Origin of the sequence: Stappia sp. P2PMeth1 (assembly GCF_900185735.1) — a bacterium.
Lineage (GTDB): Bacteria > Pseudomonadota > Alphaproteobacteria > Rhizobiales > Stappiaceae > Stappia.
Map to the genome: position 1 here is coordinate 226,678 of NZ_FYAW01000017.1, position 56,262 is coordinate 282,939.

General features: G+C 64.9%; 54 protein-coding genes (2 of these 54 cut by a window edge). 28 read left to right on the top strand and 26 right to left on the bottom strand.

Annotated elements, in window-relative coordinates:
• The 10 genes from P2PM1_RS10010 to P2PM1_RS10055 all read left to right on the top strand — a co-directional run.
• On the top strand, positions 1 to 720 hold the 3' portion of the coding sequence (locus P2PM1_RS10010; protein ID WP_244301460.1) for a c-type cytochrome. It extends 669 nt beyond the left edge of the window; the window shows 720 of its 1,389 coding nt (coding positions 670-1,389); its start codon lies beyond the left edge, outside the window; it ends in the stop codon at positions 718 to 720.
• Between the two features lie 8 nt (positions 721 to 728).
• Positions 729 to 881, top strand: coding sequence for a hypothetical protein (locus P2PM1_RS10015; RefSeq protein WP_186398963.1), 153 nt, complete (start codon positions 729 to 731; stop codon positions 879 to 881).
• Entirely contained in the window at positions 878 to 1,831 is a 954-nt protein-coding gene (locus P2PM1_RS10020; RefSeq protein ID WP_186398964.1) for a S1C family serine protease, read from the top strand. Before P2PM1_RS10015 ends, P2PM1_RS10020 begins: the two co-directional genes overlap by 4 nt.
• A gap of 115 nt (positions 1,832 to 1,946) precedes the next feature.
• On the top strand, positions 1,947 to 2,138 hold the full coding sequence (locus P2PM1_RS10025; RefSeq protein WP_186389612.1) for a DUF6494 family protein: 192 nt from the start codon (positions 1,947 to 1,949) through the stop codon (positions 2,136 to 2,138).
• A 58-nt stretch (positions 2,139 to 2,196) separates the two neighbouring features.
• Positions 2,197 to 3,018 (top strand): biotin/lipoate--protein ligase family protein, encoded by an 822-nt coding sequence (locus P2PM1_RS10030; protein ID WP_186398965.1) that lies wholly within the window; start codon positions 2,197 to 2,199, stop codon positions 3,016 to 3,018.
• Positions 3,015 to 3,500, top strand: a complete 486-nt coding sequence (locus P2PM1_RS10035) for a DUF6505 family protein (RefSeq protein ID WP_186398966.1) — start codon at positions 3,015 to 3,017, stop codon at positions 3,498 to 3,500. Before P2PM1_RS10030 ends, P2PM1_RS10035 begins: the two co-directional genes overlap by 4 nt.
• Positions 3,500 to 4,516: a DUF6352 family protein gene (locus tag P2PM1_RS10040; RefSeq protein WP_186398967.1), complete on the top strand. Its 1,017-nt coding sequence runs from the start codon at positions 3,500 to 3,502 to the stop codon at positions 4,514 to 4,516. The genes P2PM1_RS10035 and P2PM1_RS10040 overlap by 1 nt, the downstream gene beginning before the upstream one ends.
• Before the next feature lie 47 nt (positions 4,517 to 4,563).
• On the top strand, positions 4,564 to 5,466 hold the full coding sequence (locus P2PM1_RS10045; protein ID WP_186398968.1) for a DMT family transporter: 903 nt from the start codon (positions 4,564 to 4,566) through the stop codon (positions 5,464 to 5,466).
• A 56-nt stretch (positions 5,467 to 5,522) separates the two neighbouring features.
• Positions 5,523 to 6,749, top strand: coding sequence for a multidrug effflux MFS transporter (locus P2PM1_RS10050; protein WP_186398969.1), 1,227 nt, complete (start codon positions 5,523 to 5,525; stop codon positions 6,747 to 6,749).
• A gap of 118 nt (positions 6,750 to 6,867) precedes the next feature.
• Positions 6,868 to 7,170 (top strand): DUF3144 domain-containing protein, encoded by a 303-nt coding sequence (locus P2PM1_RS10055; protein WP_186389606.1) that lies wholly within the window; start codon positions 6,868 to 6,870, stop codon positions 7,168 to 7,170.
• A 49-nt stretch (positions 7,171 to 7,219) separates the two neighbouring features.
• On the opposite strand, the gene P2PM1_RS10060 is transcribed toward P2PM1_RS10055, so the two are convergent.
• Positions 7,220 to 9,259, bottom strand: a complete 2,040-nt coding sequence (locus P2PM1_RS10060) for a 4Fe-4S dicluster domain-containing protein (RefSeq protein WP_186398970.1) — start codon at positions 9,257 to 9,259, stop codon at positions 7,220 to 7,222.
• Positions 9,260 to 9,512: 253 nt separating this feature from the next.
• Here P2PM1_RS10060 and P2PM1_RS10065 point away from each other — a divergent pair, with 253 nt between their 5' ends.
• Positions 9,513 to 10,028: a DUF3305 domain-containing protein gene (locus tag P2PM1_RS10065; RefSeq protein ID WP_186389604.1), complete on the top strand. Its 516-nt coding sequence runs from the start codon at positions 9,513 to 9,515 to the stop codon at positions 10,026 to 10,028.
• Positions 10,025 to 10,804 carry a DUF3306 domain-containing protein gene (locus P2PM1_RS10070; RefSeq protein WP_186398971.1) on the top strand — a complete coding sequence of 260 codons (780 nt, stop codon included), beginning with the start codon at positions 10,025 to 10,027 and terminating at the stop codon, positions 10,802 to 10,804. Before P2PM1_RS10065 ends, P2PM1_RS10070 begins: the two co-directional genes overlap by 4 nt.
• Positions 10,805 to 10,825: 21 nt before the next feature.
• Here P2PM1_RS10070 and P2PM1_RS10075 read toward each other — a convergent pair whose 3' ends face one another.
• The gene (locus P2PM1_RS10075) at positions 10,826 to 11,086 is read right to left on the bottom strand and encodes a hypothetical protein (RefSeq protein WP_186398972.1); all 261 of its coding nucleotides are present in this window, start codon (positions 11,084 to 11,086) and stop codon (positions 10,826 to 10,828) included.
• A 79-nt stretch (positions 11,087 to 11,165) separates the two neighbouring features.
• Positions 11,166 to 12,167: a GTP 3',8-cyclase MoaA gene (gene moaA / locus P2PM1_RS10080; RefSeq protein ID WP_186398973.1), complete on the bottom strand. Its 1,002-nt coding sequence runs from the start codon at positions 12,165 to 12,167 to the stop codon at positions 11,166 to 11,168.
• Positions 12,168 to 12,393: 226 nt separating this feature from the next.
• Between moaA and P2PM1_RS10085 the strand changes: the two genes are divergently transcribed.
• Complete coding sequence (locus P2PM1_RS10085; protein WP_244293189.1) at positions 12,394 to 12,765, top strand: gamma-butyrobetaine hydroxylase-like domain-containing protein; 372 nt, start codon at positions 12,394 to 12,396, stop codon at positions 12,763 to 12,765.
• Positions 12,766 to 12,856: 91 nt separating this feature from the next.
• Complete coding sequence (locus P2PM1_RS10090) at positions 12,857 to 13,552, top strand: L,D-transpeptidase (RefSeq protein WP_186390078.1); 696 nt, start codon at positions 12,857 to 12,859, stop codon at positions 13,550 to 13,552.
• A 2-nt stretch (positions 13,553 to 13,554) separates the two neighbouring features.
• On the opposite strand, the gene P2PM1_RS10095 is transcribed toward P2PM1_RS10090, so the two are convergent.
• The 6 genes from P2PM1_RS10095 to P2PM1_RS10120 form a co-directional block, all read right to left on the bottom strand.
• Entirely contained in the window at positions 13,555 to 13,791 is a 237-nt protein-coding gene (locus P2PM1_RS10095; RefSeq protein WP_186389599.1) for a hypothetical protein, read from the bottom strand.
• A 360-nt stretch (positions 13,792 to 14,151) separates the two neighbouring features.
• Entirely contained in the window at positions 14,152 to 14,742 is a 591-nt protein-coding gene (locus P2PM1_RS10100; protein WP_186398974.1) for a L,D-transpeptidase, read from the bottom strand.
• A gap of 325 nt (positions 14,743 to 15,067) precedes the next feature.
• Entirely contained in the window at positions 15,068 to 16,702 is a 1,635-nt protein-coding gene (locus tag P2PM1_RS10105; protein ID WP_186389597.1) for a fumarate hydratase, read from the bottom strand.
• Between the two features lie 137 nt (positions 16,703 to 16,839).
• Complete coding sequence (locus P2PM1_RS10110; protein WP_186389596.1) at positions 16,840 to 17,409, bottom strand: YceI family protein; 570 nt, start codon at positions 17,407 to 17,409, stop codon at positions 16,840 to 16,842.
• 93 nt (positions 17,410 to 17,502) lie between these two features.
• Positions 17,503 to 18,090 carry a cytochrome b gene (locus tag P2PM1_RS10115; protein ID WP_186398975.1) on the bottom strand — a complete coding sequence of 196 codons (588 nt, stop codon included), beginning with the start codon at positions 18,088 to 18,090 and terminating at the stop codon, positions 17,503 to 17,505.
• Positions 18,091 to 18,162: 72 nt separating this feature from the next.
• Complete coding sequence (locus P2PM1_RS10120; RefSeq protein ID WP_186398976.1) at positions 18,163 to 18,738, bottom strand: YceI family protein; 576 nt, start codon at positions 18,736 to 18,738, stop codon at positions 18,163 to 18,165.
• Between the two features lie 271 nt (positions 18,739 to 19,009).
• Here P2PM1_RS10120 and P2PM1_RS10125 point away from each other — a divergent pair, with 271 nt between their 5' ends.
• A complete protein-coding gene (locus P2PM1_RS10125; protein WP_186389593.1) occupies positions 19,010 to 19,642 on the top strand; it encodes a glutathione S-transferase N-terminal domain-containing protein in 633 nt (210 codons plus the stop codon).
• Positions 19,643 to 19,666: 24 nt separating this feature from the next.
• Here P2PM1_RS10125 and P2PM1_RS10130 read toward each other — a convergent pair whose 3' ends face one another.
• On the bottom strand, positions 19,667 to 20,365 hold the full coding sequence (locus tag P2PM1_RS10130; RefSeq protein WP_186389592.1) for a glutathione S-transferase N-terminal domain-containing protein: 699 nt from the start codon (positions 20,363 to 20,365) through the stop codon (positions 19,667 to 19,669).
• A 258-nt stretch (positions 20,366 to 20,623) separates the two neighbouring features.
• Between P2PM1_RS10130 and P2PM1_RS10135 the strand changes: the two genes are divergently transcribed.
• The 4 genes from P2PM1_RS10135 (at position 20,624) to smpB (ending at position 29,904) form a co-directional block, all read left to right on the top strand.
• Complete coding sequence (locus P2PM1_RS10135; protein WP_186398977.1) at positions 20,624 to 26,137, top strand: alpha-2-macroglobulin family protein; 5,514 nt, start codon at positions 20,624 to 20,626, stop codon at positions 26,135 to 26,137.
• 24 nt (positions 26,138 to 26,161) lie between these two features.
• On the top strand, positions 26,162 to 28,264 hold the full coding sequence (pbpC, locus tag P2PM1_RS10140) for a penicillin-binding protein 1C (RefSeq protein WP_186398978.1): 2,103 nt from the start codon (positions 26,162 to 26,164) through the stop codon (positions 28,262 to 28,264).
• Between the two features lie 228 nt (positions 28,265 to 28,492).
• Complete coding sequence (dapA, locus tag P2PM1_RS10145; RefSeq protein ID WP_186398979.1) at positions 28,493 to 29,371, top strand: 4-hydroxy-tetrahydrodipicolinate synthase; 879 nt, start codon at positions 28,493 to 28,495, stop codon at positions 29,369 to 29,371.
• Positions 29,372 to 29,424: 53 nt separating this feature from the next.
• On the top strand, positions 29,425 to 29,904 hold the full coding sequence (gene smpB / locus P2PM1_RS10150) for an SsrA-binding protein SmpB (RefSeq protein ID WP_186389589.1): 480 nt from the start codon (positions 29,425 to 29,427) through the stop codon (positions 29,902 to 29,904).
• A 116-nt stretch (positions 29,905 to 30,020) separates the two neighbouring features.
• Here the strand turns inward: smpB and P2PM1_RS10155 are convergent, their stop codons facing one another.
• The 10 genes from P2PM1_RS10155 to rpoZ form a co-directional block, all read right to left on the bottom strand.
• A complete protein-coding gene (locus P2PM1_RS10155) occupies positions 30,021 to 30,452 on the bottom strand; it encodes a thioesterase family protein (protein WP_186389588.1) in 432 nt (143 codons plus the stop codon).
• Positions 30,453 to 30,471: 19 nt separating this feature from the next.
• Positions 30,472 to 32,721, bottom strand: a complete 2,250-nt coding sequence (parC, locus tag P2PM1_RS10160; protein WP_186398980.1) for a DNA topoisomerase IV subunit A — start codon at positions 32,719 to 32,721, stop codon at positions 30,472 to 30,474.
• A 63-nt stretch (positions 32,722 to 32,784) separates the two neighbouring features.
• Positions 32,785 to 33,567, bottom strand: a complete 783-nt coding sequence (gene recO / locus P2PM1_RS10165) for a DNA repair protein RecO (RefSeq protein ID WP_186398981.1) — start codon at positions 33,565 to 33,567, stop codon at positions 32,785 to 32,787.
• A gap of 28 nt (positions 33,568 to 33,595) precedes the next feature.
• A complete protein-coding gene (gene era, locus P2PM1_RS10170; RefSeq protein WP_186390076.1) occupies positions 33,596 to 34,510 on the bottom strand; it encodes a GTPase Era in 915 nt (304 codons plus the stop codon).
• 35 nt (positions 34,511 to 34,545) lie between these two features.
• On the bottom strand, positions 34,546 to 35,262 hold the full coding sequence (rnc, locus tag P2PM1_RS10175) for a ribonuclease III (RefSeq protein WP_186398982.1): 717 nt from the start codon (positions 35,260 to 35,262) through the stop codon (positions 34,546 to 34,548).
• 24 nt (positions 35,263 to 35,286) lie between these two features.
• Positions 35,287 to 36,039 carry a signal peptidase I gene (lepB, locus tag P2PM1_RS10180; RefSeq protein WP_186389584.1) on the bottom strand — a complete coding sequence of 251 codons (753 nt, stop codon included), beginning with the start codon at positions 36,037 to 36,039 and terminating at the stop codon, positions 35,287 to 35,289.
• A gap of 222 nt (positions 36,040 to 36,261) precedes the next feature.
• Positions 36,262 to 37,020, bottom strand: a complete 759-nt coding sequence (locus tag P2PM1_RS10185; protein WP_186398983.1) for a pyridoxine 5'-phosphate synthase — start codon at positions 37,018 to 37,020, stop codon at positions 36,262 to 36,264.
• Positions 37,021 to 37,134: 114 nt separating this feature from the next.
• A complete protein-coding gene (locus P2PM1_RS10190; protein ID WP_186389582.1) occupies positions 37,135 to 37,728 on the bottom strand; it encodes a DUF2062 domain-containing protein in 594 nt (197 codons plus the stop codon).
• Between the two features lie 47 nt (positions 37,729 to 37,775).
• The gene (locus P2PM1_RS10195) at positions 37,776 to 39,989 is read right to left on the bottom strand and encodes a bifunctional (p)ppGpp synthetase/guanosine-3',5'-bis(diphosphate) 3'-pyrophosphohydrolase (RefSeq protein ID WP_186389581.1); all 2,214 of its coding nucleotides are present in this window, start codon (positions 39,987 to 39,989) and stop codon (positions 37,776 to 37,778) included.
• A gap of 130 nt (positions 39,990 to 40,119) precedes the next feature.
• Entirely contained in the window at positions 40,120 to 40,527 is a 408-nt protein-coding gene (gene rpoZ, locus P2PM1_RS10200) for a DNA-directed RNA polymerase subunit omega (protein ID WP_186389580.1), read from the bottom strand.
• 450 nt (positions 40,528 to 40,977) lie between these two features.
• Here rpoZ and P2PM1_RS10205 point away from each other — a divergent pair, with 450 nt between their 5' ends.
• Together P2PM1_RS10205 and P2PM1_RS10210 are read left to right on the top strand one after the other, a co-directional pair.
• A complete protein-coding gene (locus P2PM1_RS10205; RefSeq protein WP_186389579.1) occupies positions 40,978 to 41,565 on the top strand; it encodes an NYN domain-containing protein in 588 nt (195 codons plus the stop codon).
• Positions 41,566 to 41,576: 11 nt separating this feature from the next.
• Positions 41,577 to 42,230, top strand: a complete 654-nt coding sequence (locus P2PM1_RS10210) for a uracil-DNA glycosylase (RefSeq protein ID WP_186390075.1) — start codon at positions 41,577 to 41,579, stop codon at positions 42,228 to 42,230.
• A gap of 24 nt (positions 42,231 to 42,254) precedes the next feature.
• Here P2PM1_RS10210 and P2PM1_RS10215 read toward each other — a convergent pair whose 3' ends face one another.
• From P2PM1_RS10215 to P2PM1_RS10235, 5 genes are all read right to left on the bottom strand, one after another.
• On the bottom strand, positions 42,255 to 43,025 hold the full coding sequence (locus tag P2PM1_RS10215; RefSeq protein ID WP_186389578.1) for an arginyltransferase: 771 nt from the start codon (positions 43,023 to 43,025) through the stop codon (positions 42,255 to 42,257).
• A 28-nt stretch (positions 43,026 to 43,053) separates the two neighbouring features.
• Positions 43,054 to 44,886 carry an SLC13 family permease gene (locus P2PM1_RS10220; protein WP_186389577.1) on the bottom strand — a complete coding sequence of 611 codons (1,833 nt, stop codon included), beginning with the start codon at positions 44,884 to 44,886 and terminating at the stop codon, positions 43,054 to 43,056.
• 160 nt (positions 44,887 to 45,046) lie between these two features.
• Positions 45,047 to 45,544 carry an RDD family protein gene (locus tag P2PM1_RS10225; RefSeq protein WP_186398984.1) on the bottom strand — a complete coding sequence of 166 codons (498 nt, stop codon included), beginning with the start codon at positions 45,542 to 45,544 and terminating at the stop codon, positions 45,047 to 45,049.
• 83 nt (positions 45,545 to 45,627) lie between these two features.
• Positions 45,628 to 46,851 (bottom strand): threonine ammonia-lyase, encoded by a 1,224-nt coding sequence (locus tag P2PM1_RS10230; RefSeq protein WP_186389575.1) that lies wholly within the window; start codon positions 46,849 to 46,851, stop codon positions 45,628 to 45,630.
• Between the two features lie 41 nt (positions 46,852 to 46,892).
• Positions 46,893 to 47,513, bottom strand: a complete 621-nt coding sequence (locus P2PM1_RS10235; RefSeq protein WP_186398985.1) for a LysE family translocator — start codon at positions 47,511 to 47,513, stop codon at positions 46,893 to 46,895.
• Positions 47,514 to 47,614: 101 nt separating this feature from the next.
• Between P2PM1_RS10235 and P2PM1_RS10240 the strand changes: the two genes are divergently transcribed.
• Positions 47,615 to 49,009 carry a PLP-dependent aminotransferase family protein gene (locus P2PM1_RS10240; protein ID WP_256376458.1) on the top strand — a complete coding sequence of 465 codons (1,395 nt, stop codon included), beginning with the start codon at positions 47,615 to 47,617 and terminating at the stop codon, positions 49,007 to 49,009.
• Between the two features lie 10 nt (positions 49,010 to 49,019).
• Here the strand turns inward: P2PM1_RS10240 and hemB are convergent, their stop codons facing one another.
• A complete protein-coding gene (gene hemB / locus P2PM1_RS10245; protein WP_186398987.1) occupies positions 49,020 to 50,060 on the bottom strand; it encodes a porphobilinogen synthase in 1,041 nt (346 codons plus the stop codon).
• Positions 50,061 to 50,256: 196 nt separating this feature from the next.
• Here hemB and P2PM1_RS10250 point away from each other — a divergent pair, with 196 nt between their 5' ends.
• From P2PM1_RS10250 to P2PM1_RS10275, 6 genes are all read left to right on the top strand, one after another.
• Positions 50,257 to 51,396: an isobutyryl-CoA dehydrogenase gene (locus P2PM1_RS10250; RefSeq protein ID WP_186398988.1), complete on the top strand. Its 1,140-nt coding sequence runs from the start codon at positions 50,257 to 50,259 to the stop codon at positions 51,394 to 51,396.
• Between the two features lie 85 nt (positions 51,397 to 51,481).
• A complete protein-coding gene (locus tag P2PM1_RS10255) occupies positions 51,482 to 52,543 on the top strand; it encodes an enoyl-CoA hydratase/isomerase family protein (protein WP_186398989.1) in 1,062 nt (353 codons plus the stop codon).
• Between the two features lie 34 nt (positions 52,544 to 52,577).
• Positions 52,578 to 52,988 carry a DUF6163 family protein gene (locus P2PM1_RS10260; protein WP_186389569.1) on the top strand — a complete coding sequence of 137 codons (411 nt, stop codon included), beginning with the start codon at positions 52,578 to 52,580 and terminating at the stop codon, positions 52,986 to 52,988.
• 123 nt (positions 52,989 to 53,111) lie between these two features.
• Positions 53,112 to 54,008, top strand: a complete 897-nt coding sequence (gene mmsB, locus P2PM1_RS10265) for a 3-hydroxyisobutyrate dehydrogenase (protein ID WP_186398990.1) — start codon at positions 53,112 to 53,114, stop codon at positions 54,006 to 54,008.
• 263 nt (positions 54,009 to 54,271) lie between these two features.
• A complete protein-coding gene (ldtR, locus tag P2PM1_RS10270; RefSeq protein ID WP_186389567.1) occupies positions 54,272 to 54,784 on the top strand; it encodes a transcriptional regulator LdtR in 513 nt (170 codons plus the stop codon).
• Positions 54,785 to 55,126: 342 nt separating this feature from the next.
• Positions 55,127 to 56,262: the 5' portion of a L,D-transpeptidase family protein gene (locus tag P2PM1_RS10275; RefSeq protein WP_186390074.1), read on the top strand. It continues 148 nt past the right edge of the window; 1,136 of the gene's 1,284 nt are visible here — the first part of the coding sequence; the start codon lies at positions 55,127 to 55,129; its stop codon lies off the right edge, out of view.

Consider the following 56,262-nt stretch of genomic DNA (forward strand, 5'->3'; position numbering starts at 1 on the left):
CAGCACCTTGTTTTTGGCGCCGCCGACGGTGAGGTGGCGGTGGTCGACATCGCGCAAGGCGCGGTCTTCAAGCAGCTCGCCAGCCACGAGCGGCCCGTCCTGTCGCTGGCGCTGTCGGGTGATGGGCACCGCCTTGCCAGTGGCGGTGGCGACGGACGCATCCGCGTCTATGCAACCGACGGATGGGAGAGGCTGGAGGAGTTCGAGAACCCTTACGGTCCGATCTGGGGCACGGCCCTGCCGGGCGACGGTTCGGTAGCCCTGTATGCCGGCCTCGACGACCATGTGAATGTCTGGCAGGTGGCTCCCCGCAAGGCCTTCGAGCCGGTCGAGAGCGCCTTTCCGCGCCGCTTCCAGGTGGCCGAGGACGAGGATCCGGGACGACGGCAATTCGCGCGAAAATGTTCCGTCTGCCACACGCTGACGCCGGATGACGGCAACCGCGCCGGCCCGACGCTCTACGGCGTCTTCGGACGACGGGTCGGAACACTGCCGGGCTATCCCTATTCGGAAGCGCTGCGCCGTCTCGACTTCATCTGGACCGAGCAGACGATCTCCGATCTCTTCGACCATGGCCCGGATATCGTGACGCCGGGGTCCAAGATGCCGCTTCAGCGCCTGACGAACGACGAGGAGCGTAACGCGCTGGTGGCCTATCTCAAACGAGCGACCGCGCCCGATGCCGGCGGGGTCGGCAGCGAGGGAGAACGGAAACGATGAAGGCGTTCGTGAGCGCACTTGTTGCGCTCGTCGTGATCGGGACGGGGGCGTGGGCCTATCTCACCCGCGAACTGGATTACTCGTCGGCCTCCGTCTACACATCGCAGACGGCGGGTGCGGTGCGACTTTCGCCGGACAGCGGCAGGCGACCGGGCGAATGAGCGTGCACGTCCGCCCAGGCATCTTGCGCGCGCTTTTTTGTGCCGCGCCACTGGCGATCTTCGCGGATGCGGGCGCATCTGCCCAGCCGGCGCCGGCGGACCTGCTGGAGCGCGCACGGGCCGCAGTCGTTGCGGTACTGCCGGACTGGCCCGAAGGCCGTGCCAATGTGGAAGAACCGGAAGGCTCGGCCGTGGCGATCGGCGACGGCACCATGCTGCTCACCGCCGATCACGTGCTTGGTCAGGCCCGGGGTGTTCGCCTGCGCTTTTCCGACGGCCGCGTTCTTCCGGCGGAAATCATCTTCCGGGATGCCGAGACCGACCTCGCCATTCTGCGCGCGCCCGAGGCCCTGCCGCCGCTCGTCTTTGCGCCGCAGCCCGGCCTGGGTGCCCCGGTATGCGCGCTCGGCAATGGCTTTGGCCTTGGGATCTCGTTGAGTTGCGGCGTGGTATCGGCAACGGCGAGGGGCGGTGTCGGGTTCAATGCGGTCGAGGACTTCATCCAGACCGACGCGGCGGTCAATCCGGGCGCGTCGGGCGGCGCTCTGATTGATAGCGAAGGGAGGATCGTGGGCATTCTCTCGGCGATCTTCACCAAGTCCGGGGACGGCGATATCGGAGTGAACTTCGCTGTCTCGGCGGCGCTCGCTGAGCATGTGATCGAGGCCGCGATCAAGTTCGCCAGCCCGCGTCGCAGTCTCGGCGCGCAGGTGCGGCCAACGCGGCCCGGTCCCGACAAGGCGGGTCTCGAAGTGATTTCCGTTGATGAGGACGGAGCCGCACACCGGGCCGGCCTTGCGCCCGGTGACGTCATCCTCTCGATCGACGGCGTATCCGTCAGCAAGCTGGCGGCGTTTCGCGGGCGCCTGGAGCGCCGCCATGCGCGCGGCCGGCTGATCGTCCGCCGGGCAGACTCAGAACTTCAAGTGGATCTGAAAGTTGCAGACTGATCAATAGCTTGCTCGACTGCGCGGACTCTTCATCGCAGATTGGTGATTCACAATCTCAACGGGAGGCGGGCGAAAGGTTTCGCCTTTGCCCCGCCCCAGGCATCAGGAGAAAATCATGAACGACGAGACCTTCAACATGTCTCTGAGGAAGTTCCTCAAGCAGGTCGGCGTCACCTCGCAACAGGCGCTGGAGACTCATGTTCGCGAGGCCGGCCTGACGACGGGCACGTTGTCCGCCCGGGTGGTGCTGACACTGGATGGACAGGAGTTCGAACATGTTGTGACAGGTCAGATCGATCTCGGCTGAGACCTTGCCGGACCTGTCGGGAGGCTGCGGAATCATTTTTTGAAGGAATGCCTGCATCGTGCCGGAACAAAAGGACAAAGCGCCTTCCGACCCACGCCTGCCGCCCTTGCTGGCCGGGCACAGGAGGCCAGCTTGCGAGCACCCTTTCGACGCAGCGGTCTCCGGCGCGGAAGCCGGCCGCTACTCCGCCGGCGACCTGCTGTGGTCCGAGAGCCGGAGCCACCTGCGGATCGCCCTTGTGCTGGAACCTGATGTGCCGCCCACGCGCTGCGCCGAGATGCTGTTTCTTGCCATGGTCGCGAGCACAGATGCGATCGGCACGCTCATCCCGCCGGAAGTTGCCCTGACCTATGTCTGGCCAGCCACGCTGCGTGCGAACGGAGCGCGGGTCGGACGGGCCCGGTTCCGGCAGTCGGCAGACCTGGACGAGGAGGGCGCGCCGCTGTGGCTGGTGGTCGGCATCGAGATGCGCCTCGCTCCGGTTGGCGGAGACGTGGAGCCCGGAGAGATCCCGCATCTGACCAGCCTTTCCGACGAGGGGGCGGCGGATCTCGATGGCACGCTCGCGGTGGAGGCCCTGGCGCGCCACTTGATGACGTGGCTCCACACCTGGGAGGTCGAGGGGTTTGGCCCGGTCTTTGAGAACTGGCTGTTTCGGGCAGATGGCTATAAGGGTGAGGTCGTGCTGCCCGACCCGGATGGCGACCTGCGTGGCACGTTTCTGGGGCTCGACGAAGCCGGAAACCTGCTCCTCAGGCCAATGGATGCAGAACCGGTGACGGTGGTGGCGGTGCCGCTCGATCGGCACCTGGATCAACTTGACCGGCTCGACAGCCTGGATGCCGCGCTGGCACTCCACAGTGAGGTAACTGACCGATGACACGGCTGCTGAAGGCGATCCGGCTCGATGTGTCGGACACGAAAGTGTTCCCGCAGGCGGCGCAGGCGGGCGACTGGGTGATCCCCGGAACATTCGCGTTCCGCGCCTATACGGATGAGGGGCTGACCGGGAAACTGCGCCAGGCCTTCGTTTCCGGGTTCCTGTCTCTGGAGAATTTCGGCTGGGCGACGCTCGCGACCCCGGCCGACCTGCCAGACGGGGAGCGCGAGCGGCTGATCGAGCGACTTTCGGAGCATTTCGTCGCCGAACATGGCGCTCCGTCTCTGGAGGCCGCGCGGCCGGTGGCCGAGGCAGAACTGGACGACGCCGCCGAAATTGCCGCGGAACTGGACCTCGATGCGCTGCTGGCGATCAGCCGCGAGATCGACGAGGACGGATCGATCCGCGAGAGCCTGCACCTGGTGGAGCGCGCGGGCGACGGGTCCCATGCCCGGATCTGGGACGTGTCCGAGGACGAGTGATGCCGCAATTCTGGAAGTCCTCGGGGATGCATCTCCTGACGCGTGACGCGCATGGCCATCTCGCCGTGACGCCGGATTTCCTGCGCGCCTATTACACGCGGCCCGAACTCCACCCGGTGGAAGACTCCTGCGCCGCCGAGCACCGCCTGTTCGAGAGGCTGATGGCGGACCCTTTCGCTCCCGTCGGCGAACAGGACCTTGCGGCCATCGCGGACCCGGACGCGGCGGACAACTATCGTATCGTGTTGCGGTTCCGGGATCACCTGCTGGCGCATGGCAGCATCGAAAGCGGCTATGCCGCCCTGTTCCAGGCGGGCAACGGCATCGCGATTCCGCCGATGTTCATCGATCAGTTGGTGCACCTCATCGCCCACAATATCCTGCGCAAGGTCGCCGATCCTCTGCGTTTGCGCGCCGGCGAACTGCTGTTCCGCGAGCAGGCGGCAACCACGGCGGACGGGCAACTCATGCTGGCGGATGCCGAAACTGTCGAGACCTATTCGCGCACCGGCGGTCTGGGAGGCCTGGGGGCATTGCTGGCCGAAGCCGGCACGCCGCTGCCCTCCGTCTCGCTCGATGTGCTGACCGAAGACAATGCCCCGATCTACTGGGACCGTTCGGACCGCTTCGATACGGCCATCGACGTCCGGTTCACCGAACCGGCCCTCGATGCCTTCGCGAGGGTTCTGGAAAGCTGGATCGCCCATTTCCATGGCGTTTCGGTCCGCATCCAGCCGCAGCAATCGATCCGCGACGAGCGCTGGTCCTGGCATGTCGGACTGGACGCGGAGGCGACCCGCATCCTCAATGCCCTTTATGAGGGAAAACCGGTCGGGGATGAAGATCTCGGTCGGATCGTCGCCCTGTTCCGTCTCGACTTCGACAGCCGGGGCGATGCCATCGACAGCATGCGCGGCAAGCCGGTCTGGATGGGGCTGGCAATGGGAGCGGACAATATCGTGCGCATGAAGCCGCAGAACCTATTGACAAACCTGCCAGTTCGGCGCCGAAACTGACTGCCCCGCCCGCGGTCGTTACGCCCGCAAGCCACCGGACCCCTGCCATGATCGCCTCGGAAAACGGCCGTGCCATCCTGTTCATGATGCTTGCCATGGCCGGGTTCATCGTGAACGACAGTTTCGTGAAGCTGGTCTCCGAGCGTTTGCCGCTTGGCGAGATCATGTTCGTGCGCGGAATGATGGCGCTGGTCCTGGTTCTTGCCCTTGCCATTTTCAACGGCGAGGTCCGGCGGTTTTCTCTGCTGGTGAACCGGATTGTCGGCCTGCGGGTGTTTGCCGAGGTGACGGCGACCGTCCTCTATCTCACGGCGCTCTTCAACATGGAGATCGCCAACGCAACGGCCATCCTGCAGGCGCTGCCGCTGTTGGTCACGGCGGGCGCTGCCGTGTTCCTGGGAGCGCCGGTCGGCTGGCGACGCTGGACCGCGATCGCCGTCGGTTTTTGCGGCGTGCTGCTGATCGTGCGTCCGGGCATGGAGGGGTTCAACGCATGGGCCCTGATTGCGCTCGCCAGCGTGCTCTTCATGGCGCTGCGCGACCTCGCAACCAACGTTCTGCCGAAGAGCGTGCCGACACTCGGCGTCACTTTCGCGACCCTGGTCGGCGTCACGGTGACCGGGATGGCGCTGTCGCTGGGCGAGACATGGGTCGTGCCGACCCTGCTGGACCTGACATTCCTGGCGGCGGCCGCTCTGTTCATTCTCATCGGATTTGTCGCCATCATCAACGCGATGCGCATCGGTGACATCTCGCTGGTCGCTCCGTTCCGCTATTCGATCATCGTCTGGGCGATCATCATCGGCTTTGTCGTATGGGGCGATGTTCCGGACCTGCCGACGCTTGCCGGCATTGCCATCGTCGTTGCCACCGGACTGTACAGCCTGATGCGCGAGCGCAAGAAGCTCAACGCGGCCGGCCCGGCCGCGACGGCGGACCTGCCGCGCTGACTTTCAGACCTGCCGAAACTTGCCATTCACGCTTCGCACGCCGTAAAGCAGTTCCTATGACAAAACCCTTCTCCCCGGCACTCTCGGAGCGGCGCCCGACAATCGCGCTTCTTGTTGCCGTCTCAGCCGTCAATCCGCTTGCCCTCAATATCTACCTGCCGTCGATGCCGACGCTGGTCGGCATTTTCGAGACGACTGCCGGCATGGTGCAGCTCACGCTGTCGCTCTATCTGGCAGCCGTTGCCGTCGCCCAGATCGGCATCGGGCCGTTGTCGGATCGGCACGGCCGCAGACCGGTGCTGCTGTGGGGGCTGGCGATCTTCATTCTCGGCAGCACCGTCTGCACCCTGGCGGATACGATCGAGACGATGCTGGTGGGTCGGGTGCTGCAGGCGGCCGGCGGCTGCGCCGGCATCGTGCTCGGACGCGCCATCGTGCGCGATCTCTTCGATCGCAGCCAAGCGGCCAGCATGATCGGCTACGTGACGATGGGGCTGGCGGTGGCGCCGATGATCGGACCGGCGCTCGGCGGCGCTCTGGACGAGAATTTCGGCTGGCGGACCAGTTCCTATCTGATGGTGGTGCTGGGCATCGTTGTCTTCGTCTGGGCCTGGTTCGAACTGCACGAGACGAACCACAACCGCACGCCGGCGGGAGGCGGCCTGAGGGGGCTGGCGCAGAGCTATGCCGTGCTTGCCCGGTCCTCGCTGTTCATGAGCTATGCGATGACCTCCGCCTTCACGTCGGCGGTGTTCTTCTCCTTCCTTGGCGGAGCTCCCTTCATTGCCGCCGAACTGCTGCACATGACGCCGTCGACCTATGGCCTCTATTTCATGCTGGTGGCTGGTGGCTACATCATCGGCAACTGGACGTCGGGCCGGTTCTCCGCCCGGATCGGCATCGGCCGGATGATCAATGGCGGCAATGCCGTCCTGAGCGTCGCTGTGCTGGCGATCGCGGCCGCGTTCTGGATGGGGCACCTGCATCCATTGTCGCTGTTCGGTCCGATGTTCGTGGTCGGGCTCGGCAACGGCATGTCGCTGCCAAATGCGATTGCCGGTGCCGTGAGTGTTCGCCCGGATCTTGCCGGCGCGGCCTCGGGCTTCACCGGCAGCATGCAGATCGGCGCGGGCGCGATCACGTCGGCGCTGGTTGGTTGGCTCTTGTCCGGCGTACTGTGGCCGGGCACGATCTGGCCGCTGGTTCTGGTCATGGCCGTCTGCTGCTGCATCGCGGTCGGTTCGGGGGTCGTCGCACGTCTGCTGGAGCCCTCCGACTGTTAGGAAACGCCCGGCCAGTGGTTCGGGAAGCACGGGCCGCGGGTTGCCGGCCGGGGGAGACACGAACGCGGAAAACCGGGCGCCGCGCCGTCACGACGGGGCCGAAAGCGAGGACAAGCCAATGACCAACAGACAGGATCGGCGCGCTGGTCGTGCGACGGGGACGCTCGACACGACAGGCTTCCTGCAGGTGGCCGCAAGGTTCATCGACTTGGCCAATCGCGAGAACCGCAAGATCGCCGCCACCGACCTGCAAATGGCCTTCCTCTGGGCCGCCGCGCGTTACAACGCGCATGTCGCCAAGGCGGTGATCGGGGTCGAGGATCACGAGGAGTTCGTCACTCAGATGGTGGAGAGCTATCGCGAGATGCTGCGCCAGAACCTCGCGGATCCGGAACTCGACCCGCCGGCCGGCAGCGCCTGAGGATTGTTCGGGAGACGCTGTTCACCACGCTGTGCGAACCGGTGGGTCGTCAACTGTCCTTCAGGAAGTCCTCCGCGGTCAGCGCCTCCCTGTCGAGCGCGAGATAGTCGTCGGTGGTGATAACCCTTGGGCGCGCTCCGCCGCGCAGCGGCGTGTCCTCCATCTCCCACTGAGCCGAAATCCGGCAGTCGTCGCACATCTCGATCAGGGCGATCTGCTCGGCGCGCTGGAACATCCAGTGCTTGCCCGAGAGCTTTTCGCGGATGCGGGCGATGGAGGCTTTCGTGCCGAAGGCCTTGCCGCAGGACACGCAGGTGGCCGGCTCCTCCTCGTGCAGCACCTGCGGCCTCATCGCAGCCGGCGTGGCGTTGTAGCGGGCCTCCAGCGTGATCACCTGCTCCGGACAGGTGTTGGCGCAAAGCCCGCACTGGACGCAGGCGGCTTCCGTCAGGCTCACCTGCGGTTTGTCGGGGTTGTCGGACAGGGCCGCCGTGGGACAGGCCGAGACGCAGGCAAGGCACAGCGTGCAGCCCTGCGCGGCGATGCGGATCCGGCCATAGGGCGCATGCGAGGGCAGGGCGATGATGTCTTGCGCCGAAGGGGCGCCTTCCAGCAGACGGGCAATGGCGCTGCGCGCAACATCGCGCTTGCCGCCGACCGGGTCGACGCTTGTCGGCCTGATGGCGGGACCAAGCGCGGGCAGGGCGAAGTGTCCATCGAGACGGTCCGGATCGTCTTCCACGGCGATGGTGAACATCTCGGCGGCGTCGTAGCCCATGCCGGACAGCAGGCTCTCGCAGAGCTCGATTTCCATTCGCAGCGCATCGAGTTCGTGCGCCTTGGTCGGCGGACAGAGGAAGACGACGCGCCTTGCGCCGGCAAGGGTGGCGGCGAGGATCGCGTCATGGCCGAAACTGGTGACCGAGTGGACGGCATGCGGCAGGACATTGCCCGGCAATCCCTCGCCGAAGCGGGCGAGCGCGTTGATCAGGTCGCCGCCATGCTGGCCGTCATGGACGAGAAGCACCGCGTTGCTGCCGCCCGCCTCGCGATAGGTGCCGATGAGAGCCTGGAGGCGGCGGATCTCGCCGCGGCGATCGGGATAGCGATAGCTGACCGCCCCGGTGGGGCAATGGGCGGCGCAGGAACCGCATCCGCCGCAGATGCCCGGGTCGATGGCGATTTCGCGTCCCATGCTGGAAATCGCGCCGGCGGGACAGGCATCGAGACAGTTGGTGCAGCCGGTTTTGCCGGAGCGGCCATGCACGCAGATCGAGGCGTCATAGGTGACATAGAGCGGCTTCTCGAAGGTGCCGACCATGTCCGCCACGTCGAACAGGGCCCGCGCCACCGCCGCCGGAGCGCCCGGATCGACGCGGACATAGCCGTCGCGCTTTGCCGGCGCGCTGACGAGCGGAGTGTCTCCGGAAAGGTCGAGAATGAGACTGCATGTCGCCTTCGCTCCGTCGCGCGGCAGCGCGAAGGACGGGGCTCCTCGCGAAGAGGGCAGCATCTGGGCATAGCCGTCGACGGTCACCGAGAAATCCCCGAGCGAACCGGCAACGGTGCGGATGCGGCCGGCATGGACGGGGATCTCCAGAGTGCTGGGCAGGAGAATGTCGGACGCGTCGCTGAGCAGTAGCGAGACGGACAGTCGCCCCTCCAGCGCCCGCGCCGCGTCGAGCGCCTGCTGGCCGGCGCCGTAGACGAGGCAGACCCCGTCCGAGTCGATCGAGTGCAACACGGCGGGTTCGACCGGCGTCAGGGCTTCGGCGAGAAGCGCGGAGATCTTCGGATGCGGATCGCTTGAGGCAGGACACCAGCCCGCCCGTTCGCGGATGTTGACGAAGGAGAGATCCTGATCGGCGCCGCGCTCCTCGGCGATTTCCTGGAAAAGCGGGGCCTCCTGCGTGCACGCCACCAGCAGCGGTTCGCCGGTCGCGAGCGCTTTTTCGAAGGAGGTCATCTGCGCCCGGCACAACTGGGTGTGGAGGATGTGGTCCTTCTCCAGACCGGCGATGCGGTGCGCGTCGAGACGCATGGTCTTCTCGCAATTGCACAGCAGGATTCTGGGGTTGCTCGAAGCCATGTCGTTCCTCCCCGGCATACGGCCTCAGCCTGTCTGGCAAGCCGCCGCGCCTTATGATTGCTCCGCCGGACACTAGCGCAGTTACGAAGAGTTTTCCCCTTTCGCCTGGAGGACGCAAGTCCAGTGGCAGGCGAACGCCGTGGAGGGGCCGGATTGTCTTTGCCGCGCGTGTGCTCCAGAGTCATACTCTCGAGGAGAGCATCCGGACTGCGGTCTACCGGGAGGAAGTCAGGTGCACAGGGAAGTGACAGCGATGTTCGGTATCGTGCTCGAACGCCGCCCATCGCCGTCAAAATGGGCGGACTGGTCCTGGGCGGTCGTCGAGGTGATCCCCGATGCGCCGCCGACCGAAGGCTGGACGGTGATCCAGGACCAGGACGGCGTCACCCGCTACCTGTCTTCACCGCACATGCTGGTCCTGCATCACAAGATGGTCGAGGCCTATGACGCCAATATCGAGACCGGCGAGCCGTCGATATGGGCGATGCTGGACGACGAGATCGTGGCGAGGAATCCGCCCTACAGGGTGCGCGGCGTGACGGCGGATCCGTACGAGGCGCAAGGGGTACTCGACAGTGCCGAAGGCCTCGTCGAGCGCGTGCCGATGCCGCGGGAAACGGTCGCCTGGATGGCCCAGTATCTTGGCTCCCTGCCGGAGGCGCCCGCCTTCCGCAAGCGCCGCCGCGACCGTGTCGAGTTGGAGAAGCAGATTTTCGGCAAGGAGCCGATCTTCTCGCCGCTCGGCCGCAAGGAGGAGCGGGATCAGTGACGAGAGAGGCCGACAGCGGATTCTTGTCGCGGTGGTCGCAGCGCAAGCAGGCGGCACGACAGCAGGAGAGAACCGCTGGGAGTGACGATCTGGCGGGGATGGAGCCGGCTGGGGCGGCAGATGCCGATACCACTGCGCAGGGCGACGCGGCGCTGGAAAGGCCTTCGCAGGAGGAGACTGCCGCTGCCAACCAGGCCGCGGCCGAGTCCGTCGATCTGGAGACGCTCGGCTTTGAATCCGATTATTCGGTCTTTCTGAAGGACGGAGTTTCCACCCAACTGAAAAATGCCGCCTTGCGCAGGTTGTGGCGGTCGAACCCTGTGCTGGCCTGCCTTGATGGGCTCAACGATTACGACGAGGACTATCGCAAGGTCGAGACCTTCGCGCACGGCGTCCGTTCGTCCTGGCAGGTTGGCAAGGGTTATGGCTGGATGGCCGAAGTCGACGAAAACTTGGAGGCGGTCGCGGACAGCGTCGACGGAGTGCCCGCTCCGGACCGTGCCGGTGACCTCGCTTCCGGTGACCTCGTTTCCGGTGAACCCGTGCAGGACACACCGGAGCGCGCCGAGGCGCTGCTCCCTGACGCTGCCGAGCGCGGAGGCGAGGATCCGCAAGACCAGGTGGCGGGTGCAAGCGAAGGGGAAGACGAGCGCGGGGAGGCGGGTCTCCAACTCGCCGCGCCGGCGACCCGCGAGACTGACGACACGGTGCGTCCGCACTCGTCTGCCGAGTCAGAGCCTGTCCGTCCCGCGCGGCGACGGGTCCGCTTCACCTGACGAGACGACCCGGCGGCGAGCCTATTGCGGCGGAAACTGAGCCTCGCAATAGCTGACGGCGCGCGCCCGGAACGTGTCGTAGCGCGCCGCGTCGACCAGCCCATCCCGGCGCATCTGATCGACCGCGCCGACACGCTCGGCAAGACAGGCGTCAAGCCGAGGATCGGCGCCCGGGGCCAGTCCGGCGCGAACGGGGCCGTCACCTTCGAACGGTGTCATGGCAACGCCGGCAAACCCGACTTTGCCGATCCACACCATCGCCGCGGCCAGACAGACCGCCACCGCGAGAGCGGCAATCCTTGCGCCGCGACCGTCGATCCCTCGCGGGCGTGACTGCCGACTATCGCGCGCCGCCGCCATCTCAGCCGCCGGTTACGCTCATGTGACGGCTGACGGCTGGCTGGCGGGTGCGGCGATCGATGATGAAGTCGTGGCCCTTGGGTTTGCGGCCGATCGCCTCGTCGATAGCGGTGTGGAGAAGGGCGTCGCTTTCGGAAGCCCGGAGCGCGGCACGCAGGTCCGCGCTGTCGTCCTGGCCGAGACACATATAGAGCATGCCGGTGCAGGTGATGCGGACGCGGTTGCAGCTCTCGCAGAAATTATGGGTCATCGGTGTGATGAAGCCGAGACGCCCGCCGGTCTCGGCGATGCGCACGTAGCGGGCAGGACCGCCGGTCTTGTACGGGATGTCCTCCAGCGTCAGATGCTCTGCCAGATTGGCACGAACCAGCGAAAGCGGGAGATACTGGTCGGTTCTGTCTTCCTCGATCTCGCCGAGCGGCATGGTCTCGATCAAGGTCAGATCGTAGCCGTTGCCGTGGCACCATTCGATCATGGGAACAATCTCATGATCGTTCACGCCTTTAAGGGCGACCATGTTGATCTTGATCGACAGGCCGGCCTCGGTGGCGGCGCGGATGCCATCCATGACTTTGGCAAGGTCGCCCCAGCGGGTGATCGCCCGAAAGCGGGCCGGGTCGAGCGTGTCTATGGAGACGTTGATGCGCCGCACGCCGCAGTCGCTGAGTTCCGCTGCATACCGGGCGAGCTGCGATCCGTTGGTGGTGATCGTGAGCTCCTCGAGATCGCCGCTGTCGATATGGCGCGAGAGCGAGCGGATCAGGCTCATGATGTTCTTGCGGACCAGCGGTTCGCCGCCGGTCAGACGCAGCTTGCGCACGCCCTTGACGATGAAAGCCGAGCACAGCCGGTCGAGTTCCTCAAGGGTCAGTACCTCCCGCTTGGGCAGGAAGGTCATGTCTTCGGCCATGCAGTAGACACAGCGGAAGTCGCAGCGGTCGGTGACGGAAACGCGGAGATAGCTGACTGTTCGCCCGAACGGGTCGATCATCTGCTGGGACATCGTGTGTTCCTCGCTCGGTCGGTTGGTCCGGCCTCGTGATACGCGGATCCCGATGCCTGATGCATCCGGCCTCCTCCCATTTGGGTATGAAGGTAGCGGAAAGAAGAGTTGCGTCAATTGTGCGCGCGCAGGAGATGCTGGCGACCAACACCTGCCCTTGCAGTTTGCCGAGGCGCCACTATCGTCGCCGGCACGCAAGACAACGCAACCCGGAAGGATTGGCACCGTGACCGACAGCAAGCCCTGGCCGACCGAGATCCGTCTGAGCAAGGATCGGAAGCGGTTGACCGTGACGTTCGACAGCGGTGCGGCGCACGAGTTTTCCGCCGAATACCTGCGCGTCTGCTCACCCTCCGCCGAGGTGCAGGGACATTCGCCGGCTCAGCGCAAGACCGTGCCCGGCAAGCGGGAGGTCGCAATTCTCCAGATCGATCCGGTCGGCAACTATGCGGTGCGCCTTCATTTCGACGATCTGCACAATACAGGGATCTTCTCCTGGGACTATTTCCTGAAACTTGCCCATGACCGCGAGGAGCTCTGGGGCGGCTACCTGCGCGAACTGGAGGAGAAGGGGCTCTCACGCGAGCCGAAGCGTTGAATCGGAGCGTCGACAGGTGTGCGGAATCATCGGCATAGTTAATTTGAGAGAATCATTTTGGAGAGTGCGGATCGTGAGCGGTGATGGAGCGATGACCCCGGGTTTCGGGCTAGGCGAAGCCGGACAAGCGAAGGGGTTGAGCCGCCGCGCGCTGCTGATTGGTCTGCCGCTGCTTCTGGCTGCCTGCCAGAGCAAGGGCGGGGCGATCCGCAACGCGGGCCTGGAAATCACCACCGAGGGCAAGCCCGATTATGCGCTGGCCTATGCGGCCCGGCGCGACGGTGGCTTCAACATCCCGGCCATTCCCTGGAAAGAGTTCGACCCGAAATATCTCCGGCAGACGGTGCGTTATGTCAGCCGGCACGAGCCGGGGACGGTTGTGGTCGATCCTCACGCCAAGTTTCTGTATCTCATCCAGCCGGGCGGCACCGCGATCCGCTATGGGATCGGTGTCGGCCGGGCCGGCTTCGCCTGGTCGGGCGATGCGACGATCCGTTTCAAGCGGGAGTGGCCGAAGTGGTTTCCGCCGGCCGAGATGATCGACCGCGACCCGTCGCTTGAAAAGTACCGGGACGGTCAGGAGGGTGGCCCAAGCAACCCGATCGGCGCGCGGGGCCTGTATCTGTGGCAGGGCAACGTGGACACGCTCTACCGCATTCACGGCACCAACCAGCCCCGCTCGATCGGTACGAACGCATCGTCAGGATGCATTCGCATGTGGCACCAGGACATCATCGATCTTTACGACCGGGTGAATGTCGGAGCCAAGGTGGTTGTGCTCGGCTGAGATCAGCGCAAGCTGATCGCGAGCGTTTCCGCATAGGCGAGGATCGCTTCCAGATCGTCGGAGGTGAGAACGACCTCAGCGAGGGTGGCCGGACTGTCGGGTGGGCGTTCGGGCTCGTTCTCGAAGCGCAGGTGGGCCGGATGCGGGCGTCGCGCGAGGAAGGTCTCGAAGCGTTCGTGCCAGTCTTCAAGCGCGCTGATCATGATCATGAAGGACGGGGTGGAGGAGATGCCCGTCATGCGGTTCTCCGGAGTCACCACGTGACAGCGGGCACAGTGAAGCCGTGACAAGGCCTCGCCGCGTTGGGCCAGCGCCGTGTCCTGCTGGGCGCTTGCCGGCCCCGGCCCGTCGGGAGGTAGGACAGCCAGTTGGCAGCCGAGGCCGATCATCACCATGAGCCGGCGCGGCCGTCCGGCAGTTTCGTACCGATGTGACCACCTGTACCCGGCCATGGCTGCCATCCGTGCCTCAACCGCGCGGCCCCAACTGCGCGTGCTTATGCCCGATCCGGCTCAGGATCGCCGCTGGTCGGTTGCCGGTCAATGCAAAAGGGGCCGGCGAACCCGCCAGCCCCTTCAGACCGCTGGAACCCGTGAGGCTCAGCGCTTGACCACGACACGGGTGCCGATATCGACGTTCTCGTAAAGATGAATCACATCTTCGTTGGCCATGCGGATGCAGCCGGATGAGACGGCGGTACCGATGGTCCAGGGCTCGTTCGAGCCGTGGATCCGGTAGAGCGTGTTGCCGAGATACATGGCGCGGGCGCCCAGCGGGTTGTTCGGTCCGCCCGGCATATGCGCCGGCAGCACGCGGCCCTTGGCACGTTCGCGGGCCCGCATCTGCGGCGGCGGCGTCCAGCCCGGCCACTCCGCCTTGCGGGTGATCCGCTGGGTGCCGGCCCACTGGAAGCCCTCGCGGCCGACGCCGATGCCGTATTTCATCGCGCGGCCATTCTCCTGCACATGGTACAGGCGGCGCTCGCCCGTATCGATGATGATCGTGCCCGGCGCGTGGGGGCCGTCATAACGGATGCGTTCCCGCGGGATCGGCGACTTGCCGCTCTGCGTGCCGTGGGGGTTGTATTCCACCCACTTGCGGGTTGCGGGATCAAAGAAGCTGTTCGCAGCCGCAGGCGTCGCGATGGTCGCGGCGACGAACGTCACGGCAAGCAGTTTGAAAAAGCGCATAGTCAGGTTCCCCATCCGATGGTCATGCGAACCAGCCACTGACCCCATGCTACACCGCGGTGGAAGCCGATGCCGTCCCTGATGGGGAGGCGAGGCTGCCGAAAGGTCTTCGGCAAGGGGTCCGCGTGGCACTGCCTGCCGATCTGGCTCGTCGACGATACTTCCCATTGTCCCTTGCAATGCAGTTAATGCAAAGGTCTCGACAGGACAGAAACTGCCGCAAACGGACGAGGGTTGGCGTGACGGCGGTCACATGATCGTGAGTTTTCCGCCCAAGGGGGCAAGGTGCCGCCGTCACACCGGAATGGGGCAAGGGATTTCAGCTTCAGCCGAGGTTCAACTCCTTGAAGAAGTCATTGCCCTTGTCGTCGATGACAATGAAGGCGGGGAAGTCCTCGACCTCGATACGCCAGATCGCCTCCATGCCGAGTTCGGGGAACTCGACCACCTCGACCTTCTTGATGCAGTCCTGAGCAAGGCGGGCTGCCGGGCCGCCGATGGAGCCGAGATAGAAGCCGCCATGGGCCTGGCAGGCACGGCGCACCTGGGCGGAGCGGTTGCCCTTGGCGAGCATCACCATCGAGCCGCCGGCTGCCTGGAACTGATCGACATAGGCATCCATGCGGCCGGCAGTGGTGGGGCCGAACGAGCCGGACGCATAGCCTTCCGGCGTCTTTGCGGGGCCGGCGTAATAGATCGGATGGTTCTTGAAATAGTCCGGCAGCGGCTGGCCGCTTTCCAGACGTTCGCGCAGCTTGGCGTGGGCAAGGTCGCGGGCGACGATCAGCGGGCCGCTCAGCGACAGGCGGGTCTTGATCGGGTGCCGCGTCAGTTCGGCGAGAATCTCCGGCATCGGCCGGGTAAGGTCGATCTTCACCACATGATCGGAGAGCGTGTCGTCGGTCACCTCCGGCATGTACTTGTGCGGCTCTCGCTCGAGCTGCTCCAGATAGATGCCGTCGCGGGTGATCTTGCCGAGCGCCTGGCGGTCGGCCGAGCAGGACACGCCGATGCCGATGGGCAGCGATGCACCATGGCGCGGCAGGCGGATGACCCGGACATCGTGGCAGAAATACTTGCCGCCGAACTGCGCGCCGACGCCGGTCGCCTGCGTCAGCTTGTGGATCTGCTCTTCCATCTCCAGGTCGCGGAACGCATGCCCCAATTCGGAGCCGGCCGTCGGCAACTGGTCGAGATAGCGCGCGGAGGCGAGCTTGACGGTCTTCAGCGTCATCTCCGCCGAGGTGCCGCCGATGACGATGGCAAGGTGATAGGGCGGACAGGCGGCCGTGCCGAGCGTCAGGATCTTCTCCTTGATGAACTCGACCAGCCGGTCCGGGGTCAGCAACGACGGGGTGCCCTGATAGAGGAACGTCTTGTTGGCCGAACCGCCGCCCTTCGCCATGAAGAGGAACTTGTAGGCATCGTCCCCCTCGCTGTAGAGCTCGACCTGGGCCGGCATGTTGTTGGACGTGTTCTTTTCCTCGAACATCGACAGCGGGGCGAGCTGCGAATAGCGCAGGTTCTTCTTGAAGTAGGCGTCGCGTGCACCTTCCGCGAGCCGCGCCTCGTCGCTGCCGTCGGTCCACACGCGGCGACCCTTCTTGCCCATGATGATGGCGGTGCCGGTGTCCTGACACATCGGCAGCACCCCATGCGCGGAGATGTTGGCGTTCTTCAGCAGGTCGAAGGCGACGAACTTGTCGTTTTCGGTCGCTTCGGGATCGTCGAGGATCTTGCGCAACTGCTCAAGGTGTCCGGGGCGCAGGTAGTGATTGATGTCCGCAAAGGCTTCCTCCGCGAGAATGCGGAGGCCCTCGGGCGCGACCATCAGAACGTCCTCACCGTTGAAGGTGGCGGTGGAGACGTGATCGGATGTCAGCTTGCGGTAGGGAGTGGGATCCGCACCCAGGGGAAACAGCGTGGAATGGCGATAGTCGGGAGGGGTGGTCTCGGACATCGATCTGCCTTGGCTGGAAGCTGAGGTGGATAGGTTGGGTTGCCTTGTACGCCATCCCGTCGCCTCCCGCCAAGTCGACTTGCGCCGCAGCCCGCCAGTAGTGGGAAGCGCGACGGGCGCCGCGCTCCCAGGACCTGCTATCGGGTGGCGGTGATGACCAGTTTTACAGCGACTTCGTCACCGACGGTCGAAGCGGGAATGTCGGAGCCGATGCCGAAGACCAGCCGCAGGACCGGAACTTCCGCCTGAGCGCGGGCGGTGTCGCCATCGATCTCCAGCGTGAAGGGGAGGGTGAGGGGCACGGCCTTGCCCTTGACCGAAAGCTCTCCGGCCGCCTCGTAACGCCCGTCGCCGAGCGCGGTAATCCGCGACGATTCGAAGATGGCCTGAGGATGGGTCGACGGATCGAACCACGAACCGCTGACCAGCGTCTGGTCGACCTGCGGCTGGCCTGTGCCGACAGATACGGTGTTGATCACCGCGCGAATGTGGGAGCCGTCGAGGTTTTCAGGATCGAATTCGATCTCGGCGGTCCACTCCTGGAAACGGCCCTCAACAGAGTTGCCGTTCTGCGTCGCGACGAAGGACAGGCTGCTTTCGGCCTGGTCGACAGTCCAGGTGCTGGCTGTGGCCGGACCAGCCGCAAGGAGCGCGGCGAACGCCAGGCCGAGGGCGTGCGTGTGCACAGTTCGGAGAGGGGAGAACATTGTGGTAAACCTCGTGGTTGAACGGTGCCGCGTCCAGGCGCTCCCGGGAGGGACGGTTGTGGGTCCGGTGCGGTACCTGTCTCGGTTTGGGCGTCAGCGCGGGTGGGTCTCGCTTCCGGTGCGGACCATGCGCCGCAGGACGTCGTCCCGGTTGAGGAAGTGGTGCTTGAGCGCGGCGGCGACATGCAGCACGACCAGGAGCAGAAGACCGTTGGCCAGCAATTCATGCAGGCCCTTGAGCGTACGCTCCGCTTCCGCCTTGCTGCCCAGAGCGTCCGGCACCGGCAGGTGGGGGACAGGCAAGATGTCGAAAACGACCGTCGGAATTCCCCAGGGAGAGGCGGAAACCATCAGCCAACCCGACAGCGGGATCGCCAGCATCAGCGCATAGAGGCCCGCATGCCCGAGATGGGCCGCCAGCCGCTCGATACCCGGCATCGTTTCGGGCAGTGCGGGAGACGGATTTGCCAGCCGCCAGGCAAGCCGGGCGAGCACGAGGGCGAGCACCACGAAGCCGAGCGACTTGTGCAACTGGTAGAGCGCGAAAGTATCCGGCGCCATCGGGTCGAGCCCGGTCATGTACTTGCCGAACAGGAACAGCCCGATGATGAGAAGTGCCATCATCCAGTGGAAGAGGATGGCGACAAGACCATAGCCTGAACGAGTGTTGCGCAGTTGCATGACGGCTTCCGTTCCTGCTGCCGTGAGAATGCGGGAGACGGACGGGGAGGCGCCCGTCTCCCGCCTGAAACCTTACTTGGCCTGCAGTGCCTCGGCGCTGAAGGAGATCGTCACCTCGTCGCTCACGAACGGCACGAACATATCCATGCCGAAGTCCGACCGCTTGACCACCGTGGTCGCGTCAAATCCAACCGCCGGGACCTTCTCCATCGGGTGTTCGCCGATCGCGTTGATCGTGACGTCGAAGGTTGCCGGCTTGGTGACGCCCTTGATGGTCAGATCGCCAGCGACGGAAAGGGTCTTCTCGCCGGTCTTCTCCACGCTGGTGGAGACGAACGTGGCGGTCGGATGGGCCGTCACCTCGAAGAAGTCGGAGCCCTTGAGGTGCTGGTCGCGCTCGCCCCAGAACGTATCGAGGCTGTCGACGTTCACCGTCAGGGAAACGCTGGAGTTGGCCGGCGTCTCCTGATCGATCACCAGTTCGCCGTTCCAGTCGCCGAAGCGGCCATCCGTGGTCGAATAGCCGAGATGGTTGTACGAGAAGGTCAGGTTGGCGTGGGACTTGTCGAAATCATAGGCAACCGGTTCGGCGATCGCGGGAGCGGCGGCAAGGGCGACCGCGAGCACGGCGGCGGAAAGACGGATCATGAAAAACTCCTGGCATTGCTGTTAAGGGATCGGCGCTGACCGCGTCGGGCGGCCTGCCGTGGAAATCGTATGAACGCGTTGCGTCATCAACCGCGCCCTGCTGAATTCACTGTCTGCGTGCGGTGAACAATAGCAGACGGTGAGTCATGACTGTATGACGCTTGCGTGTTCCCCCCGGCTCGGGCACTTTCCCGCTGGCCGTGTCCGGACGGAACGGCGCGTGGCGGCAGAATCGAGGCCCGCCGGGTTCGAACTTTCGGAGATGCGGGACATGATCGATCTCTACACTTGGAGCACGCCAAACGGTCGCAAGGTCTCGATCATGCTGGAGGAGAGCGGGCTTCCCTACACGGTCTTCCCGATCGACATCACCAATTCAGAGCAATACGCGCCGGCCTTCGTCCATATTTCGCCGAACAGCAAGATCCCGGCGATCATCGACCGGGAGGCTGGTGTCAGCCTGATGGAGTCCGGAGCCATTCTGCTCTATCTCGCCGACAAGACCGGGCGGTTCCTGCCGCCCGAGGGGCCGGAACGCCTGCGCGTCATCGAATGGCTGATGTGGCAGATGGGCGGCTTCGGACCGATGCTCGGCCAGGCCCATCATTTCCTGCATTTCCATCCGGGCAAGGCGCCTTACGCCGAAGAGCGGTATGCCAACGAGGCGAGACGGCTCTATCGCGTGCTCGACCGCCAGCTTTCCGAGCACCAGTTCGTAGCTGGCGACTATTCGATCGCCGACATGTCGATCTGGCCATGGGCCAGTCGGTTCGCATGGCAGGGGGTCGATTTTGCGGAATATCCCAATGTCCGGCGCTGGTATCTCGAAGTTGCGGCGCGGCCAGCGGTCCAGCGCGGCTACGACGTGCCGAGTGTTTCCGCCGAGATTCCCATGCCCGCCTGAGTGGCGGACATGGGATTGCGGGTCTCAGGCGGGAATGGAAATACCGCGAACCGAGGCCGGGCGCTGCGAGCAGTCGGCGAACCAGCGCTGGACATTGGCGAGCTTGTCGAGGCCGGTGATCTCGCCGGCACCGTAGAAGCCGCCCAGCGTGCGGATCCAGGGCCACACCGCGATATCGGCGATGGTGTAGTCGTTGCCCATGATATAAGCGCGCCCGTCCAGCCGCTGCTCCAGCACCGCGAGCAGGCGTTTTGCTTCCGCCGTATAGCGTTCGCGCGGATAGGGATCCTTGACCTTGTCGGCCGCGAAATGATGAAAATGGCCGAGTTGCCCGAACATCGGCCCGAGTCCGCCCATCTGCCACATCAGCCACTGGATGCAGTGGTAGCGCTCGGCCGGATCGGCCGGGATCAGCTTTCCGGTCTTGTCGGCGAGATAGAGCAGGATCGCCCCGCTCTCGAACAGCGCCAGCGGCGCGCCGCCCGGACCGTCGGGATCAAGGATCGCGGGGATCTTGTTGTTGGGGTTTAGCGACAGGAATTCAGGTGTCATCTGATCGTTCGTCTCAAACGACACCTTGTGCGCCTCGTAGGGAAGGCCGAGCTCTTCCAGCGCGGCGGACACCTTGATGCCGTTCGGCGTGGCAAGCGAATAGAGCTGCAGCCGGTCGGGATGCGTCGCCGGCCAGCGGCGGGTGATCGGGAAGTTGTCGAGTGCGGCCATAAGTGCTTCTCCTGATGCGAGCTTTCTGTGCTTCTAGGGGATCATCGCGGGTCTGTCTCGGCGGATTTCCCGTCACAGGCCTCCGGTTTGGGTGCGGAACCGCTCGCGGTGCAATTTTGGTCTTGGACTTGTCACGATTGCGTGCTCGGATCTGCCTCCTTGGAAATGCGAACCGCATCGGCACCGGAGCACCCGGGGGTGGAATGGTCTCTCAACGGGCCGTCAAACCAGGCCGGAAGATCGGGGGAAGGGGTAGGCATGCGCGGCAAGTTCGGGTTCTTCGGCCTCGGCGGCCTGGTGGTTCCGGCGCTCGCCGGCCTGCTGGTCTTGGGTGTGACGGAAGCTCCGCAGGCACAGGCCCAGGACGCGTCGGAGCGACGGATCGTCACGATCGACAATGCCGACTATTTCGGCGCGGATTTCGAGACGCTCAAGGACGTCGACCTCGACACCTGCAAGGCGGCGTGCCTGGAGAGCAGGCAGTGCCGCGCCTTCACCTACAACACCTCGGCGCGCTGGTGTTTCATGAAATCCGATGTGGGCCAGTTGCAGGCCTTCACGGGCGCTGTGGCCGGGCGCATCGTCACGGTGGCGCGGCGCGACGATGCAAGCCGCAAGGCGCGTGGCGACGAACTGGCCTTCCTGTCCGGCTCGCTGGTGAGCGATGCGGCGGCCTATGCCCGGCGGTTGCCACGCGATTTCAGGGCGGGCGGAGAAAGCGTCGGCCAGTTGGAAAACCAGGCGCGCGCGGCCTTTGGCAGCCGCGATTTCGATGAGGCCGAACGCCAGTTCGCCCGTGCCCTGACGGTCGATGCCGAACGCCCGGACCTGTGGACAGGACTGGCCGGATCGTTGCTGGCTCAGCGGCCCTCGGACTGGCAGCGACAGCGCCAGGTGGAGGCCGATGCAACCGGTGCCGCGATCAACGCCTATCTGGTGTCCGGCAGCCAGGACGAGCGTGTCCAGGCCCTCGATATTCTCGTCTCGGCGCTGGAGCGCCGCCAACTGTACAAGCCGGCGATCAAAGCCCTGCGGGCCGCCCTCGCGCTTGAGGAGACATCGACGCGCCGTCAGCGTTACGACCAGATGGTGGCGAGCTACGGCTTCCGCATTCTCGACCATCAGGTCGATTCCGATGCGGCGACACCGCGCATCTGCGTCGTCTTTTCCGAAACCCTGCAGAGGGGGCTGGATTTCTCGCCCTTCGTGCAGGTGACCGGCGCGGGATCGGTTTCCATCGAGGGAGACGGTGCCCAGATCTGCATTGACGGCATTCGGCACGGCGAGCGCTACGGAGTGCTGCTGCGCTCGGGTGTCCCGTCGGCGGATGGCGAGACGCTGGACAAGTCGGCCGAACTGACCGTTTATGTCCGCGACCGCGAGCCCTCCGTGCGCTTCCTCGGTCGTGCCTATGTTCTGCCCTCGGGCGAGGGCGCCACGATCCCTCTGGTTACCGTCAACACCAACACCGTCGAGGCGGAGATCTACCGCATCGGCGAGCGCGGCCTTTCGCCCGCCCTGCGCGATCGCCGGATCCTGTCGCAGCTCGACAACTATCGCTCCGAGCAGGTCCGCGACGAGTATGGTGAAAAGCTGTGGTCGGGAACGGTCGAAACCGAACTCCGCCTGAACCAGGATGTGACCACCGCGGTTCCCGTCGCCGAGTTCGGGCTGACCATGCAGCCGGGCATCTACGCGATGGTCGCCCGGCCCCGCGGCGACACGCAGAACGCCTGGGGACCTCACGCAACCCAATGGTTCCTCGTCTCGGATCTTGGCGTCAGCGCCTATACCGGATCACAGGAAACGGCGGTCGTCGTTCGCAGGCTGTCCGATGCCGGCCCTGTCGAGGGAGCGAAAATTCGCCTGGTAGCGGTCAACAACGAGGTGCTGGGCGAGGCCACCAGCGATGCGGACGGCTTCGCGCGGTTCCCGCCCGGCCTGTCGCGCGGGACGGGCGGCAGGGCACCGGCGCTGGTCAGTGCCGAAACTCCCGAAAATGGCGACTATGCCTTTCTCGATCTGACCAAGCCGGCCTTCGATCTGTCCGACCGGGGCGTTGAAGGCCGCGCGGCGCCAGGTCCCGTCGATGTGTTCGCCTGGCTTGATCGTGGCGTGTTCCGCCCGGGCGAGACGGTTCATGTCGGCGCGATGGCCCGCGACCGCGATGCCCGGGCGACGGCCGACGTGCCCCTGACCTTCATTTATGAGCGTCCCGATGGGGTCGAGCACAGCCGAGTGATGATCGGTGACGCTGGCGCCGGCGGGCGGTCCCACGCCCTGCAGGTTCCTACCACCGCGCAGCAGGGGAGTTGGTCGGTCAGGATCCACGCGGACCCGAAGGGAGAGGCCTTGGCGCGCCTGTCGTTCCTGGTGGAGGATTATCAGCCGGAACGGGTGGATTTCACGCCGCAGACCGAGGCCAAGGCTTTCGACCCGGAGGCGCCGCCGACCGTCTCGCTGGAGGCGAAGTTCCTCTACGGTGCCCCCGCCTCGGGACAGCGCATCGAAGGAGAGGTCGTGGTGTCCCCGACCCGGCAGTCGCCGGCCTATCCGGGCTACACGTTCGGTCTGGCCGACGAGCAGATCTGGCCGGAACGGGCGTCCCTTCCCGACGGGATCTCGACCGATGACGACGGCAAGGCGAGCTTCACGCTTCCCGTGCCGCAGTTGCAGCCGACGACTGCCGGCTACACGGCCAGGGTGATCACCCGGGTGGTCGAAGCCGGCGGGCGCTATGTCGAGCGCAGCCTCGACCTGCCGGTCGTCGCCGACGGTCGCAGGATCGGTGTCAAGCCGACGTTCGACGGGGGCGTCGACGAGGGAGCTCCGGCCGAGTTCGAGATCATTGCCCTTGACGCGCAAGGCGAGCGGATCTCGGCGGACGTCCAGTGGACGCTCCTGAACATCGACACCCGCTACCAGTGGTACAGGTCGGATGGACGTTGGTCCTTTGAGCCGGTAACGACGAGCCGAAAGGTCTCAAGTGGCGACCTTGCTGTTACCAAGGACGGCTTGGCCCGTCTGTCGGTGCCGGTGAAGTGGGGCGAGTATCGCCTTGAAGTGGTTGCCAACGGGCGCGAGCCGGCAGCGACGAGCCTCACCTTCAATGCCGGCTGGTACGTCTCCTCGGCGTCGTCGCAGACGCCGGATGTGCTGGACGTCGGCCTCGACAAGACGGCTTACCGGTCTGGCGAGACGGCGAAGTTGCGGTTGAAGCCCCGTTTCGACGGCACCGCGCTGGTGTCGGTGATGGCGGATCGGCTGATCGAAAGCCGCGTGGTCGACGTGACGCAGGGCGAGACGGAGATCGATCTCACCGTCACCGATGACTGGAGCAGCGGTGTCTATGTCACCGCGACGCTGCTGCGTCCGATGGATGTCGAGGCGAAGCGGATGCCTTCGCGGGCGCTCGGCCTGCAGTGGCTTTCCGTCGATCCGGGCGAGCGTCGCCACGCGGTCGAGATCGAGGCGCCGGCCACCCTGCGCCCGCGTTCGACCATGGAAGTCGGCCTGACGATCCAGGGCCAGCCTGCCGGCACGCCGGCCTTCGTGACGGTTGCCGCGGTCGATGTCGGCATTCTCAACCTCACCCGTTTCCAGACCCCGGATCCGGCCGGCTGGTACTTTGGCCAGCGGCGTCTTGGTATGGAAATCCGCGACTACTACGGCGAACTCATCGACCGGACCGTGGGCGATCTCGGTGTGGTGCGGTCCGGCGGCGATGGCGGCGGACTGGCGTCCGCCGTGCCGCCGCCGCAGGAAGAGCCGATGGCGCTGTTCTCGGGCGTTGTTGAGACCGACACCGACGGACGCGCCATGGTCTCCTTTGAGGTGCCGGACTTCAACGGAACGGTGCGTCTGACCGCCGTCGCCTGGAGCGAAAGCGGCGTCGGGCATGCCGAGCGTGAGGTGACCGTGCGCGATCCGCTCGTTGTCACCGCCACCCTGCCGCGCTTCCTTGCACCGGAGGATCAGTCGCGTCTTCTGGTCGAGATCGACAATGTCGAGGGGCGGGCGGGTGACTATGTGTTGCAGACCGTTGTCGACGGGCCGGTCTGGCTGCAGGCGGAGGACGCCTCCCGCACGCTGACGCTTGCCGCCGGCGAACGGCAGACCCTGCGCATTCCGCTGATGGCCGACACAGGCACGGGAGATGCGTCCCTGACGCTGACGCTCGCCGGGCCGGATGGCCCGGTCGCGGAAAAGACCTTGGCTCTCGGCGTTCGCGACACCATGCCCCCCTTGATGCGTCGCTCCTTCGTGACGCTCGCGGCCGGTGCCGGCCTGACGTTGGACGGCGGCACGCTCGCCGGCATCGTGCCGTCCGGCGCCAGCGTGACGGTCTCGGCCGGCGGCGCCGCCCGGATCGACATTCCGGGCCTGCTCGCCGCCCTTGATCGGTATCCCTATGGCTGCACCGAACAGGTGACGAGCCGGGCGCTGCCGCTGCTCTATCTGAACGAACTCGCCGTCGCGAGCGGGTTGGAGACCGATGGCGAGGTGCGCAAGCGGGTGGAGCAGGCAATCGTTCGTGTGCTTGGAAACCAGAGCTCGAACGGGTCCTTCGGCCTGTGGTCGAGCTTCGGGTCTCAGGACACGTGGCTCGATGCCTATGTGACCGATTTCCTGCTGCGGGCACGTGAGCGGGACTACGACATCCCCTCGCTTGCCCTGGAGTCCGCGCTGGAGAACCTGGAGAACCGCATCGCCTATGCGTCCGATTTCAACGATGGCGGCGAGGCGATCGCCTATGCGCTCTACGTTCTGGCCAGCGCCGGACGCGCCTCGATCGGAGATCTGCGTTACTACGCGGATGTGAAACTCGACGATTTCGCAACGTCGCTCGCCAAATCGCAGATCGCCGCCGCGCTCGCGCTTTACGGCGAAGCCGGCCGCGCGGAGCGTGCTTTCGCTGCCGCGGTCGGGGAGAGCGGGCGCGTCGAGATGCTCAGCTACCGTTCGGACTATGGCACCGTGTTGCGCGACAATGCCGGTGTGCTGGCTTATGTGACCCGCGCCAGCGCCACGTCCGTTGATGCGGCGGCCCTGACACGCGATGTCGCCAATCGGCAGGACGCGACACCCGTGCTTTCGACGCAGGACATGGCCTGGCTGCTGCTTGCCGGTCATGAACTGGAGAAGAAGGCGGAGGCCGCGCGCTTTGCCGTGGATGGATCTCCGGTGTCCGGTCGGCTCGACAGGCGGCTTGCGGGCACGGCGGTGTCCGCACAGCCCATGCGGATCGAAAACCGCGGCGACAAGGCCACCGATGTGGTGATCACCGTCAGCGGCCGGCCGGTCGAGCCGGAGCCTGCCGGTGGTACCGGCTACAGCATCACCCGAGCGTTCTACGATCTCGACGGCAATGAACTGTCTACCGAAGCGGTGCCGCTCAACACCCGCGTGGCCGTGGTGCTGACGGTCACCCGTGATCGGCCGGGCAGGGGGCGGATCATGGTGGTGGACCGTCTGCCGGCGGGCCTCGTCATCGACAACCCGCGGCTGGTGCGCTCTGGTGACCTTGGTGGCCTGGACTGGTTGTCGACGGTGGACAACACGGAACATGTCGAGTTCCGTGACGACCGCTTCGTGGTTGCGCTGGACGAAACGCAGCAGAACCTCGACGTGATGACCTTCGCCTATCTGGCACGCGCGGCGCTGCCGGGCAGCTTCGCCCATCCGCCCGCGACGGTGGAAGACATGTATCGGCCCGATCTTGCGGCCCGCACCGACACCGGGCGGCTGGAAGTGCTCGGCCCGCTGCGCTGACGGTGGGGCGGGAAAGGCAGGCGGATGAGGCAGGCGAAACCTGGCAGGCGGGTGTGGCGACTGGCGATCGGCCTGTGCTGCGCCGGCCTCCTGGGTCTTGCCGCGCTCGCCGCGGCGCTGGCGGTCCAGGTTGCCACGCTGGATCGGGAGGATCTGCCCGGCGCCGTCGAGATGTCCCGGTCGGTGAGCGACCGGAATGGCCGGCTGTTGCGCGCCTTCCAGACGGCGGATGACCGCTGGCGGATGCCGGCTTCCCCCGAGGATGTGGATCCGCTCTATCTGAGCCTGCTTTTGGCCTATGAGGATCGACGGTTCAACGATCATCATGGTGTCGACCCGCTGGCGATCCTGCGGGCCGCCACCCAGTCGCTGGCGAACGGACGCATCGTCTCGGGCGCCTCGACGCTGACCATGCAGACCGCACGGCTGCTGACGGAGACGCCGACGCGCACGCCTGTGTCGAAGTGGCGGCAGATCGTGCTGGCGCTTGCGCTGGAGCGCCATCTGGACAAGCGGGAGATCCTGTCGCTCTACCTCGCTCGCGCCCCGTTCGGCGGCAATATCGAGGGCGTGCGGGCGGCCAGCCACGCATGGTTCGGCAAGGAGCCTGCCCGACTGACACCGGCGCAGGCGGCGCTGCTCGTGGCTTTGCCGCAGTCGCCCGAGGCACGCAGGCCGGATCGGTTTCCCGATGCGGCGCGCGTCGCACGCGATCGGGTGCTGGCGGCGGCGCAGGCAGCGGGCCTGCTCTCCCACGAGGATGTGGTCGCCGCGCAGAAGGAGGCCATCCCCCGCACGCGCCGGCCGGTGCCGATGCTTGCACCCCATGCAACGTGGCAGGCACTCGCCCGCAGCGAAGCGGCCGATCAGCGCCTGACCATCGATGCGGACGTGCAGGCCCGGCTCGAGGCGCTGGTCGCCGAGCGCGCCGGACGGCTCGGCAGCCATGTGTCGGCGGCCGTGATCGTTGCCGACCACGGCAGCGGCGAGATCCTGGCGCGGGTCGGATCGGCCGGGCTGCTGTCGCAGGCACGGCGCGGCCATGTGGACATGACGGGCGCCATCCGCTCGCCCGGTTCGACGCTGAAGCCGCTGATCTATGGTCTGGCCTTCGAACAGGGGGTGGCGCATCCCGACAGCCTGATCGAGGATCGGCCGACCACCGTCGCCGGTTACAGCCCGACGAATTTCGATCTTTCCTTTCAAGGCACGGTTCGTGTCCGCGAAGCCCTGACCGCCTCGCTCAACGTGCCAGCGGTCGCGCTGCTCGATGCGGTCGGCGTTGCCCGGTTCGTGTCGCGGCTCAAGCGCGCCGGCACCTCGCCGCGCTTCCCCGCCGGAGAGGCGCCGGGACTTGCGGCCGCGCTTGGCGGGTTCGGCATCTCGCTGCGCGACCTGGTAGCCCTCTATGCCGGCATCGCGCGGGGCGGCGTGGCGGTTCCGCTGCGCGAGAGCCTTGCCGAGGGGAGCGGAGAGGCGCTGCTGCCGGAGGGACGCCGCTTCCTGTCCGAGACCGCGGCCTGGCGGATCGCCGACATCTTGTCGGAAGTGCCGCCGCCCGATACGGCGAATGGTGCCGGCATCGCCTACAAGACCGGGACGTCCTACGGCTACCGTGATGCCTGGGCGATCGGGTTCGACGGTCGTCACACCATCGGCGTGTGGGTCGGGCGTGCCGATGGAACGCCAGTGCCGGGATTGACCGGCTACAAGTCGGCGGCGCCGCTGCTGTTCGATGCCTTTCAGCGTGTGGCCGCGCGGCGCACACCGTTGCCAAGGCCGCCTCGCGATTTCGATCCGGTGGCGGACGCGGTGCCAACGCCCATGCGCTACGCTCGCACGGTGGTGCGTCCGGACGGCCTGCATGCCCGGCGTGGGCCCGAGATATTCTTCCCGCCGGACGGAGCGACAGTGGACCTGGGACTTGGCGAGGGCCGCGATGCGGCGCTGGTGGTGAAGCTCCGCAGGGGACGGGCGCCGTTCCTCTGGCTCGCCAACGGGGCACCGGTGGCGAGCGGGCCCTTTGCGACATCGCTGGTCTGGCAACCGGACGGACCCGGCGCGTCCACCATCTCGGTCATCGACGCGGATGGCAATTCCGCCCGCGTGACGCTCGACCTCCGATGAGTCTACCCTGCCCGGAACTCATCGGGGGTGGGCAATCTCGGTCTCGTCTCTCGAGCCCCGCCGTGTTCCGGCTCCCACGCGAGACGACGTCGGAAACTGCCGCGACAAGTGCGATTGCCGCGACCGCGGGAGAAGTCCGGCTCAATGTTGCGTCAGTCCCGCGCGCCGACTATTGTGCGCCACCCGGACAGCCTGTCCGGTCAAACGCCACACTCCAAGAGGTCCAGCATGTTCAAGGGATCCATCCCCGCACTCGTCACGCCGTTTCGCAATGGAGCGGTCGACGAGAAAGCGTTCCAGGAGTTTGTGGACTGGCAGATAAAAGAGGGCAGCCATGGGCTTGTGCCGGTGGGCACCACTGGCGAGAGCCCGACGCTGAGCCATGACGAGCACAAGCGCGTCATCGAACTGTGCATCGAGGCCGCCGGCGGCCGCGTGCCGGTGATGGCGGGCGCGGGCTCGAACAACACCGTCGAGGCCATCGACTTCGCCACCCATGCGGAGAAGGCCGGCGCGGACGCCCTGCTGATCGTGACACCCTATTACAACAAGCCGAACCAGGCTGGTCTGATCGCCCACTATCGGGCCATCGATGCTGTCGTCGGCATCCCCATCTACATCTACAACATCCCCGGCCGGTCGGTGATCGACATGCAACCGGAGACGATGGCGGAGCTGTTCAGGACGTCGCGCAACATCAAGGGGGTGAAGGACGCAACTGCGAACATGTCGCGTGCCAGCCGCCAGCGCGAGCTGTGCGGGCCGGATTTCGTCCAGTTGTCGGGCGAGGATATCACCGCGCTCGGCTTCAACGCCCATGGCGGGACGGGCTGCATCTCGGTCACGGCGAATGTTGCGCCGCGGCTCTGTTCGCAGTTCCAGGAGGCGATGCTGGCAGGCGATTTCGCAACGGCCTTGTCGATCCAGGATCGGCTGGCACCGCTGCACAATGCGCTGTTCATCGAGCCGAACCCGACCGGGGCGAAATACGCCCTGTCGCTGCTCGGCAAGCTCGAGAACGAGCTGCGCCTGCCGCTGGTTCCGGTCTCCGAGCCGACCAAGGCTGCAATTCGCGATGCCATGACCCATGCGGGTCTGCTCAACTGACAAGGACGGTTTGCCGGGCGGCGTGATCCGCTGCCCGGCGCCGGTAAATGAAAATGGCCCAGAAGAGCGCCGCCGACAGCAACCGCAAGCTTATCGCCGACAACCGCAAGGCCCGGTTCAACTATGAGATCGAGGACACGCTGGAAGCGGGGATCGAGCTCAAGGGGACCGAGGTCAAGGCGCTGCGCGAGGGCAAGTCGATGATTGCCGAATCCTACGCCAGCTTCGAGGGCGGGGAGTTCTGGCTGATCAATTCCTACATTCCCGAATACCTGCAGGCCAACCGCTTCAACCATGAGCCGCGCCGCAAGCGCAAGCTCCTGTTGCACAAGCGGGAAATGGCCAAGCTCGCCCTCGCCGTCGACAAGGACGGCAAGACGATCGTTCCCCTGAAGCTCTATTTCAACGAAAAGGGACGGGCCAAGGTCGAGCTCGCACTTGCGCGCGGCAAGAAGCTGCACGACAAGCGCGAGACCGAGCGTCAGCGCGACTGGAACCGGGAAAAGGCGCGCCTGTTGAAAAACGCTGGATAAGCTGGGGGAAAACTCTGGGTGAGTGGTGGAAAACGCAGTGCGCGTTTTTGCTTTGTTCCTGATATTTTACTTCAGAAAACTTCCACAACTTACTCGAAGTTCACGAGATCCGGATTTTAGAGGATCGTGCTCAACAGCGCGCGCCTTTCGCTGTCGATCGGAACCGGACGCCTTGTGGATCGATCGACCTGAACATGGACGAAGCGGCCTTGCGCGCTGGCGGCATGTTCTTCGCCGGCAAAGAGTGCGATCTCATACGTCACCGACGAGCCCCCGAGCCGGGCGACCCTGACCCCGGCCGTCACTGTGCCGGGAAAAGTCAGTTCCGAGAAATAGGCGCATTGCGTCTCGACGACGAGAAACACCGTCTCGGAGCCTCGCGGATCGAGCACGCCTTCTTCGATCAGCCAGCCGTTCACCGCTGTATCGAAATAGCTCAGATACTCGACATTGTTGACGTGGCCGTAGATGTCGACATCCATCCAGCGCGTCGGGATCGACCGGAACAGGCGGAAATCGTCACGGGTCAGCGGTGTGGGGCGGGTCATTGGCAGACACTCCCTCTCGTCACAGCGTGCGGCGGCCGAACGTGTTCGTGCGCGGAAAGCCGTTGGGGGGCAGGCGTCCTGCCTGGGCGCGGTCGCCGCGCCAATCCGTCAACTCGTCCATCTTGCGGTTGAAGCTGCGTCCGGACGAGTCGACCCAGGACAGGCCGTCCTCGGCCTTGAACACCGTCACGTCGGACACGCCGCCGTCGCGATAGCGCTGCAGCCGCACGCCGCGCCCACGTGCCATCTCCGCAACCTGTGCCAACGGGAAGACGAGCAGCTTCCGGTTGCGCCCGATGATCGCCACATGGTCGCCCTCGGCGGCAACGCAGAGCCGCGCCTCGATCGGCGGCGTCACATTGAGAACCTGCTTGCCCTTGCGGGTATTGGCGACGACATCGGCCTCGTTGACCACGAAGCCGCGCGCTTCGTCGGAGACGACGAGAAGCTTCCGGTCGCCTCGATAGACGAAGACGTCGATGACGTCCTGACCTTCCTCCATGTCGACCATCAGGCGGATCGGCTCGCCATGCCCGCGCCCGCCCGGCAGCTTGTCGGCGCCGAGCGTGAAGAACTTGCCGCCGGTGGTGAAGACGAGCAGCTTGTCCGTCGTCTCCGCCAGGAGGTGCAGTTTCAGGCTGTCGTCCTGCTTGAAGGTCAGCGAGGAAAGGTCGGACTGATGCCCTTTCAGGGCGCGGATCCAACCTTTCTGCGAGATGACGACGGTGATCGGTTCCTTCTCGATCATCGCCTGATGAATGTCGGTCAGGTCGTGATCGGGTGCATCGCCGAAAGTCGTGCGGCGCTTGCCGAGCGGTGTTTCCGGTCCGTAGGCCTTGGCCATCTCGCCGATCTGCTTGCCGATCTTTGTCCACTGGCGCGCCTCGGAGCCAAGCAGCGTCAGCAACTCGTCGCGCTCGGCGGTGAGCTTGTCGTGCTCCTTGCGGATCTCGAGTTCCTCGAGCTTGCGCAGCGAGCGCAGCCGCATGTTGAGGATCGCCTCGGCCTGCACGTCCGTCAGGCCGAAGGCCGCCTTCAGCGACGCCTTGGCATCGTCCTCCTCGCGGATGATGCGGATCACCTCGTCGAGGTTGAGATAGGCGATAAGGTAGCCGCCGAGCACTTCCAGCCGATGCTCGATCTGCGCCAGCCGGTGCTGCGAACGGCGAACCAGGACGTCCTTGCGGTGGTCGAGCCACTCCTGCAGGGCCTGCTTGATCCCCATCACCATGGGAATGCGGCCGCCCGACAGGACGTTCATGTTGAGCGAGAAGCGGTTCTCCAGGTCGGTGAGCTTGAACAGCGACTCCATCAGCAGCGCCGCATCGACATTCTTGCTGCGCGGCACGAGGACGAGGCGGACATCCTCGGCGGACTCGTCACGAACGTCGTCGAGCAGCGGCAGCTTGCGGGCCTGCAGCAACTCCGCGATCTTCTCGATCAGCCGCGACTTCTGCACCTGATAGGGGATCTCGGTGACCACGACCTGCCAGGTGCCGCGGCCAAGATCCTCGACCTCCCAGCGAGCCCGCACGCGGAAGCCGCCGCGGCCGGTCTCATAGGCCTCCAGGTAGGCCGCGTCGCTCTTGACCAGAATGCCGCCGGTCGGAAAGTCCGGCCCTTGGATGAACTGCAGCAGGTCTTCGGTCGAGGCGCCGGGCGTCTTGATCAGATGCTGCGCGGCGGCGCAGAGCTCGCCGATATTATGTGGCGGAATGGACGTCGCCATGCCGACGGCGATGCCGGCCGCGCCGTTCGCCAGCAGATTGGGAAACCCGCCCGGCAGCACCACGGGCTCCTTGTCGAGCCCGTCATAGGTCTCGCGGAAGTCGACCGCGTCCTCATCCAGTCCGTCGAGGGTGCGCACGGCGATGTCGGTGAGGCGCGCTTCCGTGTAGCGCATGGCCGCCGCGCTATCGCCGTCGATATTGCCGAAGTTGCCCTGACCGTCGACCATCGGGTAGCGGACGGCAAAGTCCTGCGCCAGGCGGACGAGCGCGTCGTAGATCGCCTGGTCGCCATGCGGGTGATATTTACCCATGACGTCGCCGACGACGCGGGCGCATTTCTTGAAGCCGGCATTCGGATCGAGCTTGAGCAGCCGCATCGCATAGAGGAGGCGACGATGCACGGGCTTCAGCCCGTCGCGTACATCCGGCAGCGCGCGGTGAGTAATAGTCGACAGCGCGTAGGAGAGGTAGCGCTCCTCGAGCGCCGAACGAAGGTCGACAGGCTCGATGCCGCCCGGCTGAATCAGGTCTTTTCCCATGCCTTACTCGCTACAGGCATTCGCGGTCCGAGGCAATGCGCGAGCCGTCGCCAATGGCGGTTTTCAGCCGCTTTCCGCCTCTTGGAGCTGGCGCTTGATCGCCTCGATGAACCCGTCGCGGGCCGGAGACATCTGTAGCAGGCGCGGGGCGAGAACATGCCGGTCGAGAAAGTAGCCGGTGAGGTGGAAGGCATCCTCCAGCGCCTTGCGATCGGGAAGCGTCGCGGAAGGTTCGGAAGCGATACCGCCCTCGCGTGCCGACGATGTCGCCGGCGCCAAAAACGGCGGCAGGGGCAGCAGGCGAGGGGCGTAAGGAAGCCCCGCCTCGCGGCAGACCGCGCGTCCCGATTTCGGCGACACGTAGATCAGGTCGTCGCTGCGTCCCGTTGCGGCACATTCCGTCAGGTCCAGCCCGAAGCCGAGCTCTGCAAGGACCTGCAGCTCGAAATGCACCATCAGCGCACCGGCGACCAGCGGCTCGTGCAGATGGGCGATGATCGCCTCGAGCCCGTCATGAAGCTGCGGATGCGGATCGCGTTCAGGGAGGAAGTGCAGCAGGGCCGCGAGCGCCTGGATGCCGTAGACGCCGGTCGAACTGGTCATCAACTGGGCGGCGCGCAGTTCCAGCGGCTCGATGGCGTAGAGACCGAGGTGATCGTCGAGGCGGGCCCGCCAGACGAGGCCGACGCGGTTTCCCGGCTGCAGTGCCGCCTGCATGCGCCGGCTGCGCCCGCCGCGCACGAGACCCAGATGCCGGCCGCGCTCGCGCGTCATCGCCTCGAGGATCAGGCTGCTCTCGCCGTGTTTCCTCGTCGCCAGGATGATGCCGTCAGCGCTCCATTCCATGGGTATGCGGCCAGATCGGTGAGAGGTGCTACCTTGGGAACTCCAGGCCCATTTCGCGGTAGCGCTCGGGGTCGTCGGACCAGTTCTCGCGCACCTTGACGAAGAGGAACAGGTGGACCGGGCAGCCGGCGGCCTCGGCGATTTCGGCGCGGGCGGCCTGCGAGATCGCCTTGATGGTGCGTCCGCCCTGGCCGAGCACGATCATCTTCTGGCTGTCGCGCTCGACATAGATCGTCTGCTCGATACGGACCGAACCGTCCTTGCGCTGCTCCCAGGCCTCGGTCTCCACCGTCGACATGTAGGGGAGTTCCTGATGCAGGCGCAGGAACAGTTTCTCGCGAGTGATCTCGGCAGCCAGCATGCGCATCGGCAGGTCCGAGGCCTGGTCCTCCGGATAGAGCCAGGGGCTTGGTGGGACGCGCTCGGCGAGATCTTCCATCAGGTCGTCGAGACCGGAGCCGGTGACGGCCGACACCATGAAGGTCTTGTCGAACTGGACGATGTCGTTGGCCTTCTGCGCCAGCGCCAGCAGTTTCTCGCGCCTGGTGACGTCGATCTTGTTGAGGATCAGCAACTTCGGCAGCTTCACATCCGCGAGCCGCTCCAGGATGCTGGCGACCTGATCGTCAATGCCCTTGCGCGCATCGATCAGCAGGGCAACCACGTCAGCCTCGCGCGCGCCGCCCCAGGCGGTGTCAACCATGGCGCGCTCCAGTCGCCGCGTGGGACGGAAGATGCCCGGCGTGTCGACGAAGATCACCTGCGAGGCCCCGTGCATGGCGATGCCGCGCACCAGGGTGCGCGTCGTCTGCACCTTGTGGGTGACGATAGAGACCTTCACGCCGACAAGGGCGTTGAGCAGGGTCGACTTGCCGGCATTCGGCGCCCCGATCAGCGCGACGAAACCGGCCCTGGTGGCGGTCTCGTTCGTCTCGGGGGACATGCCGGTGCCCTCGGTCGGGGCCTGATCGCTGGTGCTCACTTGATATCCGTCTCCGTCCAGACGCCTTCCCGCAGGAGAGCCGTCTCTGCCGCCCGCTGTTCCGCGAGCCGTTTCGATCCGCCGGTTCCCGTGGCCGGCTCGTATCCGTCGATCTCCACCTGGACGGTGAAGCTGGGCGCGTGGTCCGGGCCGCTGCGCTCCGTCATCACGTATCGCGGGGCGGCCTTGCCGCGTCCTTGCGCCCATTCCTGCAGCATCGTCTTGGCATCGCGCAACGGGCCGGTATAGCCGGTCATCCGTGGTCCCCAGTGGCGCTCGATCAGAGTTTGCGCCGCCTCGAGCCCGCCGTCCAGATAAACGGCGGCAATCACCGCCTCGCAGACGTCGGCGAGGATCGCCATCTTGCGCTTGCCGCCGGTCTGAGCCTCGCTCTCGCCAAGGCGGATGGCATCGCCGAGCTTCAGGTCCCTGGCGACTTCCGCGCAGGTCTCCTTGCGCACAAGCTGGTTCAGCCGCCGCGCCAACTCGCCTTCCTCGGCCCTGGGAAAGCTGCGATGCAGCATCGTCGCGACCGCGAGCCCGAGCACCCGGTCGCCAAGGAACTCCAGACGCTGGTAGCTTGCCGCCGGCCCGCTACGCGCGGTGGCGCTGCCATGGGTCAGGGCGCGCGCGAGAAGCTCACCGTCGCGAAAATCATGGCCGAGGCGCTTCTGCAGTTGCGCCTCGGCCTTTTTCTGCACATCGGAGTTCATGTCGAGGTCTCTAGGCCACCTGCTTCACAGCAGCTTGAACAGCCGGCTGCCGCGCACGGTCCAGGGCCACTTCCAGAACATCCAGGCCGACGCATCCTCGTCGACGGAGAAGAACAGCATCTCCGCGCGGCCGACAAAATTCTCGAAGGGAACATAGCCGACGGCGGACAGGACACGGCTGTCGGTGGAGTTGTCGCGGTTGTCGCCCATCATGAAGTAGTGGCCGGGCGGCACCTTGTAGATGCCGGTATTGTCCCAGGTGCCCCGGGTCGTCAGGTCCAGCGTGTCGTAGGTGACCCCATTGGGCAGCGTTTCCCGATAGCGGGGAACACGCCGCACATTGCCGAACTGGTCGGTCGTGATGAAATCGTCGATCTGGGTCCGTTCCACCGCCGTGCCGTTGATATGCAGAACCCCGTCGATCATCTGGATTTCGTCGCCGGGCAGACCGATGACGCGCTTGATGTAGTCGACGGAGGTATCCTTCGGCAGCTTGAAAACGGCGACGTCGCCGCGCTCCGGTTCGCTCGCCCAGATGCGCCCCTCCATCGGAACGAGCCCGTAAGGGAACGAGTATCGGGAGTAGCCGTAGCTGTATTTCGACACGAAGAGATAGTCGCCGATAAGCAGCGTATCCATCATCGAGCCGGACGGGATATTGAAGGGCTGGAACAGCAGGGTCCGCACCACCAGGGCCAGCAGCAGCGCCTGCACAAGCACCTTCACGGTCTCGTAGAGGCCACCTTCCTTGCTCTTGCTATCGTCGGACACGCTCATTTTTTCCTTCGTGACGGTCGCTCCCCGGCGCCGGCCTGATGGCTTGCGGCCCGTCTGGGAGGCAGTCCCGCCCGTGCCGCATCGCCGCTGATCTTCGGCTGGATTCGGGAAAGGGACTGCGCCTTGTCTCCAAGGCTTGTACCGGCTTGCCCCAATTGACGCAATGCAAACGCCGCGCGCCGCGCCAGGGCGCAGGGTCCGCGCTGGTTTCCCGCGGAATTTTCAGGGTCTGGCGCTTGCCCGCCCCGCATCCATCCGCCGCCGCATTTCGCGGATTGCCGCTTCCAGGCCGATGAAGATGCCTTCGCCGACGAGGAAGTGGCCGATGTTCAACTCGGTAAGCTCAGGGATCGCCGCGACGCCTTCCACAGTGTCAAAGGCAAGGCCGTGTCCAGCATGGACCTCCAGCCCCAATGCCACGCCGTACCGGGCGGCCTCGCGGATCCGGTCGAGTTCCAGGGCTGCCGCTTTCGCGTCGCCGTCATTGTGAAGATCGCAATAGCGACCGGTATGCAGTTCCACCACGGGTGCGCCAAGGGCGACTGCGGCATCGAGTTGAGCCTTGTCGGCCTCGATGAACAGCGAGACGCGCGTACCGTTGTCGGCAAGGGTCGCGATCAAGGGCTTCAGGTGGTTATGCTGGCCGCGTGCGTCGAGGCCGCCTTCGGTCGTCCGTTCCTCACGCTTTTCTGGCACGATGCACGCCGCGTGCGGGCGCGCCTCGAGAGCGATCTTCAGCATTTCCTCGGTTGCCGCCATCTCGAAATTCAGCGGCAGGTCGATTTCCTTGCTCAGTCGCGCGATGTCGTGGTCGGAGATGTGGCGGCGGTCTTCGCGCAGATGCGCCGTGATGCCGTCGGCGCCGGCCTGGGCCGCGAGATGCGCGGCACGCACCGGATCGGGAAACCGGCCGCCGCGCGCGTTGCGGATCGTTGCCACGTGATCGATGTTGACGCCAAGACGCAGGCGCTGACTGAGCATGGGAAACTCCTGGGGAGGTCGGTCTGTCGAACCGGAAGGCAGGTTTGCGCCACTATGTGGCTTCCATCTCCTGTCTTCAACGGGAAAGCGACTGGCGGGGTCGCTCTCACCGCGTCAGGCGTCGGCGTCGTGCGTTGCGCCCTTGACGCCGCCGGGGAGCCGGCGCGATGCCAGCTTGAGACGGCGCGAGCGTTGATAGGCGCGCACGCTGTAGAACACCAGGAAATAGAAGATCGTCGCGGTCAGCAGGCCGAGCGGGACCGCCCCCACCAGCATCGGCTTGATCAGCGGCAGGAGCGTATCCAGCGACTTCTCGAGAAAGCCTCCGTCCAGATGCCTGTCGATGGTGCGGTGGTCGAGGGTCTTGGCCTCGCCATAGATGATCATGGAGCCGACCTTGTAGGTCGAGGCCCAGATGAAGGGAAAGGTGAGGGGATTGCCCACCGCTGTCCCCAGTGCGGCGGCGACCATGTTTCCGCCGACGATGAAGGCGAGAACGAAGCTCAGAAGGAAATGCAGCCCGATGAAGGGCGTGATCGAGGCAAAGGCGCCGGCGGCGAAGCCGAGGGCGATCGCATTCGGGCTGGCTGTCAGCCTCAGCACACGCTTCGAGAAGTACCGGGCGGAGCGAGCGAAGCTGTGACGCGGCCAGACTGCGACGCGCAGGCGTTCCAGATGGTTCGGCTTGTCACGACGTTTGAAAAGCATGCCTCGTCTTCACGTCCTCTTGTACGTCCGCCAGCGGCGATGCCCGGTCAGCCGATCTCGCGTGTGACGCTGGACACATTCGGCTTTGCCCGTAGCTGATTGATGATGCGATTCAAGTGCTTCAGATCCCATACCTCAAGATCGATAAGGATTTCATGAAAATCTGCGGCTCGTCGCAGCATTTTCAGATTGTCGATATTACCACCCAGTTCGGCAATCGTTGCGGCAATCGTCGCGAGAGATCCAGGTTCGTTGAGGGCGTAGACATTGATGCGCGCCGGGAAGCGTTCCCGCTTCTCTCCGCCCATGTCCCAGCGAACGTCCAGCCAACGATCCGTTTCATCCTCGAACGCCTGAAGTGCCGGCGACTGTATCGGATATATGGTGACGCCGACGCCCGGTGTCAGGATGCCGACGATACGATCGCCGGGGACGGCGCCTCCTTCCGGCGCAAAGGAGACGGGAAGATCGCCGGACAATCCGCGAATCGGCAGTGATCCCTCGCCGTGGCGGCCGTCCTCGCCATCCGGGATGCGGAACTTCATGCCGCTTCCGGACTCAAGGCCGAACCAGCCCGGCTCGCCGGACTGCATCGCATTTGGCAGACGGTCGTCCTGGTAATCCGGGTAAAGGGTGGTGACGATCTCGTGCGCCCGCATTTCGCCGCGTCCGACCGCGGCGAGCAGATCCGCAAGCGCGCTGAAGCCGAGATCGGGCAGCGCCCCTTCGATCCGCTCCTCGTTGAACGCATGCCCTGCCCGACGGAACGCCCTTTCGAGAATGTGCCGGCCCAGCGAGCCATATTGCTGGCGGGCGTTCTCGCGGGTCGCGCGACGGATCGCGGCGCGGGCCTTGCCGGTAACGGCGATCGATTCCCAGGCCGGAGGCGGCGTCTGTGCCTGGCTGCGAACGATGTCGACCTCGTCGCCGTTGCGAAGCTCGGTGACGAGCGGCATGATCTGGCCATTGACCTTGGCGCCGACGCAGGTGTTGCCGATATCGGTGTGGACCGCATAGGCGAAGTCGATGGGCGTTGCGCCGCGGGGCAGGGCGATCAGTCGGCCCTTCGGTGTGAAACAGAACACCTGGTCGTGGAACAGCTCCAGCTTGGTGTTTTCGAGGAATTCTTCGGGCGTATCACCCTGCGACAGCAACTCGATCGTGCGCCGCAGCCATTCGTAGGCGCGGCTTTCGTCGTTGAGCTTGTTGATGTTTCTGCCGCCCAGCTCGCCATCCTTGTAGAGCGCGTGCGCGGCGATCCCGTATTCGGCGACGCGGTCCATCGCCGTTGTGCGGATCTGCAACTCGACGCGCTGACGGCTGGGACCGACGACGGTCGTGTGGATCGACCGGTAGTCGTTCTGCTTGGGAGTCGACAGATAGTCCTTGAAGCGATCGGGCACCGCCGGCCAGGTTGTGTGGACCACGCCGAGCACCCGGTAACAGGCCTCGACCGTGCCGACCACCACGCGAAACCCGTAGATGTCCGACAATTGTTCGAAGGCGATCGACTTCGACTGCATCTTGCGGAAGATCGAGTAGGGCCGCTTCTCCCGCCCCTTGACCAGAGCCGCGATGCCACGCTCTTCCAAGCGCGCCATCAGGTCGTGCTCGATGTCGGTGATCAGGCTCTTGTTCTTGTCGCGAAGCGCCGTCAGCCGATCGGTGATCGTGGAATAGGCATCCGGATTGAGGGTCCTGAAGGCGATGTCCTCCAGTTCCTCGCGCATGTCGTGCATGCCCATGCGTCCGGCGAGCGGCGCATAGATCTCCATCGTCTCCTCGGCGATCCGGCCGCGCTTGTGCTCCGGCATATGGTGGAGCGTACGCATGTTGTGGAGCCGGTCCGCCAGCTTGACGAGCAGGACTCGCACGTCATCGGCGATCGCAAGGAGCAGCTTGCGGAAGTTTTCCGCCTGCTTCGCGCGCTTGGATGCAAGATCGAGACGCTTGATCTTGGTCAGTCCGTCGACGAGCTTGCCGATCTCGGGACCGAACATCCTGTCGATCTCGTCGCGGGTCGCGGATGTGTCTTCGATGGTATCGTGCAACAGGGCGACAGCAATGGTCGCGTCGTCGAGGCGCAGATCCGTGAGAATCGCGGCGACTTCGAGAGGGTGGGAGAAGTAGGGATCTCCCGACGCGCGCTTCTGGGTGCCATGCTTCTGCATGGCATAGACATACGCCTTGTTGAGAAGCGCCTCGTCGGCATTCGGATTGTATCGCTGGACCTTCTCGACCAGCTCATATTGCCGCATCATTGCGGAAACGCCTCACACATCGGTGCGGCCGAGACCATGCCGCTGTCCCACGGGACGCCACGACAGACGACTGCAGGGACAGACGACCGCACGCCGCCGCTCGGCGGCATACGCCGCCAGGCGTCCGCGTTCAGATGTCGTCCTTGCGCTCCGGCGGCACAAGGCCCTCGAGGCCGCGCAGCAGATCTTCCTCGGACATGCGGTCGAACTCGACCGAGCTGTCGTCGACGGCGTTGACCTCGGTTCCGCCTTGACTCTGCGAGGAGGTGTTGGGGACCATCGGAACGGCTTCCGCCTCCGGCTCGTCCACCTCGACATACTTCTGCAGCGAGTGGATCAGATCTTCCTTCAGGTCCTCGGGGCTGATGGTCTGCTCGGCGACCTCCCGCAGGGCAACGACAGGATTCTTGTCGTTGTCGCGATCGATGGTCAACGGCGAGCCGTTGGAAATCATCCGGGCCCGATGGCTCGCAAGCAGCACCAGTTCGAAGCGGTTCTCGACCTTGTCGATGCAGTCTTCGACTGTCACGCGCGCCATAGGTATGCTCCATTTAAACGGTTGTCAGCAAGCGGCGATATGTACTGTGTTGCACCGCAAGACGCAAGCCTTACGAGGAAGGAGGCTACGGTTTTGTTTTTTAATCACGTTTCTAATTTCGCCATGTTTTCCTGTAGACTCTTTCCTTAAACCTGCAGAAGCTCAGTTGCCGCTTTATGGCAAAATGGTGTAGGTGGAAATACTCACAGACGGTTGAGTGTACCGTCCAAAGCAAAAAGACGGGATGCTTGCAGGATTGCATCCCATGGGCACGGAAGCCGGATGGAAATCCGGATTGCAGGTCGATCCGAAAACGATGTCGAGTCGAGCCTCAACTCCTGACGCGGTGGGCGAACCCGCGTCATAAGGCAGCTCGCTGACTTTCCCTTGGGTGCGCTTCTCCCTCGGGGTGGTGGTCGCCCTGCATTGCAATGAAAGGTATTGTACGAGATGTTCGATCCACGAGAGAAGGTTGCGTTGTTCATTGACGGCGCGAACCTGTATTCGACTGCGCGCAGTATTGGATTTGATATTGACTACAAGATGCTGCTTCAGGAATTCCAGAAGACTGGGTATCTTTTGAGGGCGTATTACTATACGGCTCTGATCGAGGACCAGGAATATTCGTCGATCCGTCCGCTGATCGACTGGCTGGATTACAATGGCTACAAAGTTGTCACCAAGCCGGTGAAGGAGTTCGTGGACTCGACCGGGCGTCGCAAGATCAAGGGCAACATGGATATCGAGCTTGCGGTCGATGCCATGGAAATCGTCGAGCATGTCGATCACATCGTCCTGTTTTCCGGCGACGGCGATTTTCGTCCGCTGGTCGAGGCCCTGCAGCGCAAGGGCCGAAAGGTCAGTGTCGTCTCCACCTTGCAGACCCAGCCGCCGATGATTGCCGACGACCTGAGACGGCAGGCCGATCATTTCATCGACCTCGCGAATCTTGCCAAGAAGGTCGGACGCGATCCCGCCGAGCGGCCGGCACGGCCGGCGCCGCGCCGCGCCGAGGTGGAAGAAGACGACGATTATTGAGGCAGGTCGCGGTGTCAGACCTGCCTGATCCTGGACGGGACTGCCCGTTCTGCCCGCGTCTCGTGGCCTTTCGCGAGCGGCACAGGGCGGAGCAGCCTGTCTGGCACAACGCGCCTGTTCCAACCTTCGCCTCCGAGCGGCCCCGGTTGCTGATCGTCGGACTTGCGCCGGGCCTGAGGGGCGCGAACCGCACCGGGCGTCCGTTTACCGGCGACTATGCCGGGGATCTCCTCTACGAGACGTTGGTGGATTTCGGCTTTGCGCGTGGCCAGTACCAGGCGCGACCGGATGACGGGCTCGAACTCGTTGATGCCGCCATCACCAATGCAGTGAGATGCGTTCCGCCGGAGAACAAGCCGACAGGGGCGGAAATCCGAACCTGTCTGCCCTATCTCGCGCAGACCTTCGAGGCCTTGCCTTCGCTCAAGGCTGTGGTGGCGCTCGGGCGTATTGCGCATGATGCGACGCTGTCAGCCCTGGGTGTCAGGCGCGCGGCCCACCCTTTCGGCCACAACGCGCGGCACGAGCTTTCGTCAGGACCCGTTCTGTTCGACAGCTATCATTGCTCCCGCTACAACACCAACACCGGCCGGTTGACCCGCGAGATGTTCCGCGACGTCTTTGCGGCGGTGCGTGTGCAGGTGGATGCGGCGCGGGACGATTGAGGCGATCACATCACGCCGATGCGATCAGGTGGACGGTTCTGCGTCGGGCTCCGCGGCGGAAAACCAGCCGCGCGGGCCAAGATGATCCTGCGGCTGGAAGCGTGCCTTGTAGTCCATCTTGGGCGAGCCCTGCACCCAGTAGCCAAGATAGACATAGGGCAGACCCAGCGCCCTTGCGCGTTCCACATGGTCGAGGATCAGGTGGGTGCCGAGACTTCGGAGCGGAGCTTCGGGCTCGAAGAAGGAATAGACCATCGACAGTCCGTCGCTCAGCCGATCGGTAAGGGCGACCGCGAGAAGCGGGCCGGCACCACGGCCGGTGAGGAACGTATCCGGCCCCCGTCGGCGGTATTCGATCAGCATCGTCTCCACATGGGTGTCCTCGATCATCATCGCATAGTCGAGAACGGTCATATCCGACATGCCGCCATTGGCGTGTCGTGCGTCGAGATAGCGGCGGAAAAGGTCGTATTGCTGCGACGAGGGGGCCGGATCGCTGATGCTGCCCACCAGATCCGCGTTTCGCTTCCACAGGCGGCGGAAGGATCGGGTCCAGCGAAAATCATCGACACGCACCCGGATGGAGACGCAGGCGCGGCAGTTCTCGCAGGCGGGACGATAGGCGATGTTCTGGCTGCGGCGGAACCCGCCCTGGGTGAGCACGTCGTTGAGGATTTGCGCCCGCGAGCCGACGAGATGCGTGAAGACCTTTCTCTCCTGCTTGCCAGGCAGGTAGGGGCAAGGCGACGGCGCAGTCAGGTAGAATTGCGGTGTGTCGGTCGGATGTCGCGTCAAGTGCGTCCTTCCCGCTCAGCGCGTCTCACTACATCGAGAAGCCATAATATATGGGTGCGACAAAAGTGAAAGTCAGCCAGAGCAACAGCGCGAGCGGTGTGCCGGCGACGATAAAATCCGAAAACCGGTAGTGGCCGGGCCCCATGACGATCAGGTTGGTCTGGTAGCCGATCGGCGTCGCGAAGGAGCAGTTGGCGGCGAAGATGACGCAGGTGACGAAGGCTTCCACCGGCATGCCGCTCTGGATCGCCATGTTGACGGCGATTGGTGTGAACAGCACCGCAGTTGCGTTGTTCGACAGAACGTTGGTCAGCAGCATGACCAGCAGGAAGAGGGAGGACAGCATCACCATCGGCCGCTGACCCTCAAGTGCCAGCACCAGGAGATCGGCGATCATGCTGGCTCCGCCGGTGACTTCCAGGGCGCTGGCAGCCGCGATGGAGGCGCCAATGAGCATGAAGATCCGGCTGTCTACCGCGCGCAGCGCCTGCCGCGTGTTGAGGCACCCGGACAGCACCATCGCCAGGGTCGCCGTGATCGAGGCGATGACGATGGGGACGAGGCCGCTGGCGCTGGCCGCCACCATCAGCGCGAAGATGGCGAGCGCTCGCGGGGCCATGCGCCGCGGCGGCAGCTCTGCGGTCGACCAGTCGAGCAGCAGCACGTCGCGGTTCGTGCGCAGCTTCTGGACGCTGGAGGCGTGGCCGGCGACCAGAAGAACGTCTCCCGGCTCGAGCCGGATTTCCGTCATCGCCATGCGCGGCATCCGCGACCGGCGCTGAACGCCCATCACCACGCAGTCCGTCTCGCTGTGAAAGCCGCTCTGGGCGATCGTGCGCCCCGACAGGCGCGAGGCGGGAGCGACCACCACTTCCGCAAGCGTGAGCGAACGCTGCGGCAACGACGTCTCGACCTCGGACGGCTCCTCGCTTTCCGTTGCCATCAACGGGCGCCGTTGCGAGAGGGCGGCCGTCAGCGCATGGCGTGTGGCGGCCACGATCACGGTATCTCCCGGCATCAGGGTGACATTCTCGAAAGGCGGCAGGATCGGTCGCTCGCCGCGCTGGACGAGCCGGACGGTCATGTCCTTCAGAGCGGGAAACAGGCCGGTGACGGAGGTGACGCCTTCCAGAGGATGCCCGGCGGTGATGCCGATCTGGGCGATGAACTGTTTCCCGGACGAGACCTGCAACTCTTCTGCCATCGAGCGCCGCGGCTTCAAGAGATACGGCATGACGAACAGGACATAGAGGATGCCGACGCTCGCCAGGATGCTGCCCATGCCGGTGAAGCTGAAGAAGCCCAGCCGGAGATCGCTGGTGCGGGCCGCCACATCGGCGACCAGCAGGTTGGTCGAGGAGCCGATCAGCGTGGTCATTCCGCCGAGGATGGCGATGAAGGACAGGGGCATCAGCAGCCGCGCCGCCGGTTTGCCCTGCGCCGCGGCGACGGCGGACAAGATCGGCAGGAACATGACCACGACCGGGGTATTGTTAAGGAAGCCGCTGATCACGGCGACGGCGATGAGGATCGGTGCCGCCGCCAGCACCGGACGTTTGCGTGTGGCGTCGACGATGATCTTGGCCGGTTTTTCGAGCGCATCCGTCTGGAACAGCCCCTGTCCGACGATCAGCAGGCAGATGACGGTGACCAGCGCGGGATTGGCGAAGCCGGCGAGCAATTCGGCCGGGCCGATCGTGGCGGTGCCAACGGCCGGTTGGAAAAAGCTGAAAATCAAAAGGAAAGCGACGACGGATCCGAGCGCGACCACCTCCAGGGCGACGCGCTCCAGAGCGTAGAGCACGACGGTGGCCACGATCACCACGAAGGTCAGCAACATCGCGGGATCGATCGGCAGCATGTGGCGGGCTCGTGTCCTTGGTGGGGAGCACGCGAGTTGCGTGCAGCGCGGCACGCGCCATGTGCTTTTTTAATGGGGCGGCGCACTTTCGCAAAGCGGCAATGAGCTCATCCACCGCTTGCTCTTCAGAATGGATTTGCTTGCAAAGACTATTTGGCGGTCAATCCGTTTCGCGCCCGCGGTTCACCACCACCACGCCGAGCACGATGTCGTGCAGCAGACGCTTTTCCGCATTGAAGAAGCTGACGAGCAGGACGAGCGGCGTGAGCAGGCTGAAGGAGAACCAGAACAGCAGGGCATGCATGGCCGCAATCAGCATGTCGGGGCGCCGGCCGTCCAGCATCCGCATGGTGATCCCCATGGCCCGCATGCCGGGCGTTGCACTGTGCGGTCCGCCGAGCGTGATGCTGACATAGGCGAGCGCGACGCCTGGGCCGAGCACCGGGAACAGCGGCCAGCCGAGGCCGAACGTGAAGAGGCCGAGGAACAGAAGCAGCAGGCCGCCGGCAAGGGTCAGGGCGACGATGACCGCCGCATCGATGAAGAAGGCAAGAATGCGATTCGTCCGCAAACCGTCGAACAGTCTCGGATCGAGGCCGGGGATGCCGCGCCCGTCGTCTGTCTCGCCGCCGGAACCCGACGCGTTCCGCTCATACATCGTCAAGCCTCCTTGTCGTCCCTGCAGGTGGTGATGCGGGCGGCTCATGTCAAACCGCTTGTGCGCAAGCCGGTCGCCGGCGATCAGATCCGGGATTCCCCGAGATCGAGCGGGTGCACGGAATGGCCGGCAGCTTCCAGCGCCCCGTGGATGCGGCCCGCGTGATCGCGGTCGTGCGTTTCCATCGTGACGTCGAGGGTCGTGCCTTTGGCCGGCACGTTGAGAAACAGCCGATGGTGGGAAACCTCCAGGATGTTTCCCCCAAGACGGCCGATCAGGGTCGCAATCTCCCCGAGAATGCCCGGACGGTCGGCAGTGGTGATGCGAATCGAGAGCAGGCGGCCCTCGCGGGCGAGTTCCCGCACCATGATCGAGGAGAGCAGGCGTGGGTCGATGTTCCCGCCGCACAGGACAAGACCAACACGCTTACCTGCAAAGCGCTCCGGATAGGCGAGCAGGGCGGCGAGACCGGCCGCTCCCGCGCCCTCGGCCATGGTCTTCTGCCGGGTCAGATAGGCATTGACCGCCCGCTCCAGCGTTGCCTCGTCGACAAGCAGGATGTCGTTGACGGTCTGGCGAACGATCTCGAGCGTGAGCTTGCCGACATTCTTGACCGCAATGCCCTCGGCCAGCGTCGCACCGCCACAGGTGACCGGTTCTCCGCGCAAGGCGCCGATCATGGAGGGGTAGAGGGCGGCCTCCACGCCGACAATCTCGATGTCGGGCCTGGTGGCCCTGGCCGCGACGGCGATCCCCGAGATCAGCCCGCCGCCACCGACCGGAACGACCAGGCAATCGAGGTCCGGGTGGTCTTGCAGCATCTCCAGTGCAATGGTGCCTTGGCCGGAGATGATTGCCGGGTCGTCATAGGGGTGGACCCAGACGAGCCCTTCCTCGTCGGCAATGCGCTCCGCCTCTGCCTGGGCATCGGCCAGGACCTCGCCCGCAAGTACGACACGGGCTCCATAGCCGCGCGTTGCCGCGACCTTCACGAACGGGGTCGGCTCCGGCATGACGATGGTGGCCGGAATCCCGAGCCGAGCGGCATGATAGGCGACGGCTTGCGCATGATTGCCAGCCGACATGGCGATGACACCGCGCCGGCGCTCGGCGTCTGCAAGCGCGGAGAGCTTGACGAGGGCGCCGCGCTCCTTGAACGCGTTGGTGACCTGCAGGTTCTCGTATTTGACGAAAACCTCCGCCCCGGTCAGTTGCGACAGTTTTGGTGCCGGCAGGCACGGCGTGCGCATCACGGCCCCCTCGATGAGCCTTGCAGCCTGAACGATCGTATCGAGGGAAACTTGCATGTGAGTGGTCCGGCTGCGCGAAAAGTTGCGCCCAACTGCCATCAAGCCGGGATCATTTGCAAGCTCAGGATGGTCGCCCCGACCATCAGGCCGGCCAGAGCGATCCGCAAACCGTTCAGCAGACCGATGTTCCCGGTATTGCTGCGAATCCAGCTTCCCGCCAGCAGCCACAAACCGTTCAGGAAACCGCCGAGAAGCAGAAACGTCAGCGACAGGATCAGCGCATCGGCGAAGTAGCGCTCGGCCGAGACGAACTGACTGATTCCTGCGATCTGCATCGCATAGGCTTTCGGATTGAGCGGATGCACCCAGAAGCCCCGGCCGTATCCCGGGATGTGTCCCGACTTGCTGCCGGCTTGTACCGGGCTGCGAACGATCACCCAGGCAAGATACAAAATGTATCCAAGGCAGAGCACCCTCAGCACGTCGAACACCTCCGGCGCGGCTTTCAGCAACGCGAAGAGGCCGGCGACGTTGAGCCAGTATATCACCTGAAAACCGGACATGGTCCCGAGCATGAACGGAAGCGCGGGACGCGCACCAAAGGACATGCTGTTGGCCATCAGCGACATGTTCGCCGGACCCGGGGATCCGACCATGGCCGAGACGAACAGTGCGAGCAGCCCGAACTGGGCGAGAGGCATTATGAGATCTGAAGACATCTGACGGAGGCTTTCCACGAACCGAGGCCGAACGAATGTCCGACTGCGCGCCGCCAGAATTGAGTTGAGCCAAGGGGAGATACAATAGTAACATTGTTCTTATGACAATATTTGCGGATCTGCCGGCCGGCTCGGCAACGACTGTCACCACGCGAGCGCTGGAAGCGCATTTGCGCGATGCGATCGAGCACGGCAATCTGAAACCCGGAGACCGGTTGCCGCCGATCCGCGAGGCGGCATGGAAGCTCGGTTGCGCACCTGGAACCGTGGCCCGCGCCTATCGTGCACTGGAGCTTGCAGGCCTCGCGCACGGGGAGGTCGGTCGCGGCACCTTCATCACGGCCGGCGACAGGAAGCTCGGCTTTCCCCAGCCTGCGGGACCATCTGCGCGTGCTGTCACCGATCTCGCCGTGAACAGCTTTCTGCTCGATGACGCGACCGACCTGCTGGGGGATGCGATGGAGTCGGCGCGCCAGGCATTGGCCGGCGGCGCGCTGCCGCTTGCCTATCTGGCGCCGGGCGCCGATGCCGATATCCGGCAGGTTGCGTCGACGTTTCTCGGCAGATGGTGCGCATCTCCCGATCCCGACCGGATTGTCGTGACGTCCGGTGCACAGGCCGCCATTGCCGCAACCTTCCTGGCGCTCACTGAAAATGGCGGCGGCATTGCCTGCGATGTCCTGACCTATCCGGGAGTGATCGGTGCGGCCAGTGCCGCGCGGGCGCGGCTGCATCCGGTGCGAATGGACCAGGAAGGCATGGAGCCGGAGGCGCTGGATGCCCTGTGCCGGCGCGCCGGCATTTCCTGCGTCTTCCTGATGCCATCGGTCCAGAATCCGACAGGCAGGCAGATGTCGCTCCGCCGCTGCCGGGAACTGGCGGCTGTTGCCGAGCGGCACGGTATCGTGATCATTGAGGATCAGGTTTACGGGTTCCTGCGCGAGCCGGGATCATTGCCGGGTTTTTCCGGTCTTCTGCCTGACGCGACGGTTCTGGTGACGGGACTGTCCAAATGTGTTGCACCGATCCTGCGCGTTGGCTTTGTTGCGGCGCCGCGCCCGCTGACCAGGCAGATTCTCGCTGTCGACAACGCGCTCAGCCTGATGGTGTCTCCGGTCCTGACGCACATGGCCGGGCATGTTCTCGCCGATCCGCGCTTCGAGGGAAGGCTGGAGAGGCTCCGGCGTGCAGTGGCAAGGCGCGCGCCCCTTGTCCATGAACGGTTTCCTGCCCTGCAGCCGGAAACGCTGCAGGGCGGGCTTGCCTGGCTGCCCCTGACCGGTGGGTGGTCGGCGGATGCGTTCGCCGCCGAGGCGGAGGCGCTCGGCGTGCGGGTGGCGCCGGGACGTTGCTTTGCGGTCGAGCCGCGCGGCGCTCCGGATGCGGTCCGCATCTGCCTCGGCTCCGTCTCCGACGACGCCACATTCCTGCGCGCGCTGGAAGACCTCGCCGGCCTGATGTCGCGACCACCGCGCAGCCTGCAGGCGCTTCCCTGACCCCCGCGCCTTAGTCGATGCCCTTGAGCTTGCGCGCCACACTCACAGCGAAATAGGTCAGAACGCCATCGGCGCCGGCACGCTTGAAAGCCATCAGGCTCTCCATCATCGCCCGCTCGCCATCGAGCCAGCCGTTCCCCGCGGCGGCCATGATCATCGCGTATTCGCCCGACACCTGATAGGCGAAGGTGGGGCGCTCGAACGTGTCCTTCACCCGTCGGATGATGTCGAGATAGGGCAGGCCCGGCTTGACCATGATCATGTCGGCGCCTTCCTCCAGATCCAGCGCCACCTCGTGCAGTGCCTCGTCGCTGTTGGCCGGATCCATCTGGTAGGTCCGCTTGTCGCCGACCAGCGTCGCGTTGGTTCCGACCGCGTCGCGGAACGGACCATAGAAGGCGGAGGCATATTTCGCCGCATAGGACATGATCTGGACGCCCGCGTAGCCTGCCGCGTCGAGGCCGGCACGGATCGCGCCAATACGGCCATCCATCATGTCGGAGGGAGCAATGACATCGGCGCCGGCCTCCGCCTGCAGCAAGGCCTGGCCCACGAGTTGGGCGACGGTCTCGTCGTTGAGGATCGTCTCTCCCGCCATCAAGCCGTCATGGCCATGGCTGGTATAGGGATCGAGAGCGACATCCGTGACGATGCCGATCGGCAGACCCACCGCCTTGATCGCCCGGCAGGCTCGGCAGATCAGGTTCTCCGGATTGAGCGCCTCGGAGCCTGCGGCATCGCGCAAGACCGGATCGGTGTTGGGGAACAGGGCGATTGCCGGGATACCCAGTTCCGCGGCGGTTTCGACTTGGCGCGCGATCCGGTCGACGCTGTAGCGCATGACGCCGGGCATCGACGAGACAGGCTGCTCGACATCCGTTCCATCGGTCAGGAAAAGCGGCCAGATCAGATCGTCCACCGTGAGCGTGTTCTCGCGCACCATCCGACGGGACCAGTCGGTGCGACGGTTCCGTCGCATGCGCCGCCCCCCGAGGATGCCAGGGACGTCGGCAGAGGGACGGAGGGCGGAGGGGCGCTGGTCAGCGGTCATGTCGGGTTCCGTGCAACACTGGCAATTGAGCTGGTAGACCCTAGCACCGCAGGAGCGGCGTTCGAAAGCCTGCCGCGCAAAGCATCCAAGGCCGGATTGACGCAGGCGCGGGGGCTGGCTAATCCAGCTAGCGTCAACGTGGAAGGTTGGGTTCCCCCCTTGCCGGCACGGCGACAGGTTTGGGAGGACGCAGGCGATGGATTTTACGCTCGGAGAGGACCAGCGCGCGTTTCAGGATGTCGCCCGCCAGTTCGCACGCGACGAGATGGAGCCCAAGGCTCGGGAGTGGGACGAAAAGTCGTTCTTTCCCGTCGAGACGCTGCGCAAGGCCGCCGAACTCGGCTTTGGCGGGATCTATGTCGGCGACGACGTCGGTGGCTCCGGTCTGGGGCGGCTGGATGCCGCGGTGATCTTCGAGGAACTCGCCGCCGGCTGCACCTCCACGGCCGCCTATATCTCCATTCACAATATGGCCGCGTGGATGATCGACCGCTTCGGCACGCAGGAGCAGCGCGAGCGGTTCCTGCCGGAGCTGTGCTCGATGGCGCGCTTTGCCAGCTACTGCCTGACCGAGCCTGGGGCCGGCTCGGATGCGGCAAGCCTGCGCACGCGCGCCGTGAGGGACGGCGATCATTACGTCGTGAACGGCTCGAAAGCCTTCATTTCCGGCGGCGGGGCATCGGATGTCTATGTGGTCATGGTCCGTACGGGCGGCGATGGCCCCAAGGGGATTTCCTGCCTCGTCGTCGAGAAGGACACGCCGGGGCTCAGCTTCGGTGCGCAGGAGATCAAGCTTGGCTGGAAAAGCCAGCCCACGGCCCAGGTAAACTTCACCGATTGCCGGGTCCCGGTCGCCAACCGCATCGGCGAGGAAGGCGAGGGCTTCCGCATCGCGATGGCGGGCCTCGATGGCGGCCGCCTGAACATCGGCGCCTGCTCGCTCGGCGCGGCGCAGAGCTGCCTGGACCGCTCCATCGCCTATCTCAAGGAGCGCCGGCAGTTCGGACGGCCGCTCGCGGAGTTCCAGGCGCTGCAGTTCCGCCTCGCCGACATGGCGACGGAGCTGGAAGCCGCGCGGCTGCTGCTGCACAAGGCGGCGACGCTGGTGGATGCGAAGACGCCGGATGCGACGCGCATGGCGGCAATGGCCAAGCGGATGGCCACGGATGTCGGCTTTGCCGTCGTGAACGAGGCATTGCAATTGCACGGTGGTTACGGCTATCTGCGAGACTATCCGGTGGAGCGTTATCTTCGTGATGTCCGGGTGCATCAGATTCTGGAAGGCACGAACGAGATCATGCGTGTCATTATCGCCAGGGATCTTCTGAAGGATTGACCTGGAAGGACGGTAGTTCCGCGAATTATGCGCTCTATGTGTTTCGAATTAATCGAGAGTTCCGGCGAATTTTTGAGGATACTTGATGAGCGAACCCGAAGTTCTGTTTGATCGGATCGGCCATGCCGGCGTCATGACCCTGAACCGGCCGAAGGCGCTCAACGCCCTGAACCACGGCATGGTGCTCGCGATGGCCGATCAGTTGGAGCGGTGGGCAGGCGACGACGCGGTGCGCCACGTGATCGTGCGCGGGACGGGAGATCGCGCCTTTTGCGCAGGTGGCGACATTCGCAAGATCTATGACCAGGGCATGGCAGGCGATCCGACGCGGGCACGGTTCTTCGCGGACGAATATCGCCTGAACGTCCGCATCAAGCGCTTCCCGAAGCCCTATATCGCGCTCATCGACGGGATCGTCATGGGCGGCGGAGTGGGGGTTTCCGTCCATGGCAGCCACCGCGTCGGCACCGAGCGCACGACCTTCGCCATGCCGGAGACCGGCATCGGGTTCTTTCCCGATGTGGGCGGCTCCTGGTTCCTTCCACGCATGCCGCAGGAGACCGGCATGATGGCGGCGCTCTCCGCCGGCCGCCTCAAGCAGGCCGATGCGCTGTGGACCGGCATCCTCACGCATGGAATTGCGTCCACCGACATGGAGGCGCTGGCGAGCGCGCTGACCGAGACCGACGCGGTCGACGAGGTCATCGCCGGTTTTTCGCGGCGCCATGACGCCGGCGCGGCGCCAATCGCGGCGCGTGCACCGAGGATCGCCGAGATCTTTGGCCGGGCTTCGGTTGCCGAGATTCTCGAGGCTCTCGATGAGCTGGCTGGCGCGGCGGGCGACCCCGATGCGGACTGGGCACAAGGTCTGGCGGACACAATCCGCGCCAAGTCGCCGACCAGCGTGATGCTGGCGTTCCAGCAGTTGCGACGCGGCGCGGAGCTCGATTTCGAGGCTTGCATGCGCCTTGAATATCGGATCCTCAGTCACATCCTCCAGGGGGCCGACTTCTACGAGGGCGTGCGAGCGGTGATCGTCGACAAGGACAATGCGCCGCGCTGGTCACCAACCCATCTTGCCGATGTGACGGAGGCCGACATTCTCGCGCATTTCGAGCGGCCCGAGAGCGGCGACCTCGACGTGTGAGGCGTGCTTCCGGCAGGGGGCGGAAAGGCTTTTCATGACTGCGCTGTTTCTCGAGTTCCTGAAGAACAGGCCGCCCTGGTCGGTCACGCTGGTCCTGTACCTGCGGGCCATGGCCATTCTGCTGCTCTTCGCCGGTCTCATCCACTGGGGCCGCATCGTCGGCATAACGCCGTGGCGCGGCCAGTGGTTCTGGGAAATGCCGGTCGAGTGGCAGGCGGCGACGGTGTTCTTCGCCGTGCTCGACCTGGTCGCGGCTATCGGCCTCTGGTTGACGGTCTCCTGGGGCACGGTCATGTGGCTGACCAGGGCGCTCAGCCAGGTCGTCATGCACACGCTGTTTTCCGACATCTACGGTCGCCGGCCCTACGAGATCGCCTTCTATCTGACGACCATCGCGATCTATCTGATCCTGCTTTATTTGAGCGAGCGGGAACAGAGGCGCTGACGACGCTGCCGCAATCGGGGCCGGACCAACCGAGCCGGATCGTCAGGATATCGCCCGGCCATCGGGGCGGCGGGCGCGAGTGACATGGTTTGCCCGAGGGGGCGCAAAAGGGAGAAGACGCTTATGGCAACGGTCGGGTTTATCGGGCTTGGCAACATGGGCGGGCCGATGGCCGCCAATCTCGTCAAGGCCGGCCACGATGTGCGCGGGCTGGACCTTTCGGCGGACGCCAAGGCCCGTCTGAAGGAGGTGGGCGGCAGGCCCGTGGACAATCTCGCGGAGGTGGCGGCCGACGCGGATGTGATCGTTTCGATGCTTCCTGCCGGCGGTCACGTGCGCAAGGTCTACACGGGGGAGGGCGGTGTGCTCGCGCATGCCCGCCCCGGGACGCTGCTGATCGACAGTTCGACGATCGATGTGGAAAGCGCCCGGGCGGTGGCCGCCGCTGCCGAGGCGGCGGGCATGCCGATGGTCGACGCACCGGTTTCCGGCGGCGTCGGCGGCGCGACTGCGGGTACGCTGACCTTCATGGTGGGCGGCCCCGATGCGGCATTCGAGGCGGCGCGGCCGTATCTTGAGGTGATGGGCAAGACGATTGTGCATGCCGGAGGCGCCGGAACGGGGCAGGCAGCCAAGATCTGCAACAACATGCTTCTCGGTATCTCGATGATCGGCACCTGCGAGGCTTTCGTGCTGGCGGAGCGCCTCGGCCTGGATGCGCAGAAGCTGTTCGACATTTCCTCCACCGCATCGGGGCAGTGCTGGTCGCTGACCACCTATTGTCCGGTGCCGGGCCCCGTGCCGACGTCGCCGGCCAATCGGGACTATCAGCCAGGGTTTGCTGCAGCGATGATGCTGAAGGACCTCAAGCTGGCCCAGGAAGCGGCCCATGCCAGCGGCGCGTCTACGCCCCTGGGAGCGGAAGCTGCGGCGCTTTACAATCTTTTCTGCAATTCCGGCGAGGCCGATACGGATTTTTCCGGCATCGTCCGCTTTCTGCGGGGCAAGGCCCAGGATTGAGCCCCCGGACTCTCCGGCAGTCTGTTTCCTCACGGCACGGCGCGGGATACTTGTCCCGCGCCGGTTTGCGTTGCAGGGCTTGGAAAGCGCGGAACTCGGCAGCAAATATCCTTAACGGAAGGTATTTCGTGGCATCCTGCATTGCTTTTGCGTGTTAACCAGAGATTTAGTCTCCTTTTTAAGCGGATTTTAGAGGCCTGCCCGTATTGTCGGTTTCAAGGTGACGACAAACGCACCACCAACAATACATGAGGCGCAAACAAATGATGACGGCAAAGAAGGCAGTCGACGTCGCGTTGCAGGCTGAAGAAGGCGATGACATCAAGCCGCTCTACCTCGAGGCTCTGACTCTGGTCGAGCGTCTGCATCGGCGGTTGCTCGACGTGATCAAGGACGAGTTCGACCGCGAAGGGCGTGCAGACGTGAACAGCGTGCAGGCGCTGCTGCTGTTCAACATCGGCGATGCTGAACTGACCGCCGGAGAACTGCGCACCCGCGGCTACTATCTCGGCTCGAACGTGTCGTACAACTTGAAGAAGCTCGTCGACATGGGCTTCATCCACCATCAGCGTTCGCGCACCGATCGCCGGTCGGTTCGTGTCAGTCTGACGCCGAAGGGCAAGGATGTCGCGGAGAAGGTGAACGCGCTCTATGAGCGGCACATGTTGTCGGTCGAACAGGTCGGCGAGATCGGTCCGGACGATTTCAAGGTGCTCAATCGCTCGCTGCGCCGGCTGGAGCGCTTCTGGACCGACCAGATCCTCTACCGTCTCTGACAGTGCGGGACAGACAGTCCCGCGTCGTCCTCATCGAAGCCGTCTCGTGCTTGACCGCGCGGGACGGCTTCGCTGCATTCGGGCGCGGCATGCCGCCGTTTTTCGCGTTGCGACATGAATGCGCCATAATGGAGTGGCTTACGGAGACGGCACCATTCGGCTGGGATGGGGCGGTCCGGGCAGAGGTGTTGCCGCGTCGGGCCGGGGCTGGTTTCGTTTGCGCGCGGATCGTGAGTATTTGTTAAGTCCGTCGACGTATCCTTAACGGGACCTTTCTGAGCTTGATCTGGGACTGGAGTCGATACGGTGGGATTTGCAGTGACCGACCTTTTCGAAGGACGCATGTTCGGGTTGCGTGCCGGTGCGAAAGGCGCCGCACTTGCTCTTACGGGCATTTTCGCCTCGTTTGCCGCAGGGGATGCCGCCACGGCGCAGCCGGCTCCTGTCCAGATGATGCTTGAGCAGCAGCGGGTCGAATGGCGCGACCAGTTCGATACGACGATGCGGACGCTGCAGGCTGTCGAGTCGACGTTTCCAACCCTGTCTCCGGACACCGCCAGCTATGTCGAAGGCGCCATCCAGCGCTATTCCATGATCGTGCAGCAAGGTGGCTGGCCGCAGGTGACGAGCGGCCGCCAGGCCATGCGCCTTGGCGTTCGCGAGGAGCATGTGCTGTCGCTGCGCCGCCGGCTGATGGTCTCCGGCGACCTTGAGCAGACGGCCGGGTTTTCGGACACCTTCGATTCCTATGTCGATGCTGCCGTGCGCCGCTTCCAGCTCCGCCACGGACTGTCGCCGGATGGCGTGGTCGGCAAGACCACGCTGATCGCCATGAACGTGCCGGCGGATGTCCGGCTGTCCCAGTTGGAGACCAACCTGGTGCGGCTGCGCTCCATGTCGGGCTTCCTTGGCGATCGCTACGTGATGGTCAATATTCCGGCGGCGGAGATCGAGGCGGTTGAAAACGGGCGCGTGCGCTCGCGCCACACGGCGGTGGTCGGCAAGATCGACCGCCAGACGCCCATCCTGAACTCGTCGATCTACGAGCTCAATTTCAACCCGTACTGGACGGTGCCGGTTTCGATCATCCGCAAGGATCTCATCCCCAAGATGAACGAGGATCCAGCCTATCTGGAGAAGAACCGCATCCGGATCTTCGACTGGAAGGGCAATGAGCTCGCTTGGCAGCAGATCAACTGGAGCACCGATGAGGCGACCCAGTACCAGTTCCGCCAGGATCCGGGCGAGATCAATTCGCTTGGCTCCGTGCGGATCAACTTCCACAACACGCATCAGGTCTATCTGCACGACACGCCGTCCAAGTCGCTCTTCGGCTCGGATTACCGTTTCCATTCGTCCGGTTGCGTGCGTGTGCAGAATGTCAGGGAACTGATCACCTGGCTGCTGGAAAGCACCACCTCGGACTGGAGCCGCGCACGGGTTGACGAGACCATTCGCTCCGGAGCCCGCGAGGACGT

What these genes read in the sequence shown, in the direction of transcription:
- P2PM1_RS10105 (WP_186389597.1), bottom strand. Translation starts at nt 16,702, where the DNA reads ATGTCCGAGACCACCCCTCCCGACTATCGCCATTCCACGCTGTTTCCC.
- hemB (WP_186398987.1), bottom strand. Translation starts at nt 50,060, where the DNA reads ATGACCGCTGACCAGCGCCCCTCCGCCCTCCGTCCCTCTGCCGACGTC.
- lepB (WP_186389584.1), bottom strand. Translation starts at nt 36,039, where the DNA reads ATGAGCGTGTCCGACGATAGCAAGAGCAAGGAAGGTGGCCTCTACGAG.
- rpoZ (WP_186389580.1), bottom strand. Translation starts at nt 40,527, where the DNA reads ATGGCGCGCGTGACAGTCGAAGACTGCATCGACAAGGTCGAGAACCGC.
- P2PM1_RS10220 (WP_186389577.1), bottom strand. Translation starts at nt 44,886, where the DNA reads ATGCTGCCGATCGATCCCGCGATGTTGCTGACCTTCGTGGTGATCGTG.
- P2PM1_RS10130 (WP_186389592.1), bottom strand. Translation starts at nt 20,365, where the DNA reads ATGGCCGCACTCGACAACTTCCCGATCACCCGCCGCTGGCCGGCGACG.
- ldtR (WP_186389567.1), top strand. Translation starts at nt 54,272, where the DNA reads ATGATGACGGCAAAGAAGGCAGTCGACGTCGCGTTGCAGGCTGAAGAA.
- rnc (WP_186398982.1), bottom strand. Translation starts at nt 35,262, where the DNA reads ATGAACTCCGATGTGCAGAAAAAGGCCGAGGCGCAACTGCAGAAGCGC.
- P2PM1_RS10135 (WP_186398977.1), top strand. Translation starts at nt 20,624, where the DNA reads ATGCGCGGCAAGTTCGGGTTCTTCGGCCTCGGCGGCCTGGTGGTTCCG.
- P2PM1_RS10235 (WP_186398985.1), bottom strand. Translation starts at nt 47,513, where the DNA reads ATGTCTTCAGATCTCATAATGCCTCTCGCCCAGTTCGGGCTGCTCGCA.
- P2PM1_RS10040 (WP_186398967.1), top strand. Translation starts at nt 3,500, where the DNA reads ATGCCGCAATTCTGGAAGTCCTCGGGGATGCATCTCCTGACGCGTGAC.
- P2PM1_RS10205 (WP_186389579.1), top strand. Translation starts at nt 40,978, where the DNA reads ATGTTCGATCCACGAGAGAAGGTTGCGTTGTTCATTGACGGCGCGAAC.
- P2PM1_RS10095 (WP_186389599.1), bottom strand. Translation starts at nt 13,791, where the DNA reads ATGACGGGCATCTCCTCCACCCCGTCCTTCATGATCATGATCAGCGCG.
- P2PM1_RS10190 (WP_186389582.1), bottom strand. Translation starts at nt 37,728, where the DNA reads ATGCTTTTCAAACGTCGTGACAAGCCGAACCATCTGGAACGCCTGCGC.
- dapA (WP_186398979.1), top strand. Translation starts at nt 28,493, where the DNA reads ATGTTCAAGGGATCCATCCCCGCACTCGTCACGCCGTTTCGCAATGGA.
- P2PM1_RS10090 (WP_186390078.1), top strand. Translation starts at nt 12,857, where the DNA reads ATGACCCCGGGTTTCGGGCTAGGCGAAGCCGGACAAGCGAAGGGGTTG.
- parC (WP_186398980.1), bottom strand. Translation starts at nt 32,721, where the DNA reads ATGGGAAAAGACCTGATTCAGCCGGGCGGCATCGAGCCTGTCGACCTT.
- moaA (WP_186398973.1), bottom strand. Translation starts at nt 12,167, where the DNA reads ATGTCCCAGCAGATGATCGACCCGTTCGGGCGAACAGTCAGCTATCTC.
- P2PM1_RS10110 (WP_186389596.1), bottom strand. Translation starts at nt 17,409, where the DNA reads ATGTTCTCCCCTCTCCGAACTGTGCACACGCACGCCCTCGGCCTGGCG.
- smpB (WP_186389589.1), top strand. Translation starts at nt 29,425, where the DNA reads ATGGCCCAGAAGAGCGCCGCCGACAGCAACCGCAAGCTTATCGCCGAC.
- P2PM1_RS10120 (WP_186398976.1), bottom strand. Translation starts at nt 18,738, where the DNA reads ATGATCCGTCTTTCCGCCGCCGTGCTCGCGGTCGCCCTTGCCGCCGCT.
- P2PM1_RS10155 (WP_186389588.1), bottom strand. Translation starts at nt 30,452, where the DNA reads ATGACCCGCCCCACACCGCTGACCCGTGACGATTTCCGCCTGTTCCGG.
- P2PM1_RS10035 (WP_186398966.1), top strand. Translation starts at nt 3,015, where the DNA reads ATGACACGGCTGCTGAAGGCGATCCGGCTCGATGTGTCGGACACGAAA.
- P2PM1_RS10115 (WP_186398975.1), bottom strand. Translation starts at nt 18,090, where the DNA reads ATGCAACTGCGCAACACTCGTTCAGGCTATGGTCTTGTCGCCATCCTC.
- P2PM1_RS10185 (WP_186398983.1), bottom strand. Translation starts at nt 37,020, where the DNA reads ATGCTCAGTCAGCGCCTGCGTCTTGGCGTCAACATCGATCACGTGGCA.
- P2PM1_RS10195 (WP_186389581.1), bottom strand. Translation starts at nt 39,989, where the DNA reads ATGATGCGGCAATATGAGCTGGTCGAGAAGGTCCAGCGATACAATCCG.
- P2PM1_RS10100 (WP_186398974.1), bottom strand. Translation starts at nt 14,742, where the DNA reads ATGCGCTTTTTCAAACTGCTTGCCGTGACGTTCGTCGCCGCGACCATC.
- P2PM1_RS10065 (WP_186389604.1), top strand. Translation starts at nt 9,513, where the DNA reads ATGTTCGGTATCGTGCTCGAACGCCGCCCATCGCCGTCAAAATGGGCG.
- P2PM1_RS10020 (WP_186398964.1), top strand. Translation starts at nt 878, where the DNA reads ATGAGCGTGCACGTCCGCCCAGGCATCTTGCGCGCGCTTTTTTGTGCC.
- P2PM1_RS10125 (WP_186389593.1), top strand. Translation starts at nt 19,010, where the DNA reads ATGATCGATCTCTACACTTGGAGCACGCCAAACGGTCGCAAGGTCTCG.
- P2PM1_RS10255 (WP_186398989.1), top strand. Translation starts at nt 51,482, where the DNA reads ATGAGCGAACCCGAAGTTCTGTTTGATCGGATCGGCCATGCCGGCGTC.
- P2PM1_RS10240 (WP_256376458.1), top strand. Translation starts at nt 47,615, where the DNA reads ATGACAATATTTGCGGATCTGCCGGCCGGCTCGGCAACGACTGTCACC.
- P2PM1_RS10230 (WP_186389575.1), bottom strand. Translation starts at nt 46,851, where the DNA reads ATGCAAGTTTCCCTCGATACGATCGTTCAGGCTGCAAGGCTCATCGAG.
- era (WP_186390076.1), bottom strand. Translation starts at nt 34,510, where the DNA reads ATGTCCCCCGAGACGAACGAGACCGCCACCAGGGCCGGTTTCGTCGCG.
- mmsB (WP_186398990.1), top strand. Translation starts at nt 53,112, where the DNA reads ATGGCAACGGTCGGGTTTATCGGGCTTGGCAACATGGGCGGGCCGATG.
- recO (WP_186398981.1), bottom strand. Translation starts at nt 33,567, where the DNA reads ATGGAATGGAGCGCTGACGGCATCATCCTGGCGACGAGGAAACACGGC.
- P2PM1_RS10025 (WP_186389612.1), top strand. Translation starts at nt 1,947, where the DNA reads ATGAACGACGAGACCTTCAACATGTCTCTGAGGAAGTTCCTCAAGCAG.
- P2PM1_RS10045 (WP_186398968.1), top strand. Translation starts at nt 4,564, where the DNA reads ATGATCGCCTCGGAAAACGGCCGTGCCATCCTGTTCATGATGCTTGCC.
- P2PM1_RS10055 (WP_186389606.1), top strand. Translation starts at nt 6,868, where the DNA reads ATGACCAACAGACAGGATCGGCGCGCTGGTCGTGCGACGGGGACGCTC.
- P2PM1_RS10250 (WP_186398988.1), top strand. Translation starts at nt 50,257, where the DNA reads ATGGATTTTACGCTCGGAGAGGACCAGCGCGCGTTTCAGGATGTCGCC.
- P2PM1_RS10050 (WP_186398969.1), top strand. Translation starts at nt 5,523, where the DNA reads ATGACAAAACCCTTCTCCCCGGCACTCTCGGAGCGGCGCCCGACAATC.
- pbpC (WP_186398978.1), top strand. Translation starts at nt 26,162, where the DNA reads ATGAGGCAGGCGAAACCTGGCAGGCGGGTGTGGCGACTGGCGATCGGC.
- P2PM1_RS10060 (WP_186398970.1), bottom strand. Translation starts at nt 9,259, where the DNA reads ATGGCTTCGAGCAACCCCAGAATCCTGCTGTGCAATTGCGAGAAGACC.
- P2PM1_RS10225 (WP_186398984.1), bottom strand. Translation starts at nt 45,544, where the DNA reads ATGTATGAGCGGAACGCGTCGGGTTCCGGCGGCGAGACAGACGACGGG.
- P2PM1_RS10260 (WP_186389569.1), top strand. Translation starts at nt 52,578, where the DNA reads ATGACTGCGCTGTTTCTCGAGTTCCTGAAGAACAGGCCGCCCTGGTCG.